This window comes from Mastigocoleus testarum BC008 (assembly GCF_001456025.1).
Lineage (GTDB): Bacteria > Cyanobacteriota > Cyanobacteriia > Cyanobacteriales > Nostocaceae > Mastigocoleus > Mastigocoleus testarum.
On sequence record NZ_LMTZ01000001.1, the window covers coordinates 173,015 to 230,685 of the forward strand.

Genomic DNA, 57,671 nt, shown 5'->3' on the forward strand with positions numbered 1-57,671 from the left:
TAACTCTGATAGTTGTATTTTTATCCTTTCCTGAATACTGTTTTACTTATTTGACTAACTCCTGTAGTTCGCGATCGAGACTATTGTCTCTCTCCTGAGAATCATTTTTCATCAATGGATTTGGTAAGGTCTATTATGGTATCTTTCCCAACCTCTAACTTTTACGCAAAAGTGATTAAGTTTTTTCAAGTATTGTCTCGAATTGTGTGAGCCTAAAAAAATAATGTAGGAAACAGAGGAAATGTACCTCACCTGTTTGCAAAGTGCTGTATTTACTAATTTCTTAGGGCTTTAGTATTGTTTTTTTGAGAAAATTATATATCTTATTTCATTGCAGCTTTAATTATTAATATGTACAAATAAATAATTATTGACCTATTTAGCATGAGTCAGTATTCTCTAATTGGTAAGACGCTGCGCGGTCGTTACCAAATTCGACAAAAAATAGGAGAAGGGGGATTTGGGGATACATATCGGGCAATTGATTTTGATTTACCCGGTAAACCAACATGTGTCGTAAAACACCTTAAGCCAAAAAATCGCCATCCAGCACTTTTAGAAATTGCCAAGAAAAAGTTTGATCGAGAAGCACAAACTTTATATCGCTTGGGTAATGGAAATGAACAAATACCCAGGTTATTTGCCCATTTTGAAGAAAAGGGAGAATTTTATTTAGTTCAAGAATTCATTGATGGACACGATTTAACAAAAGAAATTTGTTCTGGTGAACCAAAAAGTGAGAAGGAACTAATTAAATTATTACGAGAAATCTTAGAGGTCTTAGCTTTTGTCCATCAACAGAATATTATTCACCGGGATATCAAACCGCAAAATATTAGACGACGAAAAGATGGCAAAATAGTTTTGATTGACTTTGGAATAGTCAAGGAAATTGCGGCTTTAGGAATCCATCGTCAAGGGGAAATTCCCCGAACAGTTGCAGTCGGGACTCCTAATTATATGCCTAGCGAACAACAATCCGGTCGTCCCCAACTTAGCAGTGATATTTATGCACTGGGAATAATTGCTTTTTTGGCTTTAACTGGGTATAGAAATCCAGGTACGCTACCACGAACTCCAGATACGGGTGAATTATCCTGTACGTTGTTTCCAGAATTTGAAAATATCAGTACGGCTTTTGCAGAAATTTTAGATAAGATGGTGCGCTATGACTATCGTCAGAGGTATCAAAATGCTACTGTTGCCCTAGAAGCTGTAGATAATTTATTAGAGTTAGAGCAAGCACCAACGATGCTTGTAGGGGTAAACCCAAATATAAATAAAGTACAGCCAAATACGAATCTAAATAGGGGTACTTCTATCGAGTCAGAAAACACTTCTCTATTTGGGAAAGTTTTTGGATTTGTCCGAAATTTTTGGAGTGAAAGTAAATCGGGAAATTCTTCACCATCAATTACTTCTAATTCTGGGTCTAATTCAGGTAGTTTTGAGCAACCAGAAGGACAAGTAAGCTTAAATTCAGCTTTTTATATAGAGCGTCCGCCAATTGAAGATGATTGTTATGAGACGATTTTGCAATCGGGAGCATTAGTTCGAATCAAAGCACCGCGACAAATGGGAAAAACTTCTTTGTTATCCCGCATTTTGGATTTGCCACAAAGCAAAACTGTCAATCTGCATATTTGAATTTGCAATCTGTAGATGTAGAATTTCTCAACAGTTTGGATAAATTCTTGCAATGGTTTTGCGGTAGCATTGCTCAGGAGTTAAATTTACCGAATAAATTATCAGAATATTGGCAGGGTGTACTGGGTAGTAAAAACAATTGTACGAACTACTTTCAAAGATATCTGCTTTCAGAGATGACAAACCCGTTAGTTTTAGGTTTGGATGAAGTGGATCAGATTTTTCAGCATCCTGAGGTAGCAGCAGAATTTTTCGCCTTATTACGAGCTTGGCATGAAAAGTCAAAGAATCAGAAAACTTGGCAAAAATTGAGATTGGCGATCGTTCACTCCAAAGAAGTTTATATCCCTTTAAATATTAATCAATCACCATTTAATGTGGGTTTACCCATTGATTTACCAGAGTTCAACCACTCACAGGTAGAGGAATTGGTGCAAAAGCATGAGTTAAATTGGCTTGGGGAAGAAGTTAAGCAATTAATGACAATGGTGGGAGGACATCCTTATTTGGTGCGCAGAGCATTATATGAAATTGCCCGTGGCAGAATAAGCTTATCGCAGTTAATACAAATAGCTCCCACGGAAGAGGGAATGTTTAGCGATCATTTGCGCCGCCATTTATCTAATTTGCAACAAGATGAAAAATTACTTGCGGCAATGAAACAAGTTATAAAATCGAGAAGCAGTGTACGTTTAGATACTAAATCAGCATTCAAACTACGTAGCATGGGCTTAGTAAAATTTCAGGGAAATGATGTCATACCCTTGTGTAACCTATATCGACTATATTTTCGAGAAAATTTGAGGGGATGAGCAGGAAATGTCGCGAGCAAAAGATGTGTATATTTTCTAAATGTTGCCAAGATTTAAATCTTAGACATTATGAAAGGAATCAGAATATCAGTAGCTTTCTCACCACACTGTATGTAAGCATCACAATTACTTGTATAAATCTTTTGACCCGTCCTATTATTTTATTTTCCACGCCGACAAAAAATGTCTTATTAATTTTATCTGGGTATTTAAACAAATATTTTAACCAGAAGAAAAATCCGAAATACTGCCAAAATAATTAGTAGTTAAATTCCACATCAGAAATAATTAAAAGTATCCCATGAGTCCAATAAACTTACCGTCATATAAATATCAAGTAGGGGGAAGTTTACCCACTAATTCCCCAACCTATGTGAAAAGAAAGGCTGATGATGAGTTATACAAATCTTTAAGAAATGGTGAATTTTGTTATGTACTTAACTCTCGACAAATGGGAAAATCAAGTCTGCGGGTACAGACAATGAAACGCTTGCAGGAAGATAATTTTACCTGTGTGGCGATTGATATTACAAATATTGGTACGGTAAGTATTACACAAGAACAGTGGTATGCGGGGATTATTGATACTATTATTAACAACCTGGAACTTTACGATAGTTTTGATTTAAATGATTGGTGGATGGAACAAAATTTATTATCTCCAGTGAATAAATTAAGTAATTTTTTTGAATTTGTTTTATTAAAATTAATTTCACAACAAATAGTTATTTTTATTGACGAAATTGATAGTATTTTAAGTTTGAATTTTGCCGTTGATGATTTTTTTGCTTTGATTCGGGAATGTTATAACAGTCGAGCTTCCCAACCAGATTTTCAACGCCTAACTTTTGCTTTGCTGGGAGTAGCTAATCCGAGAGATTTAATTCAAGATAAACGTCGCACACCATTTAATATTGGTAAGGCAATAGAATTAACTGGTTTTGAATTAGATGAAGCCCAACCGTTAGCCCAAGGTTTGGCAGAAAAAACTAGTCAATCGATGGCGGTAATGGATGCAGTGTTGTATTGGACTGGGGGACAACCTTTTCTCACCCAAAAGCTGTGTAAATTGATTTTGAATCATCAGGGTGTAGTACCAGCAGATAGGATTACCGAATGGGTAGGGGAATTAGTAAACTCTGAGGTAATTCTGAATTGGGAAACACAGGATGAACCACAGCATTTGCGGACTATTCGAGACAGGATTATGCAGGGTGGGGGACAACTGACGGGGAGATTATTGGGATTGTATAAACAAATTTTGCTCGCCCCTATCTCCTTACAAAAACCAGAGATAACCCCATCCATGACAGTACAAGAACGGGATGGAATAACTGTGAATAGCCCTCCTGATCAAGAAGAATTGGGAGAAAACTCAGTATTTAATACATCGGAAGAAGTATATTTACGTCTATCTGGATTAGTTGTAGAACAACAGGGAAAGCTCAGGGTTTATAACTCCATTTATCAGTCAATTTTTAATTTAGATTGGGTAAATCAAGAACTAAAAAATCTGCGTCCAGATTCCTATGGTCAAGCTTTTGAGGCTTGGTTTAATTCTAATTGTGATAATAATTCCTACTTGTTGCGAGGAGAAAAACTTGGTGAAGCCTTAGCATGGGCAGAAGGTAAAAGTTTAAGTAATCAAGATTATCAGTTTATAACCGCCAGTCAAAAATGGGAATTTGCCCAAGCACAACAGAAAACTCAGAGACAAACTCTAATTGGTGGGGTTGTTTTGACTGCTTCCTTAGTTTTGGCTGTAACTGCTGGAGTATTTGCTGGGGTTGCTAATCAACAAAGAATCGGGGCTGTATCCCGTTTAAAGCAAGCAAATTCAGAAACACAACAGGCAAATCAGGAAAAACAAACAGCAAACCGACAAGCAAATAATTTCAAACAACAACAACTAATTGCAGAAAAGAATCTGAAAATTGCAGCAGCAAAACAACAAACAACAGAAGCAAAAGTTAAACAGACACAACAACGCTTAACTAACGCTCAGCAAAAATTACAGCAAACCGAAAAAGCTGCCAAGCAACAGATTAAGTCAGCACAAGTAAAAGTTAGTACCGCAAATAAGCAAGCAGGAGAAGCCCAAACACGGGCAAAAAAAGCTCAAAATGAACTTAAAAAGGCGCAATTAAGTCTTAAAGAAGCATGGGAAGCCAGGACACAGGCACTCAAAGAAGCAGAAAACGCTCAAAAAAGCACGGAATTAGAACGATTAGGAAATGTAGTCTTAAGGCAGTTTGAGTATGATAAAACACCACAGATAGTGGTTAGAGCCATGGAAGCAGGACACAGGTTAAAAGCACTGGTGAAGGATAGACAAAATTTAGACGAATATCCAGCTACTAGCCCTGTAAGGGCTTTAAATACCGTTCTTAATATTCCCCAACGCAAAACACTCAGACATGAATTCGAAGTCAACTATGCTGCCTTTAGCCCTGACAGCAAAAGAATTGTTACTGCATCCTTTGACAATACAGCCAAGTTGTGGGGAGTCAATGGCAAACTACTTCAAACTCTCCCTTCCGAACGTGATGCAAATCAAGAACATCGATATAATATTGTCCATGTCGCTTTTAGTCCTAACGGACAAAAGATTGTCGCTGCATCCTCCGACAAAACAGCCAAGTTGTGGGATATCAACGGTAAACTTCTACATACTCTGAAAGGTCATCAAGATAAAGTATTCTACGCTACTTTTAGCCCACATCATCAAAGAATTATCACTGTATCTGCGGATAAAACAGCCAAGTTGTGGGATATCAACGGTAAACTTCTACATACTTTGAAAGGTCACCAAGATAAGGTTATCAATGCCGCTTTTAGTCCTAACGGGAAGCAGATTGTTACTGTATCTTGGGACAAGACAGCTAAGGTGTGGGATATTGATGGAAAACTCCTCCACACCCTGACAGGACATCAAAGTATAGTCGTTAATGCTGCTTTTAGTCCCAACGGCAAGCAAATTATCACTGTATCTTGGGACAAGACCGCCAAGCTGTGGGATATCAATGGTAAACTCCTCCAAACCCTAGACAATCAAAAATTTGTCCACGATGTTGCCTTTAGTCCCAATGGTAAGGAAATTCTCACTGCATCTAATGATGGAACAGCCCGAGTATGGGACATCAATGGTAAAATCCTCCAAAACCTCACTGTACCTGAGAATGAAGGTACAATTTCCACAGAGGCGAAGCGTGCTGCTTTTGTCACCGCTAGTCCAGGATCTTCAGAGGGAACAGAAAAGCAGATTATTGTTGCATCTCCTCAAACAACACGGATATGGGGTATTAATGGTAAACTGCTTCATACCCTAAAACTAAAGCAGGATAAAATCTTACATCTCGCCTTTAGCCCTGATGGAAAGCTGATTTTTACTGGTTCGCAGGATGGAATAGCCCAACTGTGGGATATCAATGGTAAACTCATCCAAACTCTTACCGATCATCGCTATAAAAGTCCATCAATTCCTGTAGCCTTCAGTCCCGATAGCAAACGGATTGCGACTATAGACAGAACAGGAACAGTTTTCCTGTGGGATATTGGCGGTAAACTGCTTCAAACTCTAAAGGGTGGATTCAGGAATGTTACCTTTAGCCCCAATAGTAAATATATTGTGATTATATCCGGCACAAAAGCACGAGTGTTATATTTAGAAACCTTAGATGAGTTGCTAGCACGGGGGTGTGACTGGTTGGAAGATTATTTTGTTGACTATCCCGAAGCGAGGAAGAAAACTGGGTGTTTAGCAGGTCAAAAATAAGGTTGAGTTTCTCCCACTCGTAGAAGATTTAGTTTTCGGGGTGTTTTCTACTTTATTGCAAAAAATGAACAAATTTGAGCACACTTATTCATATTTAGCGGTCGCAAGTATAGTGAAATAGATGAGAGGACAACAGTTATGATTAAAGTTGTTGAGTCTGAACACACCTTTGATACTAGCTCTAAGTACTGGTATCATCAGTCATATTTGTAACATACAATTATCTGTAATGATAAAATTGGAAACTTAAAGATAGGTTCCTTATGAATGCAGCCTATAGAGAAGCAATAGTGGATAAATTGGTTTGTAATAAGGGGAATATCCTGTTGTGTTGTGTGTAGAAGAACTTTTAAGTGTGGAGTTATTTAAAATACTTCCTAAAAGTAGACTGGAATGGATATGCGATCGCTCTCAACAAATTCACATACCAGTTGGCGAGAAATTAATCTCTGAAGGTGATCCGAGAAGGGGATTCTTTATTCTCACAAAAGGAAGAATGGCAATAACTCGCCTGACAGAAGGTGTAGAAATGCCTTTGGGACAACATGAAGCACCGGGTTTTTTCGGTGAAATTCAAGTTTTAACTGATGAAGCCGTACCTGTAACTTTGCAAGCACTGACTGACTGTGTTACCTACGAACTTGAGGGTGAGGATTTTCTCGAATTACTCCATGATTGCAGAGATTTTGAACGCGAGATATTTCGAGTTGTAGGAAAAAGACTCAGAGGTTTGGAATCATTCATTCGTAACCGAGAGAAAATGGCAGCTCTTGGTACTTTATCTGCAGGTTTGGCTCACGAGTTAAATAATCCGGCAGCAGCAGTGGTTCGCGCTCTTAAAGATGTCACCCCAGCAATTATAGAACTGCAAAGGATGAATCTTGTTTATGGACAACGTAACGTGGATGACGCTCATACACAAGAATGGACCAAAGTTAGGGATGAAGGTTACGAAACAATCATTAATAATACTTTAGATCCAGTCTTCTTAAGCAATTGCGAAGAAGAAATTTTAGAATGGTTAGAAGATTATGGGGTGGAAAATGCCTGGAATTTAGCTGAACCATTAGCGGCTGGTGGGGTAAAAGTTAATACACTTGAACGACTTATGGAACGTTGGCAAGACGATCCTACTGAACTTAGGGATATGGGGCTACGTTGGTTGGCGCTGTCTTTTGATGTGATGTCAATTATTCAAGGCGGTTTGCGTGGGGCTGAGCGGATTTCAGGTTTAGTCAGTTCAATGAAATCTTATTCTTATATGGATCGCGGAGTCAGTCAAATAGTTGATGTTCATCAAGGTATTGAAGATACCCTGAGACTATTTTCCTATAAGTTGAAGTATGGAATTGAAGTTCATCGTTGCTATGCTTCTAATCTCCCAAAAATTATGGCTTATGGTAGTGAGCTCAATCAAGTTTGGACTAATTTAATTGATAATGCTATTGATGCCATGGATCATAAAGGAGTATTGAAATTAAAAACTTCTCGTTTTGAAGATTTTGTCAGCGTGGAAATTATCGATTCTGGTTCTGGTATTCCTGCGGAAATTGAATCGCGAATATTTGAACCTTTTTACACAACAAAACCTGTTGGAAAAGGTTCGGGACTTGGTTTAGACAATGTCAGACGAATCGTGGAAAATCGTCATAAAGGAGCGATATACCTGGAGTCGGAGCCAGGAAAAACCTCTTTTAAAGTTTGCTTACCCATAGCTCTTTCCGAATAGATGAAGTAACATAATTGGTATTTTTTCGTTTGGTTTTATCATTAATAGAGACGTAGTCTCTGCTACGTCTCTAGAATTTTTGATAGCCCAAGCAAGATAAAATGCTCTCAAATCCAAGCGTTAGCTTTACTTTAATGGAGAATAAGTGTTGACATTCAATACAATTTTTTATGGATGGGGAGCACAGCTAATTTTTCAACAACCCATTCCTCTTTTAGCAGCAGCAAATACTGAAGAAGGATATGATAAAGCCATAGTTGGAGCTTTGGTTATTACTGCTGCCATTATTTTTGTTTTCAGCATAATATTGGGAGAAATTTGTACCCGTTTTGGCTTACCGTCGGTATTAGCCGATTTAACTACCGGGGTCTTGCTTGGTTCTTCTGTGCTGGGATTGTTAATATTTTCCCAATCTGGAGGAGAAGCTAACGGTCTTTTAATTAAATTTTTAGAATTTACCACCGGTACTTCCTCCACAGTTGCACAGGAAGCATACAAGTTTCAAATGGAGGAATATATAGATGAAAGTGCAAATATCGGGCTTTTAGCGCTGTTATTTACTACAGGTTTAGAATCTAACTTAAGAGATTTAATTCGAGTTGGTTCCCAAGCTGCAACAGTAGCTCTAACAGGAGTTGTTCTTCCTTTTACTTTAGGAACTTTAGTATTGATAAAAATATTTGGAGTTGCAACTATTCCTGCTGTATTTGCAGGTGCTGCTTTAACTGCTACAAGCATTGGAATTACTGCTAAAGTCCTTAAGGATATTGGGAGACTACAGTCCGACGAAGGTCAAATTATTATTGGTGCAGCAATTCTTGATGATATTCTCGGAATTGTCGTACTTGCAGTTGTACTTAGTCTGGTAAAAACTGGTGAAGTTGAAATAATTAGTATTTTCTACCTAATTGCAAGCGCGATCGCTTTTGTGTTAGTTGCAGTTGTACTCAATAGAGTTTTTGGTTCTCTTTTTGTCAGTATTATTGACCGTCTATCTAATCCTGCTGCACTGATGCTGTTAGCTCTCGTATTTCTCAATACATTTGCGTTGAGTGCATCTGCAATTGGTTTGGAGGCTATCCTAGGGGCTTTTGCAGCCGGTTTAGTCCTTGGAGAAACTAAATTTCAAGAAAAATTGGAGCAGCTATTTCGACCATTTGTATATGTTTACACAACAATATTCTTTGTTACGATCGGAGCTAAAGTTGATTTAAGCGTTCTCAATCCTGCAATTCCAGAAAATCGTCAAGGTTTGATTATTGCTGCTTGTTTGATTGCGATCGCAATTTTCGGCAAGGTTGTAGCCGGTTTTGCTGCGATCTCTAAAGAACCCATAAACCGATTAGCAATTGGTTTTGGGATGATACCTCGGGGTGAAGTAGGATTAGTATTTGCTGGTTTAGGCGCAGCTAGTGGAGTATTATCAAATTCTTTAGATGCAGCAATTATTATCATGGTAATTGCTACCACCCTAGTTGCACCGCTTTTGCTAAGAATTTCTTTTTCTGAGAATTCAGCATTAAAAACTCAGGAATCAGAATAAAAAAATATCATTAGCATTTCAGCTGTAGTATTTTGGGATGATTTACTTCCCCAGTCCCCCTATTCTGGGGGAATTCAAATTCCCAATACCCACGTCACACTCCACTAGCTACCAGGAAATAAAGCTTATGGGGGCTTCGAAAGTGGTTAACCAGGACATTTCTTAGGGCAGGGTAACACGTTTCTAAAGCGCCATATTTTTTATTTATCCCCTTCAACCACTCAATCAAAAGATATATTTGAGCAATATTTGAATAAATTGAGCAATAATACACCAGATTATCAACCGCAATTTGTTGTAATCTGATTGATGAATATCACGGTGCGAATAGCTGCACAAAATTAGATTCTACTAGTTTTGCAAAAGTGCAGATTTTAAAGCATAGATTGCAAACATAAAACCAACTCGTTAACTTTTTGTTACACGAATTTTTAGTTGTTTTTTTTTCAATTTTGTATGACACTAAAATACAAATACACCCGATTAAATGTATCTAATTATGAAGCCTGCAAAAAATTCTACCAAGAGGTTCTAGGCTTTAAAGTTAGTTTCGTAGATGATAACGATCAATATGCAGAACTCGATACAGGTGAAACAAAGATAACTATCTTTAATCGTCAAGGTTTATCAGAATTTGTCGGTAGCAATGGAGAAATTTCCTACGATGAAAATTATGCTGGAGTTGTTTTGACTTTTATGGTTGATAACCTGGAAGAAATTCTAGAAAAACTAAAAGCTAAAGGAGTTCATCTGATTAACCCACCGTGGAATTTTTCCGACCGAGGTTTCATATCTACTTGCTTTCGCGATCCGGATGGTAACCTCATTGAGATCGAACAAATATTAATTTGATAATCAATAAATTTGATCGTCAATAGACTTAATACTTGATAAATTTAATGCCAAGTAGGTTTAAAAACTAATTTGACAAGGATCGTTTGACCCAAATAGAAAATAATTTTTATATCTGTTTATTTCTATTTATTACATTGTCTTGAATTATTTCAGAGATTATGAGTACTTCCGAGTCGCCGGTTTCTGTCCACAATGATTCTGAACCCTCTTCGCCAAAAAAACCGCGTCTTCGCAAGTGGCGGTCTTGGCTTATTGTTGCTTTTGTTGCATTCTTCGGTGGAGGATTAGCCTGGTATTTTCTATTGCGTAACGATCCAGGAGCAGCACAGCAACAAGCGCGAAGATTTCCAGTAAATGTGCAGAAGGTAGAAACAGATTTATTTGAGAATAGTTCTGATTACGTTGGGGTTTTAGAGGCTCAGCAAAGAGTAACTTTACGTCCAGAGGTTGCTGGGCGAATTATAGAGATTTCTGCAAAATCAGGGGAATTTGTCAAGGCGGGTGCACCTATTATGCAATTACGTCTTGATCGCAGTCGTGCTCAATTAAATGCAGCTACGGCTAATATTAATGTGCAAAGAGCTGCCCGTGCGAATGCTGAAGCATCTTTGAGAAATGTACAAGCTCGTCTCAGGGAAGCTCAAGAAAGGAGAGAATCTGCAGCAGCCAACTTAGAGCGTCAAACAGCCGAAGTTACCCTGCAAGAAGCAGAATTCGAGCGTACAAAAACTTTAGTAGAAGAAGGCGCACAATCAAAACAACAGTTAGATTTGCAGACAAGGAATTTAAAAACAGCGATCGCTAATCGTAACTCAGCTGAGAAAGACCTGAACGCTGCAGAAGCAACAGTTATAGCCTCTCAAGAGGAAGTGAAAGCATCCAGAGCAAATTTAGATCGAGAAAATGCTGCTCTCAAGCAAGCCCAATCCCAAGCCAATGTTGAAATTGAAAATTTAGCAGATACTAAAATTGTTGCGCCGGTTGCTGGGATCATGGGAGATATTACTCTTAAGGTGGGAGATTACGTCAATGTGGGACAAGAATTAACTACGCTAACTCTGAACAACACCTTAGAAGTTAGATTTTCGGTACCATCCGAACGAGGAACCCAACTTAGGCGGGGACTTCCGGTAGAACTGAGGGTCAACAAAAAAGAAGGTAAACCGGTCGCCATAGGAAAAATTAGTTTTATTGCACCGGAAGTAGATGATGATGCTCAAGCTATTACAGCTAAAGCAAATTTTTCTAATCCTAAGGGAAAGTTACGATCTGACCAGTTTGTGCGAGCAAGGGTGATATGGGATCAAAGTCCGGCGGTATTGATCCCTACGGTTGCAGTATCTCGTGTCGGAAATCAGGCGTTTGTCTTTGTTGCAAAAACAGAAAAAAATCCGCAGTCAGGGGAAGCTGAACAAGTTGCAAAGCAAAAGCCTGTTCAACTGGGACCAATTCAAGGCAATAATTACCAAGTTTTGGAAGGGTTAACAGCTGGGGAAACAATTGTAACTTCAGGTACTCTCAACTTATTTGACGGTGCGCCCATAGTACCGGAAGAACCAACATTTGAGAGTAAGAAGTAAAAAGTAAGAAGTAAAAAGTAAAAATTAAGAAGGAATAATTTCCAAGTTACAAGTCGCCAGCCCATATGCCGCAAGGCTGTACACAGTGCTATCCCCAGTCACCAGTCTCCAACTCATGAATGAACTAGATAATCCAATTGATACTGTTTCTACTCAACTATTTGATATTCAAAAACAGTTAGATCAATTAAAAATTCAGTTATCTGAATTACAGCAACAGGTAAATAAAAATTCTGAAAAACCCCAACTCCAAGGCAATTCCCAACAGGTCAATCAAAATTCTGATTTATCTCAAAAGCTATCTGTAATTGAGAATAATCTTTCACTGGTAAGTGACGTAGTACGCTATCAACCATTACGGGATATGCTTGCTATGGAAAAATGGGAGGACGCAGACAAGGAAACTATTCGTTTGATTGCCGATATCGCCGGGCATACGGACTTGGAAGATTTTCGTCCTGATGAAGTACGACATTTTCCCTGCGTGCATTTGCAAGTCATTGATAACTTATGGTTAACCTACAGCAAAGGACGTTTTGGATTTAGCATTCAGGCGCGTATTTACCAAGAAGAAGGAGGAAATATAGAAACAACTATCGAACAGGACAGCGACATTATTAAGAAATGGGGAAAGCGCTTGGGATGGCGTGCTGAAAACCGTTGGCGAAAATGTGACGAATTAGATTGGACTTTAAATGCTCCTCCTGGGTGTCATCCTTCGCGATGGTGGAACTCACCTTTTGGCTCTAAAATGACCAATTATTTTTTGGCTCGTTTAATGAATTGCGACTTGAGTTCTGGTAATGGGTAATGATTACTCATTACTTACTAATCATTACTTGTTACTTAATACTCATTACTTACTACTCCTATGTTTGTCGAGTTTTTTATTCGCCGACCAGTTTTAACTATCGTGTGCTCCATCATAATTTTATTGGTGGGGCTAGTCAGTATACCTACCCTAGCTGTAGAACAATACCCAGATGTGAGTCCGGTACAAGTAGTAGTTTCTGCTAACTATATCGGTGCCAGCGCTCAAGTTGTTGAAGATACCGTAACCACTGTTTTAGAAAGACAGATCAACGGCGTCAAAGGTATGAGATATATGAGTTCTACTAGTAGCGATGATGGCTCCAGTAGCATTACAGTTACTTTTGAACAGGGTTATGACCTCGATATTGCCGCTGTTGACGTTCTCAACCGAGTCTCGATTGCTGAAGCACAGTTACCTCAAGCCGTACAGAGAACTGGGGTAAATGTCATTAAACAATCCAGCAGTGTTGTTGTTGGTATGTCCATCTTCAGTAAAGAAGAGGGTATGTATGATAATAATTTTATAAGTAATTATGCTGATTTATATGTTGTAGATAGTATTAAAAGAATTGAAGGTGTTAGTGATGTTCAACCCTTTGGGGAACGTCGCTATGCTATGCGTTTGTGGATAGATCCCAAGCGTCTTGCGAGTCGTGGTGTTACAGCACAGGATGTGGTCTCCGCATTAGAGAGCCAAAATCTGCAAATAGGTGCTGGACGTATCGGTCAACCACCAGTTGCAAATGGACAAAGGTATCAATTAACCGTACGTGCTGCTGGTCGACTACAAGAGGTTTCCGAGTTTGAGGAAATAGTTCTAAAAACAGCAGAAAATGGTACCCTCGTAAAACTCAAAGATGTTGGTCGAGCCGAATTGGGAGCGGAAAATTATGATACTTTTGCCAGATATAGAGGTCAAGGAGCAATTGGTTACCGAGTATTACAGACTCCCGGTAGTAATGCTTTAGCAGCTGCTAGGGCTGTGAAAGCAAGAATGGCGGAGTTATCCCAAAGTTTTCCACCAGGATTAGATTATGCCGTTCCCTACGATCCAAGTTTGTTTGTTGAGGAATCCACAAAAGAAGTAGCTAGTACTCTGATTCAAGCTGTATTACTGGTTGTATTCGTCTTGTTATTATTCTTACAAAACTGGCGAGCAACCATTGTCCCGGCGGTTGTAATTCCTGTAGCGTTGATTGGTACTTTTGCTTTTGTTAAAGTCTTCGATTTTTCAATCAATAGTTTGACTTTGTTTGGGTTAACCCTAGCTACAGGGATGGTAGTGGATGATGCCATTGTTGTAGTTGAAGACATCGCTGGAAAGGTACAAGAGCAGGGTATGAGACCCCACTTAGCAGCGATGGAGGCGATGCGGGAGCTTTCTGGGGCTGTAATCGCAACTTCTTTAGTGTTATTGGCGGTATTTATTCCTGTAGCGTTTTTCCCTGGAACTACAGGACAACTTTATCAACAGTTTGCTTTAACCATTGCCTTCTCTGTAATTATTTCTACCTTTAATGCCTTAACCCTTACACCTGCTCTTTCTTCTTTACTTTTGCGATCAGGACAAGAACCTGGAGGTTGGTTAGGTCGAGTATTTGCTGTCATCAATAGGGGGATTGACCTTACACGTCAGGGTTATAAAAATGCGCTTTCTTTTCTAACTCGGTTGAAAGTCATAGTCCTGGGAGGATTTGCTTTTTTATTGGTGATGACAGTTTGGCTTTATCAAGTTGTACCTACGGCTTTTCTTCCAGATGAAGACCAAGGTTATGCAATAAATTTAATTCAAGGTCCGGAAGGAACTTCTTTAGAGTACACCAGCGAAGTTATTGAACAGTTAGATCGAGAATATCTGGATATTCCTGAGGTTGAAGGGACATTTTCCTTGGGGGGATTTAGTTTCAGTGGAAGAACAGCAAATAGTGGTATTTCTTTTGTACCTTTTATCCCTTGGGGAGAACGTAAAGATCCCCAAAAGTCAGTCCAAGCAGTTCTCCAAAGGGTTCAAGGTGCATTAGGAAAAATTTCCCAAGCTAGAATAATTGCCTTTAATCCACCTGCAATTCAAGGTTTGGGTAATGTGGGTGGTTTTGTATTTCAATTACAAGATAAAGGAAATAATGACATTACAACCTTTGTCAAAGTTAAAGATGAATTAATTCAGAAAGCTAACGAGCGACCAGAATTACAAAACGTCTTTACTACCTATGCAGCAAATGCTCCCCAATTATTGATTGAAGTAGATCGCGATCGCGCCAATACATTACAGGTATCCGTTGATGATGTTTTGACAACTGTAGGTACTCTGATCGGTTCAAATTATGTGAATGATTTTAATGCTTTTGGACGAACCTATCGGGTATACGTACAAGCTGACCAAGAATTTCGTTCCCATCCCAAAGATATCGAACAACTTTATGTCCGTTCTCAGCAGGGGAGAATGGTTCCTCTAGGAGATTTGGTAGAAGTTTCTTCCGTGACCGGACCACCAACAGTTAATCACTACAACCTATTCCGTTCCATTGAAATTAATGGTGCTCCCGCATCTGGCTATAGTTCCGGTCAGGCGATCGCTGCAATGGAGCAGGTCGCAAGTGAGGTTTTACCCCAAAATATGGGTTTTGAATGGTCGGGAATTTCTTTAGAAGAGATTGAGTCGGGAGGACAAGCACCAATAATTTTTGGTTTAGGAATTTTGTTTGTGTTCCTAGTTCTAGCCGCTCAATACGAGAATTTTATCGATCCTGTAATTATTCTTTTAGCAGTACCTCTGGCAATTTTAGGAGCTTTATTAGCGGAATCGATGCGGGGTTTCCCCAACGATGTATATTGTCAGGTGGGTTTGGTAATGTTGATTGGTTTGGCGAGTAAAAACGCTATCTTGATTGTAGAATTTGCTAACCAACTGCGCGATCAAGGACTTTCTATAACTAAAGCCGCAATCCAAGCAGCAGAACAGCGGATGCGACCAATTATTATGACTGCTGTTTCCACTCTTTTAGGAATTTTCCCCTTAGTAATTGCGACGGGGGCAGGTGCAGCTAGTAGACAGTCTTTAGGTACTGCTGTTTTCGGTGGAATGCTTGTTTCTACGGTCTTAAGTTTATTTGTTGTCCCGGTACTTTACATTGTAATTGCCACACTTTTCTGTAAATTTAAAGATGATTGTCGTGGTTTATCTCCAGAGAAGGAAATAGCCAAAGAAAAAGTAGTTGTAGGTAGGGGAATAGAAAATGAGGAATTAGAACTCAGAAGTTAGGAGTCGGGGAAGTAGGAGGCTTTCAAGGGTAGGTTTTTTGGTATTACAGAAATAGTTGAGAAAATTATCAACTGCTTAACGTGGTTTGGTCATTTCAGGATTCAAGTATCCCCTAAAATCGCAAAAAAATGACCAAATACGAAATACCTACCCATGAGAGGAAGTAGGAGGGAGGGTGGGAAAAAAATGTATTGGTTTTACCAGTGTTAGTGTTGACTGAGATGAAATAAAGCAGAATGCACTCTGATGACATGAGAAAAGTTTCCGGATGTGAGTAAGCCAGAAACAAGACTGTATAAGTTGTATGAGAATATATGGTTTATTAAATATAAATGTCAAGTGTTTAACGTAATATTAAATACAATGAATGTTTGAGCTTTAGAATTTTATTTCTTCAGTAATACCCTATTTATAATTCACTACTGCAATTATTTAAATCGATTCAGCCTAAGAATTGAAAGGATTTTAAAAATTTACTTAATAAACTTGTATGTTCCCTGATATGTCGATTTTTTGAAACTTACTGAGATAAATTTTATATTTTATTTATTATTCAAAAGTCATAAAATATACCTTAACAACAAGGTGGTTGCTAATACATAATTGAAAATAGGCGTGATAAAAAATATATTTTTAGTAGTGCTTCAGCGCCAATGTTCGTTTATGACGCTAAAGCGCTACTATGAACCTTACAACAAGTTTTTTACAGAACATGACATTACCCAAAGTTTTAACTTTAGATAACACGTGTCCTTCTATTTAGATTTACATCTAATTACTTTGTCAGGCTCTGAATAGTTGTCTTGGGAGCTTGAATCAGATCACCACTCTGGAAATTAAATCCAGATTCCTTCAAGCTAGCGCGAATCGCGTGCCAAATATGACCTCCGAGAAATACTGTGGCTAGAGCAACATGGAAAGTTGCTAACCAACCACGGGAGGAAACTAGACCAGACGTAAACTCTGTTGTTTTTACTGGACCATAAAAGACTTCTGGGTAAACAGTGTCATTAAAAAATACAAAAAATGCAGCCAGAAAGCCCATGTATGCTAAGGCAGCTAAACTATAAGATAAATAAGCTTCACCAGACCAGATTAAAGCTTTTTGCACCCAAGGATAAGGTGTAATTTTGGTATGCCAGATACCCCCACCAATACACATTAGACCAACCCAAATATGACCACCCACAACATCTTCCAGGTTGTCTACAGCCACCATACCTAGAGAACCATGGATGGGAAATAAGTAACTAAAAATTTTGAATGGGTTTAACGTTGGGTTCGTAATTACTCGTACAGCGCCACCACTTCCAACATTTGGGTCGAATAGTCCGCCCCAAAACATAGCTTTTGCGACTAATAACCAAGCTCCCACACCAAGGAGAATCAAGTGAATTCCCAAAATAGTGGTCATCTTGTCTTTATCTTTCCAGTCATAACCGAAAAAGCCTGCAAAAGTAGAATCTTCCGGTAGTATTGCAGGACCTCGCAGAGCATGGAAAATACCACCTGCACCTAAAACTGCGGAGGAAATTAAATGTATAACTCCAATCAAAAAATAAGGTTCAGTATTAATAATTTGACCACCCTCACCGACACCTAAACCAAGAGTTGCAAGGTGGGGTAACAGAATTAAACCTTGTTCGTACATCGGCAATTCTGGGTTAAAGTTCGATAATTCAAATAGAGTCATCGCACCAGCCCAGAAGACTATTAAACCAGCATGGGCAACGTGAGCGCCCAGTAGTTTGCCACTCAAGTTAACAAAACGAATATTGCCACGATACCACTCGACATTAGGGATGTCGGGAGTTTGATTTGAAAACGAAGCTGCAGTCATGAGTAAAAGTAAATAAAAACTATTTCGTCAGGGTTTACTGGGTATTTCCTAAAATATTAAAGAGTCAGAAGCCAGTAGTCAGGATTCATGAATAAGTCATTAGATAAGGTTTTTTATGAGATACCTTATCGAAAAACAGATTCAATTGTATTTATAGCAAATAGCAAGTGGAGTGAAAATAAGTACCTGAAAAGTCCCCCTAATGAACACGCACAAGAATAGACTCATTAATTGGGATTACAGGTTGAGTGGAATGTACTAATGCTATGGCTATAACTTCCAACTCCAACTTGTGACTCCTGACTCCAAGAACATTTACAGTATTTACGCCCCAAAGACTGTTTTTAGTTGGGCTGTCCAAGCCTTCACTCTTTCTTCTGTAAGTTCGGATTGATTATCATCATCAAGAGCTAGTCCACAAAATTTCCCATCTCTTATCGCTTTGGATTCGCTGAAATCATATCCATCGGTTGATGTATAACCTACAGTTTTTCCACCTTGCTCAGAAATTTTTTCTTCTAAAATTCCCATCGCATCTTGGAAATTATCTCCATAACCAACTTGGTCACCAGTACCAAAATAAGCAATGGTTTTACCATTAAAGTCAACATCATCAAGCTCTTCGTATAAGCCTTCCCAATCACTTTGAAGCTCGCCAATGTTCCAGGTTGGACAGCCAATAATCAGACATTCATATTCATCAAAATCACTAGCTTCAGCCCCAGATACATCGTGCATGTTAATGGAATCACCAAATTCATCCCGAATCATTTCAGCCGCAGCTTCAGTTTTTCCAGTTGTAGTACCGTAGAAAAGACCAATTTTTTTCGACATTTTTACACCGTTAATTGTTTGTAATCGATCGACTGACAAAAATTAAGTTTTGGAATTCTTAGAGAAAATTCTCATGTCCTGTAGGAAAAATCCCCAGTCACACAAGTAGTTGTATAAATTTTCTGTACTAGTAAAACACAAACCTCTATCCCAACAATGATTCCACTGCAAAATCAAATTTTCTCTAAGTTAATGATTATTACTTGCAATAAACTTTGTTTTTATCCTACCAAGCTTTTGAAAATCTTTGTCATCTAAAAATATTGATTATTGTAAATAAAGTTGAAATAAATAGGACTCCAAGTCATTTTTTATGCTTTTTTAGGAAATATAGACCTTGTTATTAAAGGAAGGAAGAAGGAAGAGAGAAAAAGTTGAAATTGCATTAGCGTTCGCCATAGGCGCGTCGAGCGCGTGCCCGCAAACAAGGCATTGGGGATTACCCCAACGTAATTCTTGCACCGTACTACGCAGGCCGTGCACTAACGGACGGTCTTCTTAGCGGGGCGTTAGCACAGGGGGAATTTGACCCATATTTGTTAGAAGAAAAGATGTTATATCCCCAGATGTTATATCCTCCCTTCTTCCTCCTGGCTTAGTCCAACTTCGGTCCGAAGGAAGTGAGTTAATGAGAGGAGAAAGTTTGGAGAGTTTGGGAGGAGTGGGGGGAAATCCCAAAAATTATGAAGGAAAGGGATTTTAGAAATCCGATTTAGGATAAAAACTTAACAGCCAGATTTTAAAGTGCATTCAAATCCTAAGTTATGACTCCTGTTAGCAAAGCAATGCAACCTAATCTAGGGTTTTCCCCCATGAGCGACTGCATGAAGAAGTGGTGTGCTACTGTGCACAATTCTGGCTTATCAATTCAGAATCATAAAATTCAGAATCATAATAATAAGATCGCCAGCTTACGGCTTTCCCGCTTGGAAGGGTAATCCTAGTATGGGAGTAACAGCAGGATTTACTAAAATTTAAAGGTTAATGTATGATTAAATACTTGTTATTGAATTATGAATATTGCATAATCTTCTCATTTAATTGAAGTTTATCAAAAACTATCAAAAATATTTATTCTAAAATAAAACAAAACCCCTAGTAAAAGGTAATAGTAGCAAACCATAAGCCCATGGCATTTTGCCTTAGCCATAAACTGAATAATTGATAATTATGTCATTAAAAGTTAACAATCTCACTGGTGGTTACTCAGCAGTACCAATCGTCCGCGACATCAACTTAGGTGTGGAAGCTGGAGAATGGTTAAGTCTAGTTGGAGCCAATGGTTCTGGTAAGTCTACATTACTCAAACTCCTGAGCCGTATTCTTTCACCACAAAAAGGAACCGTATTATTAGATGGTAAAGCAATTCATACTCAAAGTGCCATACAAGTGGCACAAAAAATGGCGTTATTACCACAACAACAGGCGGTACCAGCAGGATTAACAGTTTATCAATTAGTTGGTTTGGGTCGTAACCCCCATCAAAATTGGTGGCAGTGGGAATTAAATGATGACGATCGCGATAAGGTAGAAGAGGCAATTAGTGCTGTTGGGATAGAAAAATTTAGCCAGCGTCCTGTAGAACGGTTGTCAGGGGGAGAAAGACAAAGAGCATTTTTAGCTCTAGCTTTAGCGCAAAACCCAAAAGTTCTCTTATTAGATGAACCCACTACATATTTAGACTTGCGCTATCAACTGCAAATTTTAGAGCTCCTAAAAAAACTCAACGAAAAAAATAAACTAACAATTATTACTGTATTGCACGAATTAAATCTAGCGATAAGATACAGTCAGCGTTTAGCAATGCTTTTAAAAGGTGAAATTTGGGCATTAGGTAATACTGAAGAAGTCATAATTCCAGAGAATATAAGACAAGTTTTTGGATTAGAAGTTGCTCTAATTGAAACTCCCATTGGCAAACAAATTTGTCCTATCCAGCATTTATAAAGTATTCTAATAGTATAGTCTAAAAAGTACAGGAATATTAATTATTCATGATAGTATCTGAAAAAAAATAGATCGATTAATCTTAACAATTAATTAATTCAGGTCAGTAGGATGTTCTTATTTGGTATTGAGCATGAAGTCGCATTCCTCAATCATCGGGGAAAATTTGCTGATTTTTCATGTACGAGTTTTAAAGATTTTAGTCCAATTATTGATATGTTACCTTCCTATCCGGGTGATTATTCTCAACTACGGATTGGGGATGCTGGAATTAAGAAAAAAAGGTGGTATATAGAGGGATTTGAACGTTTCGCAAATTCTGAAAAAGTGATTGAATGTGTGCCTAAAGGGATAGAAATTAGGACGAGTATACATCACGATATTAGTAGTACTATTGCTGAATTATCAGAAAGCTTTTTGTTATTACGTCAAGCTGCTAGTTTTTTAGGCTTTTCACCAGTACTTGCTAGTTTCAATCCATATTTAACTGTTTTTGAACCTTTACCACCATTAAATGATTACGAACTTAAACGACGGAATCATTACTCTCGGAAACAGACTTTAAATATACCGATGTTGAGTTATGGAGCAGATTTAAATATTTCCGTTGCAGGTTTATCTCAGGAAGAACTGATTGATATGGGTCGAAAATTAACCTATTACAGTCCTTATATTATTCCTTTTAGTTTTAGTTCTCCTTTTTACCAAGGTGGTATTTGGGAAGGATTATCCGCAAGGACTTTTTTTAGAAGTGAGGAAAAACTTCCTGTGATGGTTTTTGTCAATCGAGAAGAACAATTAGCATCCAGTTTTCCAGACTTTACCAGAATGGCGCGTATTCCTGCAGAAGTTTCTCGGATAGAATTTAAAGCATGCGATTGTTGTGATGACTTTTCTATTTATGCTGGATTACTAGCTTTGCTAAAGGGTTTGATTTTGGATCAATCTTTGGATGGTAGAGCAGATTTCCCTGATAAGGCTTTACATCAACTTTCAGCTAAAGAAGGATTCGATAATCTGGATATTTATGGAAATGCAAAGGAATTATTATCAGCAGCTGAAGATGCTCTCGATCTAGATCCAGATGTTGAATTATTAACACCACTAAAAGTTATTTTGGAGCAACGAGAAAGTGCAGCACACGAGTTACTTTGGGTTTTAGAAAAAGTTGGTTCAATAGAAGAAGTGCTTAAGCATACTTATATTGCTTATGATATGACAAATTTAAATTAGATTTTTTATTCAATTACAAAACAATTAAATATATTAAATTAAATATTGCACCTTAGACTGAATAGTAATATCAGGTTTGATAATTCTCAATCAGTATTTTATAAGATTTGAGGAACAAGCTTTCAGGGAATTGATATTTTGAGTGAGATGGGGCTAAATTTTAAGCATTCTGTCTTTAGGCTTTTTGAAAGCGTAATATTAAATTAAATCCGAAGTAGCTCTCGATAGCTTTTATATTATAAAAATATACAGTAAACTTATTAAAAAAATTGAAATTTCATCAAATAATATTTCAATTTTTGTATCAATTTTTAGGTTATTTTACATATTTGCAATGCCATCATTTTTGTAATCAGGACTTATATCATGTCCGGTAAAACACTTGTAATAAGGTTAGTAGTAGCGCTTTAGCGAGATAGACAAATATTGGCGCTAAAGCGCTACTACAAACATATTTTTTCATAAGTAATTAAGCGGACATCATATTACGCAACGGTCTTCGTAGCGTGTCCGTAGGACATAGATTTGTCATTGCGACCGAAATGCAGTGTAGGGTTAGCGCTAAGCGCTAACATAATGACGCAATTACGTTAATTTTGCGTAAGTCCTAGTAATATTGGTTGGAAGTTAAATCATCTCATCACCTTATTCAGATGTTTATTTTCCAATTTCTGAAATTGGAAGATGGTATTCACGTGAATCGCTTCAAAAAAATTATATATTGGTTTAACTGTAAATTTTTAAGAAAAAATAGATTGTTATTCTATTATTTTTGTAGTATTAGATACAGAAATAGCTTGCTTCTTGCATTTATTTCATGGAGTAGGCTGCTTCAGTCAATATTGCTCTAGTGAGATGGAGGCAGATAATGCAACTTAAAGCAAATTATCCAGCTTGTACGTTAGTGCCAGAAATAAAAACATCAGGATGGAAACCTATTTGCAAAATTACTTACAATCGCAACTCGTGGGTCAAGTTGCTTCAGCTTCCTAATGAGTATAGCTTTGATGAAGCAATGCTTCTGTGTCAGGAATCTCCAGAAGCTTGGGTTGCTTGGGTTCCAGGTCATGGCGAGATACTTTTGGCTCGAAGTGATTTCTATAGTTAATGAAGAAATTAAAAGATATACTGAGAGTCTCTTTTCACTGTTTTAACCTCTTATAGAGACGTATTATAGTTCGTCTCTACGAGGTTTTTACGCAAGTAATTTGACAGTGAGCTAATTTAATCTGTTAATTAAATGTTCGCCCACACGCAAAGCATTAGCAATAACAGTTAAACCAGGACTAGTCGCAGAGATAGAAGGGAAAAAACTACTATCCACAACATATAGATTGTCTATATCATGAGTGCGACAGTTAAGGTTAAGGACTGAAGTTTTCGAGTCTTCTCCAAAACGACAGGTTCCACACTGATGTGCTGCAACTTGAATAGGTGCTTCACTCCGAGGATAAATACTTTGTTTCGTTTGATTTACAGATTTAAGAACATCGATCCAACGATGAACAAGGCGATCATGTGCTTCGGTGTTATTGGGGGTGTAATCCAAATGCACTTTGGAACCTTCGATGGTGACGCGATTGTTTGGATCTGCTAAGTCTTCCGTCTGTAACCACCACCCGATGGAACGTTTTGCTAATTGCTTTAAACCAAATTCTGGCATCAATTTAGCTGCGACTGACAAAATCGGTGGTGACTCAGAAAAAATCACATCTTGAAGGATACCACCGGAATTTTGAATGTGACCCATTGGGTAAGGAAAGTCTTCATCTCCCCAATAAAAATCATTAATGTAATGGCTTCTTTGAAACAATCCGCAGTTGGGGGTAGGGGTAAGTTGTACCAATACAGTCATTAATTGTTTCATTAGGTTACGTCCCACCAAATCGGAGGAATTCGCTAGCCCTTTAGGATGCTTCTCATTAGCGGAATATAATAATAGTGTAGCTGAGTTCACCGCACCACAGGCTAATACGATGATATCTCCCATAAATAAATAAGACCGATCGCCAATTTCTGTTTCTACAGCTCTGACTTCTTTCCCTGAAGGATTGGTGTGCAAACGTACAACTTTTGCAGAGGTCTTTAGGGTTACATTATTATTTGCTTTAATTGCAGGGGTGACTCCCGTATCTTCCGAGTCAGTTCGACCTTCATTTCCCAAACCAATGGGAAGATAAGCAGGATGTAACCCCTGTCCAGAAAGGCGATCGCAAATATCTTTTACTTGAGGTTCGCAATCAACTAAAGCAGGAAAAGGAAAATCTTTGCTGCGAGGGGGATCGGTTGGATCGTCACCAGCTTTACCGTGAGCGCGATAGAGTTTCTCTGCTTCTGTATAGTATGGCTCAAAATCCTGATATTTTAGACCCCACTCGGTCGAGATTCCATGTTGATGTTTGACTTCCTCAAAATCCTGCTCTCGCATTCGCAGCATCACACCGCTATGAATTTTTGTATTACCACCAACGGAGTAACTTGTCTGGGGATAAAACGGTTCTTTTCCACTTTCGTACCATTGCTCGGGTGCGCTGAAGTTTTCCTTTTTGAAAACCTCTGCATCAACTAATTCCGAACTTTCCTTTTCTAGATATTCTCCCCGTTCTAAAACGAGAATTTTTTTTCCAGTGGATGCAAGTTTGCGAGTTAATGTACCTCCACCTGCACCGGTTCCGACAATAATTACATCGTAGTGTTGGTCGTCGATAATCATGATTGGGGATTAGGGATTGGGGATTGGGGATTGGTAATTTATTACTTATGTCCTACGGACACGCTACGCTAATGACTTTTGACTTACTTGCTTATTGCCATATATAAATAAGAAGAAATAAAATAATCCAAATGACATCTACAAAGTGCCAAAATAGTGAGGTTGCATCGACACCAAAGTGACCTGCTTCGTAATTACCTGGGATAAAAGAGCGAATCAACATGATTGACTGCAACAATACACCAGTGAAAACGTGTAAGCCATGAAAACCAGTTAATAAATAGAAGGTACCGCCAAAAACTCCTGATGTGAAACCAAATTTTAGGCTATTCCACTCCACTGCTTGACCATAGAGAAAATAACTCCCCATCGCCATTGTTAATATCCAAAAAAAACGAAATACCCAAAGATTATTTTTCTTTAATCCCTGTTCTGCAAAGTAAATCGTAAAACTACTGGATACAAGAATAACTGTATTAATGAAAGGTTCCTTGACTTCTAGCCCTTCAACTCCGGGAGGTAACCAATCGTAAGTTGTTGTTTTGTAGAGAATATAACCTACAAAAAAACAGAGGAAAATAACACTTTCCGAACATAAGAAAGTAATGAAGCCAAACATACTGTTAGCTTCTTCATCATGTTCTTGTTCTATTGAAGCTGTGTAACTTGATAGTTGCATTTCTTCAGATGCTTTGAGGAGATTGTTTGTACTTGTCATACTCGCTTTTTATTGTATTTCAGTCTTTATTGAAACATCCAATTTTTTGTAATTTGCATCTGATGGTAGGGTGTGTTACGACGATAGCCCGTAACGCACCACCGATTATAGATTCATTACAGATTGCAAGTTAATAGGTCAGAAGATATGAAAAGCCGGATATTAATTTTTTTATTTCTGACTCCTATTTCCTGTCTCCTAACTCCTGTCTTCTAAATTCTTGAATTTCCCAAAGACCAATCGAAACAATACAAGTCAATTAAGGTCTGAAGCATTTGCAACTAAGGGTTCTGATTTTCCGTAACCATAAGGTTCTGCAAGCACCACAGGAAGTTGTTTCTCAAAATTTTCTACTGGAGGTGGTGAAGAAACCAACCATTCTAAACCAATTGCTCGCCAAGGATTATCAGGTGCTTTCTTACCACCAATCCAAGAACTTATCATGTTGAGAAGAAACGGTATGGTAGACATTCCTAATAAAAATGCCCCAACACTAGCTATAACATTCCAAAATGCAAACTCCGGATCGTAAGAAGCTACTCGACGTGGCATTCCTTGTAAACCTAATGGATGCATGGGGAAAAAGTTGAGATTCGCACCAATAAAAGTTAACCAGAAGTGCAATTTACCTAAACCTTCATAGTACATTTTTCCAGTCATTTTCGGGAACCAGTGATAGATTGCAGCATATATTCCCATTACAGTTGCACCGTAAATCACATAGTGAAAATGACCGACGACAAAATAAGTATTATTGACGTGAATATCAACTGGAACCGCAGCAAGCATAATACCAGTTATTCCCGAGAAGACAAACATAATTAAGCCACCCAATGCAAATAACATTGGTGTATCCAGACGTAATTTACCTCCCCAAATAGTTGCAACCCAAGCAAATACTTTAATTCCAGTTGGTACGGAAATTAACATTGTAGAGAACATGAACAGCATCCGCATCCAACCGGGAGTTCCGCTAGCAAACATGTGGTGGACCCAAACCACCGCACTTAAAACTACGATTATTAATGATGAAATTGCTACTACTTTGTAACCAAATAGAGGTTTGCGGGCATAAACAGGAAATATCTCAGAAAAAATACCAAATACAGGCAGTATTATTACGTAAACTGCAGGGTGGGAATAAAACCAGAAAAGGTGTTGAAATAGAATTGGATTACCGCCTTGGGCAGGGTCAAAGAAAGTCGTACCAGCAGTAATATCAAAAAGTAGCATGATTATCGCTGCAGTCAGTGCAGGCAATCCAAACAGTTGGATAATTTGAGCGCTTAATACTGTCCAGACATAAGCAGGCATCCGGAAAAAGGTCATTCCCGGCGATCGCATTTTAAAAATAGTAGTTACAAAATTAACTCCACCCATAATAGAGGATACCCCGGATATCGCCATTGCAATCAGCCAGAGAACTTGTCCGTTAATTGGGTAACCTGTTGGATTTTGAACACTCACAGGTGGGTAAGACCACCATCCGGCTTGAGCTGGACCGCCGGGTACTAAGAAACTCGCCATGAACACTATTCCAAAAACTGGAACCATCCAAAATGCTGCCGCATTCAGGCGAGGGAACGCCATATCTCGCGCCCCGATCGCTAAAGGTACAACATAATTAGCTAGACCAACTAACACGGGGAAGGTCCAAGAAAATAACATAATCGTACCGTGCATTGTAAACATTGCATTGTAGACGGTACGGTCAACTAAATCAGCTTCCGGGGTAATGAGTTCGCCCCGAATAATCATGGCAAAAATTCCACCGACAAGAAAAAAGAAGAAGGAAGTAACGATGTATTGGATACCGATAACTTTATGGTCGGTACTAAAAGTAAAGTAAGTTTTCCAGGTCGTGGGCGGATGATGGTGATGTGTCTCAACAGGAACACTTATCTGTTTTTCCTGAATATTGGTCATATTTGTTTTTGTGAGGATTAAGTGTAAATCAAATTAAGTGTCGGGAAATATGCTTTAGGGTCCATTTATACCAATACATAAGAGTATTGGTATAAATATGAGGCGGAGCCTCAAAATCTTACTTCCCAGGCTGAGCCTAGTAACTAGACAATCTTATGCATCATTGGTGATAATTAACTTTTTCTGGTTCTGCAGGTATTACTGTTACCCAACCCGATTTTGATGACCTTTGGGATCTCCTTGCAAATTCGGAAGCTGCTTGATTGGGTGCAGGAGATGGTTCACGGTTGGAGGCTGCTTTGAGCCAGCGATCGTAATTTTCTGGCGATTCAACAACCACATCAGCTTGCATTGCAGCAAAGTAAGTACCACTATATTGAGAATCCCGCAGCCGATATTTCCCTTCACGGATGGGAGTAAACTCAAAATCAATGGTTTGAAATGGAATTACATCTTGTTTTACCCGGAATGCAGGGATATAAAAACCATGAAGAACATCTTCGGATTGCAATGCTAAACTTGCACGACGATTTACGGGTAAATGCAATTCTGTACTAGTGATGTTTTGTTCGGGATAACGGAAAACCCAAGCCCATTGTTTTGCAATTACTTCTATTTTCTCTGATTCAATGTTCTCAACTCCACTGTTTTCTATTGATTGAACTTTCTCTGAGTTACTCAAAAGATCTACAGATTTATTACCTACAGGTAGATTTAGATGTGCTATTTTCTCCGAACCGATAATCGACATTTGGTCATAGATTTGATAGCTGTAAACTGCAATCCACATCACTAGAACAAAGGGAATTACAGTCCAAACAACCTCTAGGGTAATATTACCTTCTATGTGGGGACCATCACTGATGTCATATTTAGCTGCGCGATGAAAAATAATCGAATATACGATCGCTCCAGTAACCCCAAGAAAGATAAATGCACCCAGTGCTACCAAAAAACTGAATAAATCATCAATGAGTATAGACTCAGCTGCAGCTTGTGGGGGAAGCCAAGAATAAGCTTGTTGTCCAATCCAAAAACTAACAAAAGCAAGAATAATGACGCTTGTAACCAGTATTAAAATATTACGGATTTTCATAAAGTTAGGGATTGGGGATTAGGGACTGGGGACTAGCGACTGGGGATTAGGGATTAGGGACTCGGGACTCGGGACTCGGGATATGATGAGCAATTACCAATTACCAATTACCAATTACCAATTACTCATTACTTATTACTTGTTACTTATTACTTATTACTCGTTACTCATTACTTCAACAAGACATTAGGATCTTGTCCCAATCGCAGTAAGTTATCCGCAGTATTGTGTACGCCAAACTCTGCAGCCAGTTGCGCTCCCAAAGTCCCATGGACGTACATGATAAACATGATAAATAAGCCTACAAATAGATAACTCCACTGCACTTGTCGAGAGATTTCCTTTCGCCATATATAACGCTGAAATCCTCGCCATACAGTCATTCCAATCATTGCAGCGAATAAGAAAACACCACCGACACCATGCCATAACATGGTTTCCATCGCCTCTAACCCCCAAGCACTTTTGAAACCGCTCTGGGGTTGCGCCAACATAATTTCGTAAAAGCCTGCTGCAACTGTAAAAAATGTAATGATGGCTGAAGCTAACATGTTATACCAGCCAACATCAAAGAAGTTAGAACGAGTTGCAGGAATTGCTAAAAACTTAAAGACTGGTTTTTTTAAAGGGAAAAAGACACCAACAAAATCAAAAGCAATCCCAATGATAAACAAACCAAGGGTAAGATGCACTAAATTTGGATGGAGTGGAATGGTGTAAGGTAGACCATTTGCACCGAAAGCTAATGGAGCGATTAATTCTGAGTTCATTACAAAATCCCTCCTTTTACAGCTTCTACAACAGGAACTGTATGTAATCCATATACCCAAACTAGTTTGTCTCCAAGGTAAACCTGGAAAAATACCAATATACTCAAAACCATTCCTACCCCCAAATAAGAAAGAGGAATTATTTCACGATCGCGCAGACGAATGACATAACGCCATCCTGTAATAGCTGCAATAATTCCTGAAAGCGACCAGCCAATGATGGTATGCAAATGTAAAACTGGCGCAACCGCATCGTAACCCAGAGCCAAACCTGCTTCAACTTGACCAAAAATTATCGCAACGAAAATGGCAATTGTTGCGAGAAACATATTCCACCAACTCACCTCAAAAAGGCGGGAGTTACGGCTAAAGTAGCCAATTACATCGCAGAGGAAGGCAAATAAAACCATTGCAATTACGAAGTGGACAACTATCGGATGAATAGTATCTGGGTAGGGTAAGTTGTGGTCGTTTAAAGGTGGAAGAAGATGCTCGAACATTCTGTTTTCCTCTACATATCCCGCGAGCTGTTTACCAAACTTGACGATTTAGATATTAACAAGAATCTATAAATTGACAACCCGGACTAGAGTCTTTTGTTTGGTAATATTATTTGCTTCTAAATTTACTTTTAAGATTTTCTCAACCGTTTTTATTTTTTTCCGATATAATTCTAGGTTTATCTAAATTTAATGACTCAAGTTAGCGATCGCGTTGAGAAACTGTCAGAGCAAGCAGTTCTAATATTTGTCTTGACAAAATATTTATTTAATGTGTTGACAGCAATTAAAATTATTTTTGCATTGATAAGATAATTGGAATCTATTGTCAGACTTATAAGTTATTTAGAATATATCTTGCAACTTGCAAACAATTCGAGCTGGTTTGAATTAAGGTGTTACTTTAAAAAGTAAATGGGGAATAGGAAGCAATTATACTTACTCCACTAATTTAAAGACAATTTTCAAGAAACTCTAAAATATTTACTGTTAAATTTATACAATGCTGCTTTCCGTAGGTAAATAAATTTCTAATTATCCATAGTTCAATGAATAAGTGGTTAGTAAGTATAGGTAAACAAGTAGCAGATTTATCATATCTGAATCGTGATTTGATGAATCTTATTTATCGCCAAGGTACAATTGATATTAACTCAACAAGCTTTTATTTGTTCTTGGGAGATTTACATGGAAATATTAAGGCTTCAATTATATTAGCTATACGATTACAATTCTTGTTTAATATACCGTTACAGGCTGTATTCCAAGTTGGTGATTTTGGATTTTGGCCTAGTGGAATTATAGCTAAAAATGAAGATAAACATTACAAAAAAGGTGATTCTTTAGATTTATACGAAATACAAAATTCTGCCTATTATAGAGATTTTTTTATATTAGGAATTGAGGAAATTGATACTTTGAGTGCTCCTATATATTTTATTAGAGGTAATCATGAGGATTTTCATAATTTAAATTTATTATCCCAAAACAAACCTTCTGAAGTGGTTCCTGGGATCTACTTTATTCCAGATTGCTTTCAAGGAGTAATTGAAAATTTACATCTTTTAGCTCTTGGTGGAATAATTACAGACTTAGATAGAGGAAAGGGTAAAAAGGCAAAAGTAGAATTTAAAAAATCTCAGCAAAAATTGATGGTGGATCCGCGATTATCTAGTGGAGCATTATTTTTGGGATTACCTACCAAAACAACAACTACAGATATAGTTATTACACATTCAGGACTAGCATCGCGAGAAGACCGCGATGGTTCTAAGCAATTAGAAAGCTACTTATACAATAGTGCAATTCCTTTACATTTCTATGGTCATCATCATAGATTTTCGCTGGGTAATGTCGGGAAAAATACTTTCAGTATTGGCTTAAGGAACTTAGAGTTTGTCAGTTGTGGGTGAGAAAAACTCTTCAATTGGTTTATTTTCTTGACGACTAATGTAATTACTCAGTGCTTGATGGACGGTAACTAAAGCTTCCATCAAGTAGTGGAAATTAGTTTCTGGAGAATGGTTTTTATTGGATTCTTTGAGCATTAATAAATCTAAAATCGTAAAAATAATTATTTTATATTGATGATTAATTAATCTAAATTAAAATAGTTCCAGTTTGAAAATGATATTCGACTATCGTCAGGTATTGCCAATGTAAATTTATCTGCTAATATTTCCCAAGAAATTACATAAAATCTCTTACAATAGTCTACTCCCTCTAAATCAAACATTTCCTTTTTATCACTATTATTTACATCAATATCTATAACTTTATAACTTTCTCCAATAAAATCTACTTTATTTTCATCATAATTTTGTAATTTTCTTTGGGAATAAATAACACCCTGAAAAATTAAATAACTTTTTTCAATTCTTTGAATTTTTTCTTCAGGATTTAAAGGATGTTCGGAAACACCTATATTGATAGCAGGTATCTTCAATGTTATTTTTCCCAAATTTTCTTCGGATGAAGGATTGCCTAAAAAAACCTCAAAAAAATCGAGCTCTTCAAAATAATCAGTAAAGTATTTCACAATCTGATTAATTTTTGACATCTTGATAAAAAGTGAGATAATCCCTTTTAAATATCATATCTAAATCCATATTTATCTATATATTTTGCATAATAATAAGACTCTCCGGGTTCTAGATTTTTAGTAAACCACTCGTCTAAATTTTTCAAAAATTTTCTGAGTCTATCTCTATTTTATTGTGAAGGAGAAGTATTATCTCTTTGATTTTTATTTCGATCTAAAGTCTTACTCAACCAAACATCAATAAATGTTGAATAAGAAACAAAAAGGTCGACTTCAGTATCTAAGCTTGAAGAGGATTCAGTACCTATGTACAATTCAGCAGATTCTGGAAGAATAAGCTCTTTATTTTGCTCAAGCACTATTGTATTTAATTCCAGATTAACTTTGGTAAACAAGCAATTAACGTGAGAAATAAAAATTTTTTCCAACTCTGGAATTATTTCAATCATATCCTTACTTTCCAATTCTAAGTCTTCAACAAAACTTTTTTCTTCTCCAATATTTTTATCATCTAAGATACTTAAATCAACTCGAACTGTATAAAGCTTGTGAAATACTTGTAAAGGACAAATAAGGAAGTCTAATGTTTGAATGAGATACTTAAATCTTTCTTGCAAAATATTACCCTTTCCACCACTAGCTTCGATGTACCACTCACCAACTAACCCAGAATAACCCCAGGTTTTATTCCAGTCTTCCATTACAACCTCCTACTCCCTTAGAATTATCCTGTTGTGATTTTTCTGGAGTTTGGAAAATTGCAGTGTGGAGATGCTTTCATCCAATATGAATTAATTTTTATGGATATATTTAAACTACAGTAGAACTTCAAGCTGGTTCTTCATCGGAATTGAACTCATTGATTCTCAATAGTTTTCAGTTCTATTTGTATATATTCCCTAAGTTCACCACAATTATAATTAAGTGGTTTAATTATTCCGTTAGAAATAAGTTTCAATCTTACCTTATCAAGCTCATCTTTATGCATAAGATAATCACCATCTAAATCGTCTAAATCTAACTCATCCATAAATAAAAACAAGGATATTTTATTAGAGTACTGAAGTAGCTTTTTTTTGTCTTCATTACTGAATCTTGTTTGTTGTAAAAACAGTTCTATCGCATTAACTCTAAGGTATTTACATAGAAAATGAATATCTACATAACCTGCATCATCAATCTCACGGCTGAATGGTTTTGGTCTTGGATTCAATACAGACATAACTCTAATCCAATCGTTATCTAACATTTTTATCCAAAGTGAAGGAGTTGATAAAATAAACTCAAGTAGATAGCGAAGGGGATATTTTACTTGATAAGCTAACATTTGTGCAAAATCATATTTTTCTAGTTCAGACAAAAACTGATTAAAGTGATCTATTCCATAAGAAATACCATGATTGTTATATATTTCATCTAGGAGATTCATTATGTTTTGTTTCTTATTTATCGACTTTTATTTGACTAATTCTCCAGCCACTTTTTTATTCTATTTTGTCAATCTATTTATCTAGGGTAAGTCTCCCCTTATATCAAGCCACTTTTGAAGATATTCATCAAGTTGTACATCTTTTATCTTCGATAGTTCTGATATTACAGCCAATCGATTTTTTATATTTCTAAGCTGTCTAAGATCTTCTATTGTACATCTTTCTCGTGAAGCACTTTTACTTTTTGCGACTTCAAAGGGTATTTTTGTATATTTATTAAACCAAGAGATAATTGTATCCACATCCAATATAGGATGACCCTTGGAAGGACCAAACATTCCAATCATGCTTGTCCTCAATATCATGCTCGAAATATAGAAAGATTTTCCCATATCTTCACTATGCTCTGATAATAGCTTTTCGTAAGCTCGTATCGATATATCTGCCCAGTCAAGACTTTTCAGACGTTTTGCATTTGAAGCTGAGACCTCTGCAAAACCCAACCAGTTAAAATCGTTTAATATTTTCGATTCATCAGCCAATACAGCTTCTAACCATTTCTTTACGAATTGTACATCTTTCCCAACCAAATCGTTAGCCGACATATTAAAATAATTATCGTTATTCATAACTCTTGTTTGAAAATAATCTATTTTATAGTGATTTTAGCCATTGATGGATCGATTCCATTTTCCATAAAAGCTTTCTTCCCAATCTCCAAACTGTCTGCTGAAGGAAGAAAGTGTCCACTAGCATTACTAATTTCAAGCATGTAGTATTCCCCATTACCCGCAACAATTTGCGCCTCTCCGGCTGCAAGTACTGGCTTACCACGAGTCAGCACAGAATGAGATATTTCCTCTTGAGCTACAATCTTTGGTATAACTACTAAGTCTCCATTCTCTGTAACTGCCCATTTGATATCTCCTTGATTAACAACTTGATCAAATTCTGCATCTCCTACTTTTACTGGTTTTACACCTAATTTGTCAGCTAATTTAAGCTCTTCATCTAACTTGTGAGCCATAGTATTTTTAAATTTGGCTTCTTGCCGTTCACCTTTTTTAGCCCTCCTACTTGCTTCATTTCCTCCCTCAATCCGCATCGGACCTGATTCGATTCCTTCCCCTTCCACCCCTTTCCCTGGAAGCGGGGCTCCATTAGCAGTTGCTAATTTACCTTTACCACCACCCAATAACTCATCTAATTGTCGCTGGATTTCCCACCCAATCTCTCTAAACTTCTCATCAACCAAACCCCGAATCTCCTCAAGGGATTGGGCAAAATTATCGAGTTTGTCAGCTAGCTGTTTGATTTTACCCCCTGTGGGGTCAAGACGGACTAATCTTAAAGCACTGCCTGTTTGGGTGGTATGAGTTATTAGCTCGCTAATTTTTTGTTTGACAGACTTAGCTGCAATATCAGTAAATGCAGAAAAGTCATCTAAGTTATTTGCTAAACCTCCAAGAAGTTTTCCAATCTTTGCAACATTAGCATCCTCTCCTTTTTTGAGTATTTTGATCACCCCTTTGAGAGCAGAACCTAATTCTGGAACAAAACCGATACCAGTAATAAATAGATCGAACCAGGGACCAATTTCATCATATTGTTGCTTCCAAGCAAGTTTATACAGAGCTGCAGTTAAATCTTGAACGTCACCAGCTTGGTCAATTCCTGGGATAAGGGTAATCAGAGTACGAACAACCGTTTGACTGATGGATGGATCTTCATTAAAGTCTTCCTGTACAACACCCCACACCCATTGCAAAGGTTTAGAAAGCCAACCTCCTACTCCTTTAGACTTATCCTGTTGTGACTTTTCTGGAGTGTTAGCTTGGGCGATAAGTTCTCCACCATCTGTGGGTTCTAAAGCATCGGATTTGAGACTTACATCCCCCTGTTGTTTTACATTTTCTTGTTCTCCTTGAGACAGAGTTTCCTTAGAACGACTGTTCAAAACAGATTTCAAAAAAACTGGTTCAGGAATTTCTTCGGGAATTTCTACAGGAATCTGTTGCTCTGGTGGAGTAAAGCCACGGGATGAGAATAAAGAAGACTTGGGTTTTGAACTATTCCCCCACCTTGAAGACTTTCGTCTGACGAATTCTCCATCCACTTTTTTACTCCCACCAAATAAATTCATATTTCAACATACAGCAATTTCGTTGTTGTAAAACATGAATTTGCTTGCAAGTAACCATGAATTTTGTTTGAAGGTTTATATTCTCAGTAATACCCAACCGTTCAAACCCAACCTTTGATTTCTGAATCAGTGAGAATTCGCTCTAATTTTACATACTCACTTTTGGTTGCAATTAACAAATGCTTCATCATCACCGGTTCCCCAGAATCTGCGGCGATAAATGCAGCATTCAAAGCAATATTACGAATATTACCACCCGCCACATTCAGCTTTGCTAATTTTGCAAAGTTTAAATCTTGAGTTGGTGTATTTTTGGGAAAAACACGTCGCCATATCTCTTTTCTGCGATCAACATCGGGGAAAGAGTATTTGACAATAAAACGGATCCGACGCAAAAACGCGGTATCAATAGAGCCTTTTAAGTTGGTGGTAAGAATAGCTAGTCCTTGGTATTCTTCCATCCGTTGTAAGAGATAACTTACCTCCATATTAGCATAGCGATCGCGAGCATCTTTAACCTCGGAACGCTTACCAAATAATGCATCTGCTTCATCAAATAATAAGATTGCACCTGCACCTTCTGCAGCATCAAAAATCCGTCGTAAGTTCTTTTCTGTTTCCCCAATATATTTACTGACTGTAGTGCTTAAATCTATACGATATAGATCCAAATTTAATTCATTAGCTAAAACTTCTGCAGACATAGTTTTGCCAGTTCCACTAGTCCCAGCAAATAAAGCACTAATACCTAAACCTCGTCCGCTTTTACCAGCAAATCCCCACTTTTGATAAACTTGAATCCTCTGTTGGACGTGAGCGGCGATACTTTCTAAGGTTTGACGTTGGGTTTGATCTAATACTAGGTCGTCCCAAGTGGCTTTGAGGTGCATTCGCTGTCCCAGTTCATCAAGCTTTGGTTGTGCTTGGGTACGACAGCTATTCCATAGTAGGGATAACAAAGAATTTGAAGGATTATTTAGTCGTTGTGCTTCTAACTCATTCACCGTTAATGCTTTAACGTGGGCAGAATTAATTTCTGGCGCACTTAAATTAAAATGAGAAACAAGGTTATCTATTACAGTATCAACTTCACTGGACTTATACCCCAGAACATTTTGCCAAATTTTACGTTGTTCTTCACTGTTGGGTTTGTAAACCTCAAAGGTTAATATACTTGTGTCCTTAGAAGATATGCGATCGCTACTACTAATAATTAAAGGGCTTTTGATTAATTCAATGGAAGATTTAATAATATTTAGTCTGTCTATATTCCCAGTATTAATGTCATCGCAATCTAACAATAGAAGGGATTTACCCAAAAGTGCTTCTCGCTCCCACATCAAAAAAAATTGATCGAGTTCTTTGGGGTCGGTTGGTAAATTATTTGCAGATAAAACATATAGTTTGAGTTGTAAGCGCGAGCAAATTGTTTGAGCGATCACTTTTTTGCTTGCAAATTCATTTCCACATAACTGAATAATTGGAACTGATGATTTTTTTTGATTTTTATACTTGTTTTTCAGTTGTTTCCCACAAAAGCCATTTCCATTAGTTCCATTATTACTGTGTTCCAGTTTTATTGGAGTTGTAGCTAGATGGTCAGAAAAATTTTCCAGGTCTGTTAAAAAATAAGCTTCCTCTTGGGAAGATTGTTTCCATGTAGTGACTATCTGTTCTACAAGCTGTTGATGAGAATCTACCAAAGTGGGGATATCATCTATTTGTTCTTGTCTGACCATACCCACCAATTGCTCGTTGAGTTCGTAATAACCCAATATGTAATGGAATATTTGCTCGTTGATACGTAATGGTGCATCGACGGAAGTATTGTTTGCACCAAATTCAATCAAACCCCAACGTCTGAGCGGTGCAGAAGTTCTCATTGCACCCCAATCAAATTTATTGAATGCTGCAAAGGCTAAACGAAAAGTAGGATAAGCTTTTATGTCGTTACGATGTGCTTTAGTGCATAAAACCGACCAAGTTGGTTCCAGTTCCATACCTGCACATAACAGCAATACGAAGCGTTCAAAATCTGATAATCCAAAAATTTTGCACACATCTTCTAATGCATATGGTGTAATGCTCTGAGCAATTTTTAATTCTGGATTGTCAGTTGTGGGTGAGAAAAACTCTTCAATTGGTTTATTTTCTTGACGACTAATGTAATTACTCAGTGCTTGATGGACGGTAACTAAAGCTTCCATCAAGTAGTGGAAATTAGTTTCTGGAGAATGGTTTTTATTGGATTCTTTGAGCATTAATAAATCTAAAATCGTAAAAATAATTATTTTATTTGCATAATAATAAGACTCTCCGGGTTCTAGATTTTTAGTAAACCACTCGTCTAAATTTTTCAAAAATTTTCTGAGTCTATCTCTATTTTATTGTGAAGGAGAAGTATTATCTCTTTGATTTTGATTTCGATCTAAAGTCTTACTCAACCAAACATCAATAAATGTTGAATAAGAAACAAAAAGGTCGACTTCAGTATCTAAGCTTGAAGAGGATTCAGTACCTATGTACAATTCAGCAGATTCTGGAAGAATAAGCTCTTTATTTTGCTCAAGCACTATTGTATTTAATTCCAGATTAACTTTGGTAAACAAGCAATTAACGTGAGAAATAAAAATTTTTTCCAACTCTGGAATTATTTCAATCATATCCTTACTTTCCAATTCTAAGTCTTCAATAAAACTTTTTTCTTCTCCAATATTTTTATCATCTAAGATACTCTACCTAACTTCAACCTACCGACTTTTATCATTATTCTTCATCTTCAAATAATTCATACAAATCTCTTAATATTTCGGCTTTATCACCTGATGAATTCTTCATACATTCTGCTATTTTTTGTTTACATTGCAGCCAAATATCCTCGTCAATTTCCCCTTCAATCTCCTCAATAGCTATAAAAGCTTGTCTGCTAACTTCAAACCCACCAGTTACAACTAAGTCAACTAAAAGTGGCAGATAATCTCCAAGATAAGGGCTAAATTCTGATAGCACATAAATTAATGTCCCTCGGTGATTGATTGTTTTGGGAGCTACAAGCAATTGTGCAATTACAGGTATTGCTCTTTTATCTTTAAAATCTAAAAGTGCAAGCGCAACCTCATTTCTAATTCTATGATTTTCTGTTGTTTTAAGAAGATTTCTTAAGTATGGGACGACCCATTCAGAATGTGATTCAAGCAACTTTTTAATAGCAGGAATCATAGCTATACTAAGAAATATCGATATCACGAAATTCCCAAAATATATCTTTTTCTTCAGGAGTCGGATCGGGTAGATGATAAAACTCGCTATTTTCTGTCGAAATATATTCTTTGTACCCAGAGTGTTCCACAATATATTCCTGACCGGGTATTACATGAGAAATCGGTAGCCAAATGCTTCCCTCGATTGCAGGATTTTTTCCTCGAAATCCAATTGTTAAAAAAGGTAAAGTCAAGTTTGACTCATTTCTAACTAGTATTCTTACATCTCCATCATTGCTAAATCCAATTTTTCGCCATTTTATCTTTTTTCTTGCTTCAACTATTTCAAGTTCTTTATCATTAAATGAATAAGGATTATTTTTTATTCTGTCCCATTCCAAATCTGTATAAAAATTGCGAGCATCTTCACATCTTTTCACGATCCAGTTATAAAAACTATCAGCTATTTTTTCAAGATTACATTCTTCATCATCTCCAAGAACTGGTAATTCGCTTTTGGGTGACGTGCAAGTAGATTTGAAGAAAGCTCGTGAATCATCAAAGTGTCCAACCATGAGGAGCTTTTCACCATTTGGAAAAGTTATTTCTTCAGGGGGACAAAGTACACCTACTTCATAGTAGCTTCTTTTCTTATAAAGTTTGACGCTTCCAAATTTCGAAACAAATTCCAAATATGAATCAGGAAGGTACGGATATTTTTTTTGCAGAGCACGCAACTCGTCGTCTTCCAAACCTGAACCTAAGGAATGAATTGTTTTAACTTTATATATTAAATACTTCTTCCTCTAGCCATTCGTACACAGATATTACCTCCATACTTAACTACTGATAATTTTCCAAGGTAGATAAATCATATTTAACAGATAAGACTCACCTAAACAGTACGATATTGCACAAATTGCTTACACAGGATTTGAATGGACTGAAATATCAATCAGTAAATACAGAAAAATCATCCAAGTGGTTTGCTACACCTTCTAGAAGTTTTCCAATCTTTGCGACGTCAGCTTTTTCTCCCTTTTTGAGTATTTTTACTACTCCTTTGAGAGCAGAACCCAATGCTGGAACGAAACCGATACCATTCAGAGAAGGAAATTGTGTTGCGATCTTCATTTAGTAGATCTGAGTCCCAGAGTTGATTCATGTACCTATTCAAGGAATATTGCACTTAATTATCAATATTGTTGAGAATATTGCATTCTTATTGATTCTTGCGTTTACCCTATCAAGAAAGATTTAAAAAAACTGGTTCGGGAGAAGGCTAATTCTAAAATTCTCGATGTCTTATTATGTGTTGTTTTTCCTTTTCTACTCCTTGAGAGTTTTCTTCAAAAAATTCAAAACTATACTTAAGATTATTAGCTTCTAAAGTAGCTGCTATTTTTTCTAGTAGACTCTGTACCTTATCTAAACCACCTTGATGTAAACCACTAACTAGATAATCATAATTGCCCTGCGTATATTCTTTTGTTTTAGCAATATCATCTTGAATAAAAATATCGAAATCAGCATCTTCTATATATAATTCACTCATGTTCTCAAGACTATAATCGCAGTTTTGAAAAAGTTGTTTAAAAATACTATCCAACTGATTCATATTTGTATTGGCAATTATTCCACACATGTGCACATCAGCCATATTTACTTCACCTCCAAAAATGGTTTGAGGTCAAAATCGCCTCCTTTTGTCATAATGGAAATCGCTTCAACATTAAGTTCTCCATATTTCATACTTATATTTTTTCTCGCTGCTTTAAGTGGTTTGAGAATATCAGATTTTGAGCTAATAATTTAGACTTATCCTGTTGTGATTTTTCTGGAGTGTTAGCTTGCTTGGGCGATAAGTTCTGCACCATCTGTGGGTTCTAAAGCATCGGACTTGAGACTTACATCCCCTTGTTCTTTTAAATTTTCTTGCTCGCTCTCAAGTGGACTTTCCTTAGAACGACTGTTCAAAACAGATTTCAAAAAAACTGGTTCAGGAATTTCTTCAGGAATTTCTACAGGAATCTGCTGCTCTGGTGGAGTAAAGCCACGGGATGAGAATAAAGAAGACTTGGGTTTTGAACTATTCCCCCATGTTGACGACTTTCGTCTGACGAATTCTCCATCCACTTTTTTACTCCCACCAAATAAATTCCTGTTCTAACATACAGTAATTCTGTTGGTATTAAGCATGAAGTTGCTTGCAAGTAAATGTGAATTTTGTTGAAAGGCTCGTAATTTGTAATTGTACTTAAGCGATCGCACCCTAGCTTTGAATCGTTTCCAGAATCTGATGCTGAGTCTCATCTAAAACTAGATAGATAAATGAGAAATTTATAAATAGGGCTGTTAAAGTCGAACCGGAAACTATTAAAGGCATTATCAATTTTTAAAATTTGATATTCCATAAATGAGGCATGATATCAGCGAAATCATCACAGTAATGAATGATGGTACTAATCGACTGTTTAGAACTCACTAATAATAATTAAACTTTAAATAGGCGCATTCCATTAAAAGTAACCAACAAGGAACTTCCCGTATCAGCTAAAACTGCAACCGCTAAACCCACAAAACCAAAACTTCCTAATAGCAAAAATAAAGCTTTCGTAATTAAAGAGAAAATAATATTTTGCTGGATAACTGAAACAGTCTTACGACTCAAACTAATTGCATAAGCAAGTCGTCTCAAATCATCTGCGACTAAAACTACATCTGCTGTCTCTAGTGCAATATCCGTACGACCTATCGCAAAACTTATGTCTGCAGATGCTAAAGCAGGAGCATCATTAATCCCATCTCCTACCATTCCTACAATTCCCTGTTCTTGTAATCTTTGTATTTCTAGAAGTTTATCTTTCGGTAGTAATTCGGCTCGATAGTCAAAAATTCCTAGTTGTTCTACCATCTGTTGAGCAACAGATTTAGAATCTCCCGTTAGTATCACTACTTCTTTTGGTCCTGCTGTCTCAATTAACCTTACTGCTTCCCTTGCTTCCAAGCGCAAACCATCTGCTAAAGTAATGATGCCAATTAAGCCTCCCTTTGTCCCAACTAATACAGGAGTTTGACCGAGGTTGCTAATTTCAGCAAGAAGCGAACTCACCTCGGGAGGAATATTGGTAAATAAGCGACGATTACCCACCATGTAAAATTCTTGGTTGAGATGGGGTAACAAATGGTTTTTACCTAAAAGAGAAGCAACTTGAGGATCTTGAACGCCACAATCTAATTTATCGCTCAATTTTGCTTGAATACCTTTCCCTGGTATCGCAACAAATTCATGGGGTGTTTGCAAAGTTAATCCTTGTTTTTTGGCTTCAGCAATAATTGCTTTAGCTAGGGGATGTTCCGATCTCTGTTCTAAACTTGCAGCAATTTGCAGTATTGAGCTTCTTTCTTGTTCTCCCAAACTATAAATGTTTAGTACTTTTGGTAAACCTTCTGTCAGAGTACCAGTTTTGTCAAAAGCGAGAATATCAATTTTTCCTGCGGTTTCTAAACTGTTACCACCTTTAAATAAAATTCCTTTACGAGTAGCAGCACCAATAGCACTAACAATAGAAACAGGAGTAGAAATAACTAAAGCACAAGGACAAGCAATCACTAACAGTACTAAGGCATGATAAATCCAAACCTTCATATCCTGGGAAAAAAACACAGTAGGGATAATTGCGATCGCTATAGCTAAAAGAATTACTAATGGTGTATAAATTGAGGCGAATTTGTCCACCCATTGTTGACTTCTGGCGCGACTTCCTTGAGCTTCTTCAACCAAATGAATAATCCGTGCCATGGTGGTTTCATTTGATTTACGAGTGGTCTTAACTTCTAAGTATCCGGTTTGGTTCAAAGTTCCACCAAACACATCATCACCAGCTTCTTTATCTACTGGAACTGATTCTCCTGTAATTGGGGATTGATCGACAGCACTAATTCCGTAAATAACCTTACCATCAAGAGCAATTCTTTGACCCGGACGAACCGTAATAATTTCACCGACCTCAATACTGGAAATGGGAACATTTACTTCTTCATCACCACGTTTAATTGTTGCTATCGGTGGTGTTAAGTCCATTAAATCCCTAATTGCGTTGCGAGTACGTCCCAAGGTGAAGCTTTGTAGTGTTGTTCCTAAAGAAAATAGAAACACTACCATTGCTCCTTCCAAGAAATCCCCCAGCAAGCAAGCACCAACTCCAGAAATCATCATTAGTAGGTTGATATCAGCTCGACGGGATTTGAGTGAAATCAAACCTGCACGGGCGATCGGGAATCCCGCTAAAACTATTCCTATGCAGTAAAAGCTGGTTTGGATCCATGCAGATAACCCCATACTATGGGCAATAAATCCTAGGACTAAACCTGTTCCCGACAAAATCACCCTTTGTCCTCGGCGGGTTGTAAGCCAAAACTTCCAGGGACTAGACAGTGAATCTATTTTACTTTTTTGATTTTTTATCTTGGCTGATTCAGTTGTAGATGGAGAATTTTCTTTGCGAAAAATTGATTCAATTTGGTAACCCAAGGCTTCTACACGGCGAAAAATATCTTTTTGGGTAATTTTTTCTGGGTTGTAGGTCATATTAAGCTTACCGTTACCAAAATTGAGAGCAACCTCATTTACACCTGTTAGTTGATGTAAATTTGACTGAACTGTTTGAGCACAACTAGGACAATCCATCCCATGAACTCGTGCTTCTATAGCCTCAATCTTTGAAGCTTGCTGCATATAAATAAATTCTCCAGTTGAATCCAATAATACTTGCTTAATAGCCAAACCTAAACCGAAAACCCGATCAAAAATTACTTGGATACAGCGTTAGCATCACAAAATTTTAACGCGAATACAGAAAAATATTAATATCATTAATTACTCATATCATTCAATCGGTGAGATAACATTCAAAATAACAAGTGATAAAAACGATTATCATGTCGAATGCATTTAATGTTGTCAAAAATACATTATCTACTATGGAATTAACGGAGAGTTCAGATTTTTAAATTAAAATTTATTTTGAGGGTGAACACTGTATTTAAATTAGTATTCTAAGTTTTTTATTTATATATAGTTTTTTGATTTTCGATTTTTGGTTTTTGGTACTGAGAGTGCTACAAAAGAATAAATTTAGACAATATGATTCCAGTCAAGAAAGGATTTAATCTATTAAGCAGTTTCCAAAAAATCGCCACGCCAGTATAATCACTCGAAGTGATGAGCCGTTAGTCATATTCGTTTATTTTTATTGCTAAAGTAGATTTGCTAGAACCAGCACAACCCATCATAATAGCCACTCTCTTTGTCGGCTGGTACTTCATTTAATAGGTGATTGACAGTAGTTGATTCTTAGGTCTTTTTGAAGATTTTCGTAAGGTATTTCGGGGTTAAAGTTTTTCGGAATTAAAATGTAAGTTATAAAGTAGCTCAATATCAAAGCTATAAGTTTCTATAATATCTACTTTCTAGTCGAATAACACTTGCAGTTGACTAATATTTCATCCCTGGAGAAAACATATGCAATCTGAAGATAAATTTGCTTTACTAATCATTGGTCTTCCCATCGCAGGGTTACTCTATTCTGGATTAGGAATAGCTTTAATGGTAAATAGCTCTACCGTAAGACATTATCCTTTAATTTCTGGAGGAATCTTTGTTCTAATTCCGTTTCTTACTGCTGTATTTCTTTGGACTCGAGCTTCTGCTAAAGCCTACAAAAAATAGAGTTTTTGTTTTCCTGCACTGTCAATTATCGTAGTGTTTTCATATAGCACTACGTACAGTTGCATTGCAAAAATAGGATTAAAATATTGAAAGTATAAAATTCCTTATTTAAAATTTATTTTTTAAGCAGCAATTCCAAACAAATAATTAATAAATTTTATTTGACCCAAGATATTTCTTTTTTTAATTCCCTTCACCTTACAGCAGCCACTATACCTGCATCACAATTACAACTCACTCAAGGTTACATCACTATCTCTAATTCTTGTCACACAACCTTTTTATATATAGTAATCCTGATTGAAATGTGAGAAAACACATAAAGAATAAAGACGTATGTACAAGGGTTTCAGCGATTTTATTTTTCATGAATGATTTCGGATTGCTATATCTATTTTGCAACGTTAAAGCGTCGCCACTTCAGTGGTGAAAAATATACTTTTTTTTGGTAATCGCGCGTATCAATATATACTTTTGTCTTGGTAAAAATTTATTGTTCCTCTTTCTAAAATAACGAACCTTTTCAGTAAACCCTAATTATGGGATTTTACTAATCAACTTCTCAGGAAAATCTCATTTATTTATCAAGTATTTCTCAGATTACTAAGCCAAATTAAAGACAATTAAACTTTTTAAGAAAATAACTCAAAGAAAATTAATGCGTCATGTTACTTCTGTTTTTGGTAAAAATATTTTCGCAGCTTACTAATAAACCACAGGTGGTTTAGAACATTCTAAATATTTTATACGGAGATAAGTCGCATCATCTGAGATGTGCTTTTAGTCCTATAGTTCACATATTCGCTATAGATTTAATACATATGACTCTTACAATATTTGATTGTCATGAGACTTTTTAGTGAAATAACTAATACCTAATAAAAGCACTGTAAGACAGCAAGCACATGACAATACTCCTTACACTCGCCATTGTTGTCTTGGCATTAATTTTATTTGTTGCGGAATGGTTACCATCAGACATCGTTGCTATTATTACTACACTACTTCTAACAATTTTTGGTTTAGTAACCCCTGAAGAAAGTATAAGTGGTTTCAGCAACTCTGCTACTATTACTGTGATGGCAATGTTTATTCTTAGTGCTGGAATCGGACGCACCGGAGCCATTCAAATTGTTAGCGAACTCTTACTAAGGTGGGGTGGTAAACGTCCCAGTCAACAAATTTTTACTTTGGGGCTGATAGTGGGTCCAACAACAGCATTTATTAACAATACTGCCGTTGTTGCCGTATTCTTACCTATTGTTGAAGAATGGTGTAGAAGACAAAGGATTTCAGTCTCTAAGTTATTAATTCCGTTATCATTTGCTGCTATTTTGGGTGGTATGATCACGGCGATCGGAACTTCTACGAATGTTTTAGCGAGTGGTTTAGCTCAGCAACTAGGATATAGATCGTTCAACTTATTCGAGTTTACTAAGTTGGGGTTAGTCACATTTACTGTTGGTCTGATTTATTTAGCCCTTGTAGCACCTCGACTATTACCAAACCGTAAAAAACATACTGATGAGATTTTCAACCAAAAACAGGGTATAAAGGATTATGTTAGTGAAATTTTAATCCCACCTGGTTCTAGTTTAGTGGGAGAAACCTTAAATTCCAGTATTCTCAAACATAAACTTGATGTAGATGTATTAGAAATTATTGCCGATGATACCCATCTCAGTCAGCCTTTAGAAAATAAAAAACTACAAGCCTGTTCAGTACTTTTAGTTAGGAGTAGTCGAGAAGATTTACTGAAGATTAAAGATGAAGAGGGTATAGAAATTCTGCCCGAATTTATCCGAAATAAAAAGTTTTTACAGACACAACTGACCTCGGAAGATGAAGGTATAGCAGAAATTCTAATTACTTCTAATTCCAACCTTATTGGTTCGACTGTTAAAGAAATTAATTTTCGTCAACGCTATAACGTTACAGTATTAGCAGTCCATCGTGGAGAAGAAACTACTCGAGAGCGTCTCACCCAAATCCGATTAAAGTTTGGTGATGTCCTCTTGGTACAAGGTCCAAAACCAAGTCTTTTGGGTTTGCAAATCAATCGAAACTTATTGGTTCTGACCCAGCGAAATTTGGAAACACTCAGACGTGATAAAGCCTCCATAGCAATTGGTATTGGTTTAGGAGTTGTTGTTGTAGCCGCATTTAATTGGTTACCTATTCTTATTAGTTCTCTGGTTGGTGTGGTATTGATGGTTTTAACAGGTTGTCTCAAACCCAGAGAAATATATGATGCAGTACGTTGGGACATTATCTTTCTGCTTGCTGGGTTAATACCCTTGGGTATCGCAATGGATCGCTCTGGTGCGACCCAATGGTTAGCGAATAATCTAGTTGCAATTGGGGGAAATCTTTCGGGTTACTGGATACTGACATTTTTCTTTATCATTACTTCTATCCTCACGGAAATGATTTCCAATAACGCCGCAGTAGTTTTAATGTTACCCATTGCAGCTAATGTTGCAGAAAAACTAAGCTTCAATCCTTTTGCTTTTATGCTCGCTGTTGTTTTTGCAGCATCTAACAGCTTTATCACACCAATTGGTTATCAAACCAACACAATGGTTTACGGAGCAGGTGGATATAAATTTACTGATTTCATGCGTGTTGGAACCCCACTAAACCTATTAATGACAGTAGTTGTACCACCATTGATTATCTTCTTCTACGGTTTGTAAAAGGGTTTGCGATATCGTAACTCTTGATTTGAATTCTTGACTCATATTTTCTATTCAAATTCTGCACTTGCACAAATCTATGTTCTATCAAACAATTTTCAATTTAATTAATCGTTCTCCTCCTGTTTTGATTCCTTCACATACGGTTAACTTAATCTCTAGAAGAGATTAGACCAAATCCAATTTTTAAAACCCCTTTATATTTTTTGGGATTTCCCCCCATACTTCCCACACCTCCCACACTTCCCTCTCTCATTCTTAAAAGGGGTAATTAGCCCGGACTTAGTATTAAACCTCTCACCTCTCAGTTAAAATTTTTGAACTCAATAGTAGGAGTAATAACATGTCTCAAATCGAAGCTTTAATTCAACCCCACGGTGGTAAGCTTATTAATTGCCGCTTGCAAGGAGAAGCAAGAGAAGAAACTCTGTCGAGAGCAAAAAAATTACCAATTCTTACCCTCTCTACACGCAATCTTGCTGACCTAGAGTGTATCGCTACAGGAGTTTATAGCCCTTTAAATGGCTTTGTTGAAGAAGAGGAATATAATTCCATTGTTAAAGATATGCGCTTAAGTAATGGTTTAGCATGGAGTATTCCTGTTACTTTGCAAATTCCTGAATCTGTAGCAGATAAATACAAATTAAATTCTGAAATTGCTTTAGCTCATCCCAATGGAGATATACTTGCAGTGATGAATGTTACTAGCAAGTTCAAGCCCGACCAAAATTTTGAAGCACGGCAAATTTATCGGACTAATGACAATGCACATCCCGGCGTACGAGCTATGTTCAAGGAAGGGGAAATTTACCTTGGAGGTCCAATTCAACTAATCCAAGCAATTCCTCAGATGGATTTTCTAAATTATCGTCTTATTCCAGAAGACACTAGAGCAGAGTTTGCAAAACGTGAATGGAATAGTGTCGTAGCATTTCAAACTAGAAATCCTATCCACCGCGCCCATGAATACATCACCAAAATTGCTCTAGAGGTTGTTGATGGATTGTTCATTAATCCCTTGGTCGGTCAAACAAAATCTGATGACATTCCAGCTCGGGTACGGATGCAATGTTATCAGGTTCTAATGGAAAAATATTATCCACAAAACCGCGTATTCTTGGGTGTATTCCCCGCAGCTATGCGCTATGCAGGACCTAGAGAAGCAATTATGCACGCGATCGCTCGTCAGAACTACGGTTGTACCCACTTTATCATTGGACGCGACCATGCAGGAGTTGGTGACTACTATGGTACTTACGATGCACAGCACATATTTGATGAATTTACCCAAGATGAATTAAATATTACTCCTTTAAAATTTGAACATGCTTTCTATTGCACTCGTACCCAGTCAATGGCTACAGCCAAAACCAGTCCTAGCACAAAGGGAGAAAGGATACACCTATCTGGAACAAAAGTACGGGAAATGTTGAGAAATGGTCAAACCCCACCACCAGAATTTTCTCGTCCAGAGGTTGCAGAAATTTTAGTTTCTTCAATGAAGCTAGCCACAGTTTAATTTTACTCGCCCATGTATGGGGTGCATCTCAATACCTGTAGGTAAGAAATCAAACAACAAAATCTATTCCTAAAAAAGAGAGGAGAATCATGAGTTTAGCTGATACTATTTCTATCATCGAATCAGACATTACCCAATTACAATCCGAATACTCACAGAAAAGTCCTCAAGATATTCTTGCATTTGCTCTCAAGCAGTTCGATAACATTACTATTTCCTTTAGCGGTGCAGAAGATGTAGTGTTGATAGATATGGCATCAAAAATCAAAAGAGATATTCAAGTATTCTCAATTGATACGGGTCGTTTACATCCCGAAACCTACCGATTTATTGATCGAGTTAGAAAACAATATCGAATAAAGATAGATGTAATTTCCCCTAATACTGCGGAAGTTGAAGCATTAGTTAAAGAAAAGGGATTATTTAGTTTTTATGAGGACGGTCACAAAGAATGTTGTGCAATTCGGAAAGTTAAGCCACTACGTCGTAAACTTGCAACCATCGATGCTTGGATTACTGGACAGCGTAAAGACCAAAACCCTGCAACCAGAAATAGTGTTCCGGTAATTCAAGTAGATACTGCTTTCTCTACAGAGGAGAAGACATTAATTAAATTCAATCCCCTTGCAAATTGGACTTCTGCTCAAGTGTGGGAATATATCCGGAAAAATAACGTTCCCTACAATAAACTACACAATCAAGGTTTTATTAGTATTGGTTGCGAACCTTGTACCAGAGCAGTTTTACCCAATCAACACGAGCGTCTCGGTCGTTGGTGGTGGGAAGAAGCTGCTGATAAGGAGTGTGGTTTCCACGAAATAAATTTGACTCAAAATAATGCTTAGCTTGCTTCAAGAGACTACCAATCAAACAATAAATAAATAACTTTTAGAGACGTAGCACTGCTATGTCTCTACAAAGGAATCTGATTCCTAATTGTAATTATAAGTATTTCAAATTCATCTCGATTTATCTCAAATTCATCTCCAAACTACTTCAAAAGTATCTCAAAATTATGGTTATTAAATTAGTTCAAAAAATTAAATTAGATGGTAATCCCTGTCGTAAATCTGCAAAAATTTTAAACAGCCTGCATGAATTAAATTTAATAGACAAAATAGATGCAATTATCTCAGCAGATGAGCGTAATCCACATAATAATGAAGGATTTATTTTAGCTAGTCAATATCAAGTATCATCTGCACCTTTTTTTATTGTTGAGAATGATGAAGGCGAACCAAAGATTTATACCGCATATTATCGCTTCATGAAAGATATTTTCAATATCTCAATTCCTGAGAAGGAAGAAATCTCAGAAATTATGGCTCAAAATCCAGAGTTAGATTATATCTAAGCTTAATTGAGACGTTAAATAATATATTGACTCGAATAATATATTAAGTCTCTATATATTTAAAGCAAAAAAATATCCAAATTGAAATGATTAATAGCATTTACTTATAACCTTCATAATGGATAATCCACCTCAAAAGTTTCAAGTCAAATTAACCAAAATATTTCCAATTTCTAGCATAATACCAGGTTTATTATTAACTGGTGGAATTGCTATTCTTGCAGAATCTCTAAAAAAACTACCATCACTTTCACTATTTAGTTCCCTAATCGTAGCAATCCTGTTAGGAATTATAGTTAAAAATACAATTGGAGTTCCTCAAATTTTTCGTCCGGGAATTACCTTTTCTTTAAAACGTATTTTGCGATTGGCTATTATTCTCCTAGGATTGCGATTAAGTTTACCTCAAATACTTGCAGTTGGCCCCATTGGTTTAGTAATTGTTGTAGCAACCTTAGTCAGCACATTTGTTTTTACTTGTTGGTTTGGGAGACAAATTGGAGTCAATCCAAAACTAACAAAATTAATTGCTGCGGGTACTTCTATTTGCGGTGCTTCTGCTATAGTAGCCACAAATGGTGTAGTAGAAAGTAAAGATAAAGATGCGGCTTATGCTGTGGCAATAGTAACAATTTTCGGTACTATTTCCATGTTAGTTTATCCTTTATTATCTGGTTTACTTCAAGTCACACCCGAACAATTTGGAATTTGGTGTGGTGTTTCCATTCATGAAACAGCTCAGGTAATTGCAGCAGCATTTCAAGGTGGACAAACTAGTGGTGAGCTAGCAACTGTTGCTAAATTATCGAGAGTTATATTTTTAGCTCCAGTTGTTTTAACGTTGGGAATTTTATCACCACCTGCAAATAATTCATCAAAAGAAGGTAAGTCGAGAAAATTACCGATACCTTGGTTTGTATTTGGATTTATTGCTCTAATGCTACTCAATAGTGCAAATATATTTCCTGATAGCTTCAAAAAATCAGTGACTGAATTTAACCACTTACTACTAACAATTTCAATGGCGGGAATGGGTTTGAAAACTAGCATTATTGATATTAAACAAAGCGGCTTAAAACCTCTTTATCTAGGTGCTATTTCATGGTTATTTATTTCTATTCTCAGTTTTGGTATGATTGAGGCTTTTTATTAATCTAGTGTAACGTTTTCTGAGCTAAGATTGCTTTAAATTCAAGGTAAAATTATCATCCCACCTTATTTTTTAATTATTGGAGGTTTGCAATGAAGAAAATTTTATGGAGTATTGCTGCATTGGGCTTATTGGTTCTTCCTGCTTATGCTACTCAAGGGATTAGAGAAAATTCAAAAAATGAAATAGCTAGGAATAATAAAGCTACTCAAGAAATTCGGGAAAATACTAATAAAAATGAGATAGCCAGAACTCATAGACATGGTGCAAGAAGAGATGGAATTGTAAGATTCAAGAGTAATTATAGTGTAGAAGAAACAGTCAAACGCTTTCAATCCATCGCCAAAGAACAGGGTTTAAATATTGTTACCACAGTTAATCATCAAGCTGGAGCCGAATCTGTTGGTTTAGAATTAAGACCAACTCAAGTAATCATATTTGGTAATCCTCGTGCTGGTACTCCACTGATGCAGTGCAATCAAACTGCAGGAATCGATCTACCACAAAAAGCACTTATTTGGGAAGACGAACAAGGACAAGTATGGCTTGGTTACAACAGTCCAAGATATTTATTTATTCGTCACAGATTGAGAGGTTGCGGTGAAGAAGCATTAGAAAGAATCGGTAATGCTTTAAAAATGTTAGCCCAGAGAGTAACCCAGTAATATTGTGTTCGCTTAGTTACTTTTCATTAAGTACGCAGGGGGAAGAGAGGAGGGTGCAGATTGAGAGAGGATTTCCAGTTTTTTACACATGTGCAGGAATCATAAATAATTTACCGAACATGATATAAAAACTGTAGAATCTCTACAAATACGCAGGATACAATTTGCATGTCTGCTCAATAAACTTCCCTTTGATAATGTTTTGATGAAATAATATTAGGTAATAGGGAACTGGAAATAGAGAATAGGGAAAAAATATACGAATTTCATCTTTTTGCATGGATAATTTCTGCACTGTAATCATGTAGATTATTTTTATCCTAGATTAGGATGACATAGCTTATACGAATGATTTATTGTTGTTATTTATACGAAAATATAACTTCCTAAGTTTCCCAACAATGTGATGTTTTGAAGGTTTTGTTACCTCCAAATTATAAACTAACACCACCATCCAACGCTTTTAAAACACTTAAGAGAAACGCGCTTACACTATGGGGTGGAAAAATTATCCCATAATTCTTTAAAACTTTTATTAAAATGTCATCCAAGTAGACAAATATGTCTACTAAAATTAGACTAAATAATTGAACGATACCAAATAATTAAGCTAAATTATTATTATTCTGCATTCATAAAAGCAACTAAAGTCTCACGAGCGTATTCTGCTCCTTCGGGATTACCTTCAATACTTGCCATTAAAATTGAACCACTAACTAAAAGTAAATACTGTTGAGAAAAAACTTCAGGTTTAGGAATACCAGCTTCGAGAGCAAGTTTAAAAATGTAAGTTCGCATTGATTGTCTGACAGTCGCGCAAATTTGCTTCACAGAATGGGAAGTATTTGCAAGCTCCACAGCGGCTTTAATAAAAGGACATCCCTTAAAATCAGGACTTACATACCATTCACGTAAAACATCAAAGCTTGTTAATATTTTTTCTCTAGGACTACTCGCTCTTTGGTCAAGAGTTTCTTCAAACCATTTCAGCCATCGTTTGGCTTGAAAGCGCATCACTTCGATAATCAATTCGTCTTTTGATGGAAAATATCGATAAAATGTGCGTCTAGCAACATCTGAATTTGCAATTACCTCATTGATACTAACTTGATTGAAGCCTTTGCACTCAAACAATTCCGCTGCTGCAATCAAAATTTTATCCCGTGGCTCCCGTTTTTTCAGAGAACCCAGCGAAATGGAATGATTCTGTTGATATTCATAATTATTGTCACCACTCATAAATCAATCATGTAGACTGTGGTGTCTACTTTGTAGTATCTTAAAATGCAGCCTTATGTATTTATCAAACTAAGGCTTCCGAGATTTAACCGTATATAAAGTGTTTCATTTTTGTCTGTATTTGACAATAGTCTACAGAATTAAGAACCAGGGAGCGAGGGATGATAAAAGAAAAGCGGCTTGAAATCGGATTGTTTGTCATGCGTTTAAGCCTTGGAATCTTGTTTTTAGCTTTAGTGATGCAAAAATTTATACTAACTAAAGCAACACAAGGTATGTTAGAAGGATTTCATTCTTTTGAGTTATCGATCGCTGCATGTTATCTACTATATTTTGTTGCAGTGATTTTGATATTAATCTTCCTTGCTGGTTTATATAAAACATTTTCTTACGGTACTTTGTTAGGTATGCAGTTAGTATCAGTTATTTCTATGCACAGGGAAATGTTCGATCCTAACAAGCATCATTATGTTTTATCTTGGGAAAGTATTCCAGTAATAGGAGCTTTGACTGCATTATTTTTATTGCGGGATAAAGATTATTTTTTAACTTTCCAGCAGATAGCAAACAATAAACTAGATTCATTAAATAATAATTCTTGGAAGTACCAACAAAGAACTTTAGAAATTTTGTCATCTCTGAGTCATCGTACGGGTGACTTGAAAGTCTATTTAAAAGAGATTGCAAAAGGAGTTAGTGAATTAATTAGTGTTGATTCTTCTGCAATTACTATTTGTCAACAAGGTTTTGGTCAGTTATTAGCTAGTAATATCGAACATCATGAGGATAAGAGAACTCATTCGCTACACGGTCAATTAACTGGTACTGTTGTTAATACTGGTCAATCCTTGGTCGTTGAAGATACAGAAAATTGTACCGAATATGGTGAAGCTCCACCAGGATGTCGTGCATATTTGGGAATACCTTTACGTACACCTCAAGGGGAAGTAATAGGTACAATTTGTTCTTTTCATCAAAAACCTCGTAATTTTTCTACTCTAGAAATCGAGATTGTTGAACTCTTTGCAGAACGAGCTGCAACAGCAATTGATAATCACTATCTTTATCAACAACAAAGACAATTTAATCAATTTTTGGAAAAAGAAGTAAATCTCAAAACAGAAGAGTTACAAGCCACTCAAACTAAACTTATTGAACGGGAAAATTTGGCTGCGATCGGTGAATTTGCAGCTTCGATTGTTCACGAAATTCGTAATCCCCTTTCCACAATAAATTTAGTTTTAGAGTATTTTAGTAAATCTGATTTATCTGAACAGCTGAGAAAGCGGTTAAATTTGGCATTAGATGAGGCAAAGCGTTTAGAAAAATTATTAAAAGAGATATTACTTTATGCAAAGCCACAAATCTTAGATATTTCAGAAATTAATATTAATAAATGTATTCAAAAAGTATTAGAATTACAGCGAAATTTGCCAGATACAATCAATAAAAGCATTGAATTTGAGTATGGGAACGTCGAAGTCAGCATACAGGGTGATGAAGATAAAATTAAACAAGTATTAATTAATATTATACAGAATGCTTGCGAAGCAGTAGTCTCTGGAGAAAAAGTTAAATTACAAGTAAACATTAACCCAAGATTGCAAGAAGTTTGCATTCAAGTTCGCAATGGTGGAGAACCTATACCACCCCACATATTACCATTGTTGACTCAACCATTCTTTTCCACAAAATCTTCTGGGACTGGATTAGGACTTGCAATTACTAAAAGGATTATAGAAGCACATAACGGAGAATTGTCTATCGAATCTAATGCTGAGGAAGGGACTTTAGTAACAGTAAGATTACCGCTATTTTTAGCATAAAAGTATCAATTAATTATCAAAAATATTTTAAATAGCCTGTTTTGATTTATTGTTTAATTTTATTTATTTGATTTTGGTTGTTTGATTTTGTAAATTAAACCAGCAAATAGAGATATTTGAAAATGTGGAGATTAGGTTGTGAGCGAACATATCCTTCTGGTTGAAGATGAAGTCAATCTCGCTGAATTTTTAGAAATGGAGTTAACTTCTGAAGGTTATATCGTCAGTGTTGCTCATGATGGGGTAACAGGATTAATGTTAGCACGAAAATCAAATCCAGATTTAGCAATTTTAGATTGGATGCTCCCCAGCTTAACTGGGTTAGAACTTTGTCGTCGTTTGCGAGCAACAAAAACTAAAATTCCGATTATTTTACTCACAGCTAAACATGAAGTAAGTTCTCGGGTTATGGGTTTGGATGCAGGAGCTGATGACTATCTCATAAAACCTTTCAAACTTGAAGAACTTTTGGCGAGAATTCGCGCTCATTTACGTCGAAGCGTAGAAAAAGATAAACGTCATTTATTAATATTTGAAGATTTAATTTTGAACCGTAAAACTCATGAAGTGTTTCGCGGTAATCGAGCAATAGAATTAACTGTAAAAGAGTTTGACTTACTAGAATATTTGATGAGCAACCCCCATCAAATATTTACTAGAAACCAAATTTTAGAACAAGTTTGGGGTTACGACTTTGTTGCTGATTCCAATGTGATTGAGGTATATGTACGTTATCTGCGTCTTAAACTTGAAAAAAATGATGAGAAACGTCTAATCCATACAGTTAGGGGCATAGGATATGTATTAGATGTCTCCAAGCATTGAGAACATCAGTCTGATGGGATTTTATTCGCAAAAAATTCTTCCTTATCTTCACGTAATATGAAGCACAATTTGTGAGAAGCCATTTTTGCTGCAATATAGCTCTCTAACACCCACACTACCATTGAAGTGAGATCCGATACTCTAAGTAAGTAGGCGAGAAAAAAGTAAACTATGTAAATAAATATAAAATATCTGTATTTGGCTTGTAATAGCGCTTTAGCGCTAAAGTGCTACTACAAACAAGTTATTATTTTCTTACTAACACACTTAAATCTATTAGGTACGAATTGAGAAAATTTATGCCCAATTCCCTGAATTTGATATGTCTCCAAAAATTGGATTATCTAGGTAGATTATTTACAAAGTCGATTTGTGCACACAACTAATATCTAGTTGATAGTGATTGCAAAAATCTGACTACTGCTGTTGCAAAAAATTTTAAGTGAATTTATGAAACATAATCCATAAAAGAGCACTGGGAACAACACCACAATCTTTGTTAATCAAAATTAGCAACCTAGTCAACACTATGTAAACAAAAATTAATAATATGTGATAATAGTTACATGAAAATCAAGTCTACTTGTTATATATTTATTCTTGTTGATAATAGTTGTCGTTAAACCATTGTTTAAATCAGATTACTAAATCAGATGCTACGTATACAGCAAGTAGGCGCAATGTAATTGCGTTGAACTTGAAACTAAATCTCAAATATGAAATCTCTAAGATAAAATCTCGAAAACTTCGGGGTATCTGGAGTAACGATGACCGGGAGTGACAGTATATATATCTTGTTTGGGATTATCAAAGGTGACTAATTAACTGGGACATTGGCTAGAGTTAAGAATTTGCGCGTGTGAAGATCCTGCATGTAAAATCTCTACAAATTGACCGGATAAGGCTAATTGTTTTACTGGAGATGTAGCTAATTATGCGAAAGTTTTTTTTGTTGGGGTTAGTGACTGTTGTCACCGGAGTTGGTATATGGGGATGTTCGCAAGGTGTTAATGAGAATTCAAAAACTCTCGTTGTTTATTCTGGTAGAAACAAAAAGCTGGTTGGTCCTTTAATTGAACAAGCGAAAGAGGATTTAAATCTAAATATTGAAGTACGTTACGGTAAAACCTCTCAACTGGCGATCGCACTTTTAGAAGAAGGTGATAATAGTCGTGCAGATGTCTTTTTTGGACAGGATGCTGGTGCTTTAGGGGCTTTGGAAAAAAACCAAAAAACTCTACCAATCGAGTCGAAAATACTAGAGCAAGTAGATTCTCGTTTTCGTTCGCCGGAAGGAAATTGGTTAGGGGTTTCTGGAAGAGCTCGTACTGTTGATTACAATACTAAATTGGTCAAAGAAAGTGATTTACCAAAATCGATTTGGGACTTAACTCAACCCAAATGGCGTGGTAAAGTTGCTTGGGCACCTACTAATGGTTCTTTTCAATCATTTGTAACTGCAATGCGGGCAATTGAAGGTGAAGAAAAAACATTAGAATGGCTTAAAGCGATGAAAGCCAATGATGTGAAAAAGTATGGCAATAATGTAGCAATTGTTAAAGCTTTGGGAAGAGGTGAAGTTCATTTGGGGTTGGTCAATCACTATTATTTACCCCGCTTCAAGAAAGAAAATCCTGATTTTCCGGTAGCTCACCACTATACCAATAAAGATGCAGGTGCAATGGTGAACGTTGCTGGGGTAGCAATGATGAAGACTACCGACCAAAAGGAAGATGTGCAAAAATTTATCAACTATATGGTTAGTTCAAAAGCACAAAACTACTTTGCTTCCAAAACCAATGAGTATCCTTTAAGTGAAGGAGTAGACGCACCTACTTTGCAAGTATCCCTCAAAGAACTTGACCCTCCAGAGATTGATTTGACTAAATTATCTAGTTTAGAAGAAACTTTGAAGCTGCTACAAAAAGCTGGAGTTGTTTAATTGGGTAATTAGTGATGTATTATAATGACAATTATATTCATTAGAATATCTAATGTTTATAGGGTGTGTTAAGCATAAGTTTTAACGCAAATCTTCTTGGTAAGCCTCTTTATAGGGGCAAGTGAAAAATGATGGTTTTGCATAATTAGTTGTTTAATTTTTGTGATTCCTTTATTTGTCTGACCCCTGTAAAGTTTAAGGCAATTTTTGCACAGTAAACTTGCTGTGATGGAAAATTGTGCGCCTATTTAGATGATGACTTTTTTGAACTCCTGAATTCTATTTGTATCCGAAATTGATTTACCGTCGAGTCCAAT

At 36.7% G+C, this 57,671-nt stretch carries 43 protein-coding genes and 2 pseudogenes; 22 read left to right on the forward strand and 23 right to left on the reverse strand.

The window, feature by feature from the left end; all coding sequences use genetic code 11:
- Window positions 1-384 precede the first annotated feature (384 nt).
- The 8 genes and pseudogenes from BC008_RS51080 (at window position 385) to BC008_RS00620 (ending at window position 16,016) form a co-directional block, all read left to right on the forward strand.
- Window positions 385-2,459 (forward strand): annotated as a pseudogene (locus BC008_RS51080) (AAA-like domain-containing protein).
- 301 nt (window positions 2,460-2,760) lie between these two features.
- The gene (locus tag BC008_RS00590; RefSeq protein ID WP_058182941.1) at window positions 2,761-6,234 is read left to right on the forward strand and encodes an AAA-like domain-containing protein; all 3,474 of its coding nucleotides are present in this window, start codon (window positions 2,761-2,763) and stop codon (window positions 6,232-6,234) included.
- Window positions 6,235-6,562: 328 nt separating this feature from the next.
- Window positions 6,563-7,963, forward strand: a complete 1,401-nt coding sequence (locus BC008_RS00595) for a sensor histidine kinase (RefSeq protein WP_027844854.1) — start codon at window positions 6,563-6,565, stop codon at window positions 7,961-7,963.
- A 145-nt stretch (window positions 7,964-8,108) separates the two neighbouring features.
- Window positions 8,109-9,506, forward strand: coding sequence for a cation:proton antiporter (locus tag BC008_RS00600; protein ID WP_201026056.1), 1,398 nt, complete (start codon window positions 8,109-8,111; stop codon window positions 9,504-9,506).
- Window positions 9,507-9,962: 456 nt separating this feature from the next.
- Window positions 9,963-10,358, forward strand: a complete 396-nt coding sequence (locus tag BC008_RS00605) for a VOC family protein (protein ID WP_027844856.1) — start codon at window positions 9,963-9,965, stop codon at window positions 10,356-10,358.
- A 161-nt stretch (window positions 10,359-10,519) separates the two neighbouring features.
- Window positions 10,520-11,941 (forward strand): efflux RND transporter periplasmic adaptor subunit, encoded by a 1,422-nt coding sequence (locus BC008_RS00610; protein WP_027844857.1) that lies wholly within the window; start codon window positions 10,520-10,522, stop codon window positions 11,939-11,941.
- Between the two features lie 115 nt (window positions 11,942-12,056).
- The gene (locus tag BC008_RS00615) at window positions 12,057-12,752 is read left to right on the forward strand and encodes a GUN4 domain-containing protein (protein ID WP_036266691.1); all 696 of its coding nucleotides are present in this window, start codon (window positions 12,057-12,059) and stop codon (window positions 12,750-12,752) included.
- A 60-nt stretch (window positions 12,753-12,812) separates the two neighbouring features.
- Window positions 12,813-16,016 (forward strand): efflux RND transporter permease subunit, encoded by a 3,204-nt coding sequence (locus BC008_RS00620; RefSeq protein WP_058182942.1) that lies wholly within the window; start codon window positions 12,813-12,815, stop codon window positions 16,014-16,016.
- Between the two features lie 802 nt (window positions 16,017-16,818).
- Here BC008_RS00620 and BC008_RS00625 read toward each other — a convergent pair.
- Together BC008_RS00625 and fldA are read right to left on the reverse strand one after the other, a co-directional pair.
- Window positions 16,819-17,856, reverse strand: a pseudogene (locus BC008_RS00625) (chlorophyll a/b binding light-harvesting protein); the annotation flags it as partial.
- Window positions 17,857-18,180: 324 nt separating this feature from the next.
- Window positions 18,181-18,690, reverse strand: coding sequence for a flavodoxin FldA (gene fldA / locus BC008_RS00630; RefSeq protein ID WP_027846252.1), 510 nt, complete (start codon window positions 18,688-18,690; stop codon window positions 18,181-18,183).
- 1,170 nt (window positions 18,691-19,860) lie between these two features.
- On the opposite strand from fldA, the gene BC008_RS00635 reads away from it, so the two are divergent.
- From BC008_RS00635 to BC008_RS00645, 3 genes are all read left to right on the forward strand, one after another.
- Window positions 19,861-20,637 (forward strand): ABC transporter ATP-binding protein, encoded by a 777-nt coding sequence (locus BC008_RS00635; RefSeq protein ID WP_027846253.1) that lies wholly within the window; start codon window positions 19,861-19,863, stop codon window positions 20,635-20,637.
- A 111-nt stretch (window positions 20,638-20,748) separates the two neighbouring features.
- Window positions 20,749-21,870 (forward strand): hypothetical protein, encoded by a 1,122-nt coding sequence (locus BC008_RS00640; RefSeq protein WP_027846254.1) that lies wholly within the window; start codon window positions 20,749-20,751, stop codon window positions 21,868-21,870.
- Between the two features lie 868 nt (window positions 21,871-22,738).
- On the forward strand, window positions 22,739-22,978 hold the full coding sequence (locus BC008_RS00645; RefSeq protein ID WP_027846931.1) for a hypothetical protein: 240 nt from the start codon (window positions 22,739-22,741) through the stop codon (window positions 22,976-22,978).
- A gap of 111 nt (window positions 22,979-23,089) precedes the next feature.
- On the opposite strand, the gene BC008_RS00650 is transcribed toward BC008_RS00645, so the two are convergent.
- From BC008_RS00650 to BC008_RS00675, 6 genes are all read right to left on the reverse strand, one after another.
- Window positions 23,090-24,583 carry a GMC oxidoreductase gene (locus tag BC008_RS00650; RefSeq protein ID WP_027846930.1) on the reverse strand — a complete coding sequence of 498 codons (1,494 nt, stop codon included), beginning with the start codon at window positions 24,581-24,583 and terminating at the stop codon, window positions 23,090-23,092.
- Between the two features lie 91 nt (window positions 24,584-24,674).
- Window positions 24,675-25,262 carry a cytochrome c oxidase subunit 3 gene (locus tag BC008_RS00655; protein ID WP_153009501.1) on the reverse strand — a complete coding sequence of 196 codons (588 nt, stop codon included), beginning with the start codon at window positions 25,260-25,262 and terminating at the stop codon, window positions 24,675-24,677.
- Window positions 25,263-25,556: 294 nt separating this feature from the next.
- Window positions 25,557-27,227 carry a cytochrome c oxidase subunit I gene (ctaD, locus tag BC008_RS00660; protein ID WP_058182943.1) on the reverse strand — a complete coding sequence of 557 codons (1,671 nt, stop codon included), beginning with the start codon at window positions 27,225-27,227 and terminating at the stop codon, window positions 25,557-25,559.
- Between the two features lie 160 nt (window positions 27,228-27,387).
- The gene (locus BC008_RS00665) at window positions 27,388-28,323 is read right to left on the reverse strand and encodes a cytochrome c oxidase subunit II (RefSeq protein ID WP_027846951.1); all 936 of its coding nucleotides are present in this window, start codon (window positions 28,321-28,323) and stop codon (window positions 27,388-27,390) included.
- Window positions 28,324-28,493: 170 nt separating this feature from the next.
- Window positions 28,494-29,093: a DUF2231 domain-containing protein gene (locus BC008_RS00670; protein ID WP_027846871.1), complete on the reverse strand. Its 600-nt coding sequence runs from the start codon at window positions 29,091-29,093 to the stop codon at window positions 28,494-28,496.
- A complete protein-coding gene (locus tag BC008_RS00675) occupies window positions 29,093-29,593 on the reverse strand; it encodes a DUF2231 domain-containing protein (protein ID WP_027846870.1) in 501 nt (166 codons plus the stop codon). The genes BC008_RS00670 and BC008_RS00675 overlap by 1 nt, the downstream gene beginning before the upstream one ends.
- Before the next feature lie 548 nt (window positions 29,594-30,141).
- Between BC008_RS00675 and BC008_RS00680 the strand changes: the two genes are divergently transcribed.
- Window positions 30,142-31,005, forward strand: coding sequence for a metallophosphoesterase (locus BC008_RS00680; RefSeq protein ID WP_058182944.1), 864 nt, complete (start codon window positions 30,142-30,144; stop codon window positions 31,003-31,005).
- Here BC008_RS00680 and BC008_RS49205 read toward each other — a convergent pair.
- The 14 genes from BC008_RS49205 to BC008_RS00745 form a co-directional block, all read right to left on the reverse strand.
- Window positions 30,982-31,140: a hypothetical protein gene (locus BC008_RS49205; protein WP_161938055.1), complete on the reverse strand. Its 159-nt coding sequence runs from the start codon at window positions 31,138-31,140 to the stop codon at window positions 30,982-30,984. The genes BC008_RS00680 and BC008_RS49205 overlap by 24 nt on opposite strands.
- A gap of 47 nt (window positions 31,141-31,187) precedes the next feature.
- Window positions 31,188-31,652, reverse strand: a complete 465-nt coding sequence (locus BC008_RS00685; RefSeq protein ID WP_058182945.1) for a hypothetical protein — start codon at window positions 31,650-31,652, stop codon at window positions 31,188-31,190.
- Window positions 31,653-31,804: 152 nt separating this feature from the next.
- A complete protein-coding gene (locus BC008_RS00690) occupies window positions 31,805-32,335 on the reverse strand; it encodes a hypothetical protein (protein ID WP_058182946.1) in 531 nt (176 codons plus the stop codon).
- A gap of 155 nt (window positions 32,336-32,490) precedes the next feature.
- Window positions 32,491-33,063 carry a hypothetical protein gene (locus BC008_RS00695; protein ID WP_027846818.1) on the reverse strand — a complete coding sequence of 191 codons (573 nt, stop codon included), beginning with the start codon at window positions 33,061-33,063 and terminating at the stop codon, window positions 32,491-32,493.
- Window positions 33,064-33,144: 81 nt separating this feature from the next.
- On the reverse strand, window positions 33,145-33,669 hold the full coding sequence (locus BC008_RS00700) for a hypothetical protein (RefSeq protein ID WP_161938056.1): 525 nt from the start codon (window positions 33,667-33,669) through the stop codon (window positions 33,145-33,147).
- Between the two features lie 44 nt (window positions 33,670-33,713).
- Complete coding sequence (locus BC008_RS00705) at window positions 33,714-35,180, reverse strand: hypothetical protein (protein WP_153009496.1); 1,467 nt, start codon at window positions 35,178-35,180, stop codon at window positions 33,714-33,716.
- Between the two features lie 128 nt (window positions 35,181-35,308).
- On the reverse strand, window positions 35,309-37,567 hold the full coding sequence (locus tag BC008_RS00710; RefSeq protein WP_235595766.1) for an ATP-binding protein: 2,259 nt from the start codon (window positions 37,565-37,567) through the stop codon (window positions 35,309-35,311).
- A gap of 24 nt (window positions 37,568-37,591) precedes the next feature.
- Complete coding sequence (locus BC008_RS00715) at window positions 37,592-37,870, reverse strand: hypothetical protein (RefSeq protein ID WP_058182948.1); 279 nt, start codon at window positions 37,868-37,870, stop codon at window positions 37,592-37,594.
- A 103-nt stretch (window positions 37,871-37,973) separates the two neighbouring features.
- Entirely contained in the window at window positions 37,974-38,426 is a 453-nt protein-coding gene (locus BC008_RS00720; protein ID WP_153009497.1) for a HEAT repeat domain-containing protein, read from the reverse strand.
- A 7-nt stretch (window positions 38,427-38,433) separates the two neighbouring features.
- Entirely contained in the window at window positions 38,434-38,982 is a 549-nt protein-coding gene (locus tag BC008_RS00725; protein WP_153009498.1) for a hypothetical protein, read from the reverse strand.
- 376 nt (window positions 38,983-39,358) lie between these two features.
- On the reverse strand, window positions 39,359-39,541 hold the full coding sequence (locus BC008_RS00730; RefSeq protein ID WP_027846915.1) for a hypothetical protein: 183 nt from the start codon (window positions 39,539-39,541) through the stop codon (window positions 39,359-39,361).
- 154 nt (window positions 39,542-39,695) lie between these two features.
- On the reverse strand, window positions 39,696-40,067 hold the full coding sequence (locus BC008_RS00735) for a hypothetical protein (protein WP_027846914.1): 372 nt from the start codon (window positions 40,065-40,067) through the stop codon (window positions 39,696-39,698).
- 185 nt (window positions 40,068-40,252) lie between these two features.
- Entirely contained in the window at window positions 40,253-40,543 is a 291-nt protein-coding gene (locus BC008_RS00740) for a hypothetical protein (RefSeq protein WP_058182949.1), read from the reverse strand.
- Window positions 40,544-40,901: 358 nt separating this feature from the next.
- A complete protein-coding gene (locus BC008_RS00745; RefSeq protein WP_027846157.1) occupies window positions 40,902-43,145 on the reverse strand; it encodes a heavy metal translocating P-type ATPase in 2,244 nt (747 codons plus the stop codon).
- A 786-nt stretch (window positions 43,146-43,931) separates the two neighbouring features.
- Between BC008_RS00745 and BC008_RS00750 the strand changes: the two genes are divergently transcribed.
- From BC008_RS00750 to BC008_RS00780, 7 genes are all read left to right on the forward strand, one after another.
- Window positions 43,932-44,138 (forward strand): hypothetical protein, encoded by a 207-nt coding sequence (locus BC008_RS00750; RefSeq protein WP_027846158.1) that lies wholly within the window; start codon window positions 43,932-43,934, stop codon window positions 44,136-44,138.
- 905 nt (window positions 44,139-45,043) lie between these two features.
- Window positions 45,044-46,834 (forward strand): SLC13 family permease, encoded by a 1,791-nt coding sequence (locus BC008_RS00755; protein ID WP_027846159.1) that lies wholly within the window; start codon window positions 45,044-45,046, stop codon window positions 46,832-46,834.
- A 343-nt stretch (window positions 46,835-47,177) separates the two neighbouring features.
- The gene (gene sat / locus BC008_RS00760) at window positions 47,178-48,353 is read left to right on the forward strand and encodes a sulfate adenylyltransferase (protein ID WP_027845814.1); all 1,176 of its coding nucleotides are present in this window, start codon (window positions 47,178-47,180) and stop codon (window positions 48,351-48,353) included.
- Window positions 48,354-48,442: 89 nt separating this feature from the next.
- Window positions 48,443-49,198, forward strand: coding sequence for a phosphoadenylyl-sulfate reductase (locus BC008_RS00765; RefSeq protein ID WP_027845815.1), 756 nt, complete (start codon window positions 48,443-48,445; stop codon window positions 49,196-49,198).
- A 170-nt stretch (window positions 49,199-49,368) separates the two neighbouring features.
- Complete coding sequence (locus tag BC008_RS00770; RefSeq protein ID WP_027845816.1) at window positions 49,369-49,707, forward strand: hypothetical protein; 339 nt, start codon at window positions 49,369-49,371, stop codon at window positions 49,705-49,707.
- 118 nt (window positions 49,708-49,825) lie between these two features.
- A complete protein-coding gene (locus BC008_RS00775) occupies window positions 49,826-50,860 on the forward strand; it encodes a YeiH family protein (protein WP_027845817.1) in 1,035 nt (344 codons plus the stop codon).
- A gap of 89 nt (window positions 50,861-50,949) precedes the next feature.
- Window positions 50,950-51,522 carry a DUF302 domain-containing protein gene (locus BC008_RS00780; protein ID WP_058182950.1) on the forward strand — a complete coding sequence of 191 codons (573 nt, stop codon included), beginning with the start codon at window positions 50,950-50,952 and terminating at the stop codon, window positions 51,520-51,522.
- A gap of 621 nt (window positions 51,523-52,143) precedes the next feature.
- On the opposite strand, the gene BC008_RS00785 is transcribed toward BC008_RS00780, so the two are convergent.
- The gene (locus BC008_RS00785; RefSeq protein WP_082650448.1) at window positions 52,144-52,761 is read right to left on the reverse strand and encodes a TetR/AcrR family transcriptional regulator; all 618 of its coding nucleotides are present in this window, start codon (window positions 52,759-52,761) and stop codon (window positions 52,144-52,146) included.
- Window positions 52,762-52,922: 161 nt separating this feature from the next.
- Here BC008_RS00785 and BC008_RS00790 point away from each other — a divergent pair, with 161 nt between their 5' ends.
- The 3 genes from BC008_RS00790 to BC008_RS00800 all read left to right on the forward strand — a co-directional run bounded on the left by BC008_RS00790 (window position 52,923) and on the right by BC008_RS00800 (window position 57,354).
- The gene (locus tag BC008_RS00790; RefSeq protein ID WP_082650449.1) at window positions 52,923-54,587 is read left to right on the forward strand and encodes an ATP-binding protein; all 1,665 of its coding nucleotides are present in this window, start codon (window positions 52,923-52,925) and stop codon (window positions 54,585-54,587) included.
- Window positions 54,588-54,725: 138 nt separating this feature from the next.
- A complete protein-coding gene (locus BC008_RS00795) occupies window positions 54,726-55,412 on the forward strand; it encodes a response regulator transcription factor (protein WP_027845821.1) in 687 nt (228 codons plus the stop codon).
- 934 nt (window positions 55,413-56,346) lie between these two features.
- Window positions 56,347-57,354, forward strand: coding sequence for an iron ABC transporter substrate-binding protein (locus BC008_RS00800; RefSeq protein ID WP_027846271.1), 1,008 nt, complete (start codon window positions 56,347-56,349; stop codon window positions 57,352-57,354).
- Window positions 57,355-57,671 lie beyond the last annotated feature (317 nt).

Bases quoted from the DNA above. Each gene is read 5' to 3' on its own strand.
- BC008_RS00675 (WP_027846870.1), bottom strand. From the start codon at position 29,593: ATGTTCGAGCATCTTCTTCCACCTTTAAACGACCACAACTTACCCTAC.
- BC008_RS00735 (WP_027846914.1), bottom strand. From the start codon at position 40,067: ATGGCTGATGTGCACATGTGTGGAATAATTGCCAATACAAATATGAAT.
- BC008_RS00780 (WP_058182950.1), top strand. From the start codon at position 50,950: ATGAAGAAAATTTTATGGAGTATTGCTGCATTGGGCTTATTGGTTCTT.
- BC008_RS00610 (WP_027844857.1), top strand. From the start codon at position 10,520: ATGAGTACTTCCGAGTCGCCGGTTTCTGTCCACAATGATTCTGAACCC.
- BC008_RS00670 (WP_027846871.1), bottom strand. From the start codon at position 29,093: ATGAACTCAGAATTAATCGCTCCATTAGCTTTCGGTGCAAATGGTCTA.
- BC008_RS00725 (WP_153009498.1), bottom strand. From the start codon at position 38,982: ATGGTTGGACACTTTGATGATTCACGAGCTTTCTTCAAATCTACTTGC.
- BC008_RS00615 (WP_036266691.1), top strand. From the start codon at position 12,057: ATGAATGAACTAGATAATCCAATTGATACTGTTTCTACTCAACTATTT.
- BC008_RS00645 (WP_027846931.1), top strand. From the start codon at position 22,739: ATGCAACTTAAAGCAAATTATCCAGCTTGTACGTTAGTGCCAGAAATA.
- BC008_RS00590 (WP_058182941.1), top strand. From the start codon at position 2,761: ATGAGTCCAATAAACTTACCGTCATATAAATATCAAGTAGGGGGAAGT.
- BC008_RS00750 (WP_027846158.1), top strand. From the start codon at position 43,932: ATGCAATCTGAAGATAAATTTGCTTTACTAATCATTGGTCTTCCCATC.
- BC008_RS00690 (WP_058182946.1), bottom strand. From the start codon at position 32,335: ATGGAAGACTGGAATAAAACCTGGGGTTATTCTGGGTTAGTTGGTGAG.
- BC008_RS00775 (WP_027845817.1), top strand. From the start codon at position 49,826: ATGGATAATCCACCTCAAAAGTTTCAAGTCAAATTAACCAAAATATTT.
- BC008_RS00700 (WP_161938056.1), bottom strand. From the start codon at position 33,669: ATGTCGGCTAACGATTTGGTTGGGAAAGATGTACAATTCGTAAAGAAA.
- sat (WP_027845814.1), top strand. From the start codon at position 47,178: ATGTCTCAAATCGAAGCTTTAATTCAACCCCACGGTGGTAAGCTTATT.
- BC008_RS00640 (WP_027846254.1), top strand. From the start codon at position 20,749: ATGTTCTTATTTGGTATTGAGCATGAAGTCGCATTCCTCAATCATCGG.
- BC008_RS00770 (WP_027845816.1), top strand. From the start codon at position 49,369: ATGGTTATTAAATTAGTTCAAAAAATTAAATTAGATGGTAATCCCTGT.
- BC008_RS00685 (WP_058182945.1), bottom strand. From the start codon at position 31,652: ATGTCAAAAATTAATCAGATTGTGAAATACTTTACTGATTATTTTGAA.
- BC008_RS00730 (WP_027846915.1), bottom strand. From the start codon at position 39,541: ATGAAGATCGCAACACAATTTCCTTCTCTGAATGGTATCGGTTTCGTT.
- BC008_RS00695 (WP_027846818.1), bottom strand. From the start codon at position 33,063: ATGAATCTCCTAGATGAAATATATAACAATCATGGTATTTCTTATGGA.
- BC008_RS00765 (WP_027845815.1), top strand. From the start codon at position 48,443: ATGAGTTTAGCTGATACTATTTCTATCATCGAATCAGACATTACCCAA.
- fldA (WP_027846252.1), bottom strand. From the start codon at position 18,690: ATGTCGAAAAAAATTGGTCTTTTCTACGGTACTACAACTGGAAAAACT.
- BC008_RS49205 (WP_161938055.1), bottom strand. From the start codon at position 31,140: ATGCTCAAAGAATCCAATAAAAACCATTCTCCAGAAACTAATTTCCAC.
- BC008_RS00790 (WP_082650449.1), top strand. From the start codon at position 52,923: ATGATAAAAGAAAAGCGGCTTGAAATCGGATTGTTTGTCATGCGTTTA.
- BC008_RS00785 (WP_082650448.1), bottom strand. From the start codon at position 52,761: ATGAGTGGTGACAATAATTATGAATATCAACAGAATCATTCCATTTCG.
- BC008_RS00620 (WP_058182942.1), top strand. From the start codon at position 12,813: ATGTTTGTCGAGTTTTTTATTCGCCGACCAGTTTTAACTATCGTGTGC.
- BC008_RS00680 (WP_058182944.1), top strand. From the start codon at position 30,142: ATGAATAAGTGGTTAGTAAGTATAGGTAAACAAGTAGCAGATTTATCA.
- BC008_RS00650 (WP_027846930.1), bottom strand. From the start codon at position 24,583: ATGATTATCGACGACCAACACTACGATGTAATTATTGTCGGAACCGGT.
- BC008_RS00665 (WP_027846951.1), bottom strand. From the start codon at position 28,323: ATGAAAATCCGTAATATTTTAATACTGGTTACAAGCGTCATTATTCTT.
- BC008_RS00655 (WP_153009501.1), bottom strand. From the start codon at position 25,262: ATGCAACTATCAAGTTACACAGCTTCAATAGAACAAGAACATGATGAA.
- BC008_RS00720 (WP_153009497.1), bottom strand. From the start codon at position 38,426: ATGATTCCTGCTATTAAAAAGTTGCTTGAATCACATTCTGAATGGGTC.
- BC008_RS00800 (WP_027846271.1), top strand. From the start codon at position 56,347: ATGCGAAAGTTTTTTTTGTTGGGGTTAGTGACTGTTGTCACCGGAGTT.
- ctaD (WP_058182943.1), bottom strand. From the start codon at position 27,227: ATGACCAATATTCAGGAAAAACAGATAAGTGTTCCTGTTGAGACACAT.
- BC008_RS00635 (WP_027846253.1), top strand. From the start codon at position 19,861: ATGTCATTAAAAGTTAACAATCTCACTGGTGGTTACTCAGCAGTACCA.
- BC008_RS00605 (WP_027844856.1), top strand. From the start codon at position 9,963: ATGACACTAAAATACAAATACACCCGATTAAATGTATCTAATTATGAA.
- BC008_RS00755 (WP_027846159.1), top strand. From the start codon at position 45,044: ATGACAATACTCCTTACACTCGCCATTGTTGTCTTGGCATTAATTTTA.
- BC008_RS00715 (WP_058182948.1), bottom strand. From the start codon at position 37,870: ATGATTGAAATAATTCCAGAGTTGGAAAAAATTTTTATTTCTCACGTT.
- BC008_RS00745 (WP_027846157.1), bottom strand. From the start codon at position 43,145: ATGCAGCAAGCTTCAAAGATTGAGGCTATAGAAGCACGAGTTCATGGG.